Origin of the sequence: Arthrobacter sp. cf158, assembly GCF_900106835.1 — a bacterium.
Lineage (GTDB): Bacteria > Actinomycetota > Actinomycetes > Actinomycetales > Micrococcaceae > Arthrobacter.
In genome coordinates this window covers 1-57671 of the sequence record NZ_FNNR01000015.1, presented here as the reverse complement: position 1 = coordinate 57671, position 57671 = coordinate 1, and the positions used below count along the sequence as shown (strand labels likewise).

54 protein-coding genes (1 of these 54 running past the window's edge) are annotated in these 57671 nt (G+C 61.9%); 37 read left to right on the top strand and 17 right to left on the bottom strand.

The window, feature by feature from the left end; all coding sequences use genetic code 11:
• A protein-coding gene (locus tag BLW08_RS22300) for an AMP-dependent synthetase/ligase (protein WP_090825593.1) crosses the window boundary here: on the bottom strand, positions 1-26 show its start. The gene continues 1786 nt to the left of window position 1, outside the view; the window shows 26 of its 1812 coding nt (coding positions 1-26); the start codon lies at positions 24-26; its stop codon lies beyond the left edge, outside the window.
• 187 nt (positions 27-213) lie between these two features.
• Here BLW08_RS22300 and BLW08_RS22295 point away from each other — a divergent pair, with 187 nt between their 5' ends.
• Positions 214-1272: an ROK family protein gene (locus tag BLW08_RS22295; protein ID WP_090825596.1), complete on the top strand. Its 1059-nt coding sequence runs from the start codon at positions 214-216 to the stop codon at positions 1270-1272.
• 57 nt (positions 1273-1329) lie between these two features.
• Here BLW08_RS22295 and BLW08_RS22290 read toward each other — a convergent pair whose 3' ends face one another.
• Genes BLW08_RS22290 through BLW08_RS22280 form a run of 3 tightly spaced genes read right to left on the bottom strand, consistent with a single transcriptional unit; the run spans position 1330 to position 3447 of the window.
• Complete coding sequence (locus BLW08_RS22290) at positions 1330-1872, bottom strand: hypothetical protein (RefSeq protein WP_091328290.1); 543 nt, start codon at positions 1870-1872, stop codon at positions 1330-1332.
• Positions 1859-2662: an alpha/beta hydrolase gene (locus BLW08_RS22285; RefSeq protein ID WP_091328288.1), complete on the bottom strand. Its 804-nt coding sequence runs from the start codon at positions 2660-2662 to the stop codon at positions 1859-1861. Before BLW08_RS22285 ends, BLW08_RS22290 begins: the two co-directional genes overlap by 14 nt.
• Positions 2659-3447 (bottom strand): alpha/beta hydrolase, encoded by a 789-nt coding sequence (locus tag BLW08_RS22280; protein ID WP_090825735.1) that lies wholly within the window; start codon positions 3445-3447, stop codon positions 2659-2661. Before BLW08_RS22280 ends, BLW08_RS22285 begins: the two co-directional genes overlap by 4 nt.
• Positions 3448-3556: 109 nt before the next feature.
• Between BLW08_RS22280 and BLW08_RS22275 the strand changes: the two genes are divergently transcribed.
• A complete protein-coding gene (locus BLW08_RS22275; RefSeq protein ID WP_090825738.1) occupies positions 3557-4348 on the top strand; it encodes a lysophospholipid acyltransferase family protein in 792 nt (263 codons plus the stop codon).
• Between the two features lie 66 nt (positions 4349-4414).
• Positions 4415-5818 carry a class II 3-deoxy-7-phosphoheptulonate synthase gene (locus BLW08_RS22270; protein ID WP_091328287.1) on the top strand — a complete coding sequence of 468 codons (1404 nt, stop codon included), beginning with the start codon at positions 4415-4417 and terminating at the stop codon, positions 5816-5818.
• Between the two features lie 78 nt (positions 5819-5896).
• On the opposite strand, the gene pknB is transcribed toward BLW08_RS22270, so the two are convergent.
• Both pknB and BLW08_RS22260 read right to left on the bottom strand, forming a co-directional pair.
• On the bottom strand, positions 5897-7969 hold the full coding sequence (gene pknB / locus BLW08_RS22265) for a Stk1 family PASTA domain-containing Ser/Thr kinase (protein WP_091328285.1): 2073 nt from the start codon (positions 7967-7969) through the stop codon (positions 5897-5899).
• A gap of 75 nt (positions 7970-8044) precedes the next feature.
• A complete protein-coding gene (locus BLW08_RS22260; RefSeq protein ID WP_091328284.1) occupies positions 8045-9385 on the bottom strand; it encodes a LysM peptidoglycan-binding domain-containing protein in 1341 nt (446 codons plus the stop codon).
• 257 nt (positions 9386-9642) lie between these two features.
• On the opposite strand from BLW08_RS22260, the gene BLW08_RS22255 reads away from it, so the two are divergent.
• On the top strand, positions 9643-9996 hold the full coding sequence (locus tag BLW08_RS22255) for an Rv2175c family DNA-binding protein (protein WP_090825614.1): 354 nt from the start codon (positions 9643-9645) through the stop codon (positions 9994-9996).
• A gap of 130 nt (positions 9997-10126) precedes the next feature.
• On the opposite strand, the gene BLW08_RS22250 is transcribed toward BLW08_RS22255, so the two are convergent.
• Complete coding sequence (locus BLW08_RS22250) at positions 10127-11221, bottom strand: polyprenyl synthetase family protein (protein WP_090825619.1); 1095 nt, start codon at positions 11219-11221, stop codon at positions 10127-10129.
• Entirely contained in the window at positions 11218-11784 is a 567-nt protein-coding gene (locus BLW08_RS22245) for a hypothetical protein (RefSeq protein WP_090825622.1), read from the bottom strand. The genes BLW08_RS22250 and BLW08_RS22245 overlap by 4 nt, the downstream gene beginning before the upstream one ends.
• Positions 11785-11855: 71 nt before the next feature.
• On the opposite strand from BLW08_RS22245, the gene dinB reads away from it, so the two are divergent.
• From dinB to dnaE, 23 genes are all read left to right on the top strand, one after another.
• The gene (dinB, locus tag BLW08_RS22240) at positions 11856-13118 is read left to right on the top strand and encodes a DNA polymerase IV (RefSeq protein WP_091328281.1); all 1263 of its coding nucleotides are present in this window, start codon (positions 11856-11858) and stop codon (positions 13116-13118) included.
• Positions 13119-13356: 238 nt separating this feature from the next.
• Positions 13357-13725: a DUF3040 domain-containing protein gene (locus BLW08_RS22235; RefSeq protein ID WP_090825628.1), complete on the top strand. Its 369-nt coding sequence runs from the start codon at positions 13357-13359 to the stop codon at positions 13723-13725.
• Positions 13726-14192: 467 nt separating this feature from the next.
• Complete coding sequence (gene mraZ, locus BLW08_RS22230; RefSeq protein WP_018779285.1) at positions 14193-14624, top strand: division/cell wall cluster transcriptional repressor MraZ; 432 nt, start codon at positions 14193-14195, stop codon at positions 14622-14624.
• A 146-nt stretch (positions 14625-14770) separates the two neighbouring features.
• Complete coding sequence (rsmH, locus tag BLW08_RS22225) at positions 14771-15790, top strand: 16S rRNA (cytosine(1402)-N(4))-methyltransferase RsmH (protein ID WP_175538808.1); 1020 nt, start codon at positions 14771-14773, stop codon at positions 15788-15790.
• Positions 15787-16455 carry a cell division protein FtsL gene (locus BLW08_RS22220; protein WP_090825634.1) on the top strand — a complete coding sequence of 223 codons (669 nt, stop codon included), beginning with the start codon at positions 15787-15789 and terminating at the stop codon, positions 16453-16455. Before rsmH ends, BLW08_RS22220 begins: the two co-directional genes overlap by 4 nt.
• A 42-nt stretch (positions 16456-16497) precedes the next feature.
• Complete coding sequence (locus tag BLW08_RS22215) at positions 16498-18294, top strand: peptidoglycan D,D-transpeptidase FtsI family protein (protein ID WP_090825637.1); 1797 nt, start codon at positions 16498-16500, stop codon at positions 18292-18294.
• A gap of 102 nt (positions 18295-18396) precedes the next feature.
• Positions 18397-20034 (top strand): UDP-N-acetylmuramoyl-L-alanyl-D-glutamate--2,6-diaminopimelate ligase, encoded by a 1638-nt coding sequence (locus tag BLW08_RS22210; RefSeq protein WP_091328278.1) that lies wholly within the window; start codon positions 18397-18399, stop codon positions 20032-20034.
• Between the two features lie 6 nt (positions 20035-20040).
• A complete protein-coding gene (gene murF, locus BLW08_RS22205; protein ID WP_091328276.1) occupies positions 20041-21531 on the top strand; it encodes a UDP-N-acetylmuramoyl-tripeptide--D-alanyl-D-alanine ligase in 1491 nt (496 codons plus the stop codon).
• Positions 21528-22637 (top strand): phospho-N-acetylmuramoyl-pentapeptide-transferase, encoded by a 1110-nt coding sequence (gene mraY / locus BLW08_RS22200; RefSeq protein WP_026542506.1) that lies wholly within the window; start codon positions 21528-21530, stop codon positions 22635-22637. Before murF ends, mraY begins: the two co-directional genes overlap by 4 nt.
• Positions 22619-24208 (top strand): UDP-N-acetylmuramoyl-L-alanine--D-glutamate ligase, encoded by a 1590-nt coding sequence (gene murD / locus BLW08_RS22195; RefSeq protein ID WP_175538807.1) that lies wholly within the window; start codon positions 22619-22621, stop codon positions 24206-24208. Before mraY ends, murD begins: the two co-directional genes overlap by 19 nt.
• A 2-nt stretch (positions 24209-24210) precedes the next feature.
• Positions 24211-25512: a putative lipid II flippase FtsW gene (gene ftsW, locus BLW08_RS22190; RefSeq protein ID WP_091328273.1), complete on the top strand. Its 1302-nt coding sequence runs from the start codon at positions 24211-24213 to the stop codon at positions 25510-25512.
• A 6-nt stretch (positions 25513-25518) separates the two neighbouring features.
• Positions 25519-26637 carry an undecaprenyldiphospho-muramoylpentapeptide beta-N-acetylglucosaminyltransferase gene (gene murG, locus BLW08_RS22185; RefSeq protein ID WP_090825650.1) on the top strand — a complete coding sequence of 373 codons (1119 nt, stop codon included), beginning with the start codon at positions 25519-25521 and terminating at the stop codon, positions 26635-26637.
• Entirely contained in the window at positions 26634-28004 is a 1371-nt protein-coding gene (murC, locus tag BLW08_RS22180) for a UDP-N-acetylmuramate--L-alanine ligase (protein WP_091328271.1), read from the top strand. The genes murG and murC overlap by 4 nt, the downstream gene beginning before the upstream one ends.
• On the top strand, positions 27997-28935 hold the full coding sequence (locus tag BLW08_RS22175) for a cell division protein FtsQ/DivIB (protein WP_091328268.1): 939 nt from the start codon (positions 27997-27999) through the stop codon (positions 28933-28935). Before murC ends, BLW08_RS22175 begins: the two co-directional genes overlap by 8 nt.
• 215 nt (positions 28936-29150) lie before the next feature.
• The gene (ftsZ, locus tag BLW08_RS22170) at positions 29151-30371 is read left to right on the top strand and encodes a cell division protein FtsZ (protein WP_026542512.1); all 1221 of its coding nucleotides are present in this window, start codon (positions 29151-29153) and stop codon (positions 30369-30371) included.
• Between the two features lie 24 nt (positions 30372-30395).
• Complete coding sequence (locus BLW08_RS22165) at positions 30396-31124, top strand: purine nucleoside phosphorylase YfiH/LACC1 family protein (protein WP_091328333.1); 729 nt, start codon at positions 30396-30398, stop codon at positions 31122-31124.
• Positions 31117-31875 (top strand): YggS family pyridoxal phosphate-dependent enzyme, encoded by a 759-nt coding sequence (locus BLW08_RS22160; RefSeq protein WP_091328266.1) that lies wholly within the window; start codon positions 31117-31119, stop codon positions 31873-31875. The genes BLW08_RS22165 and BLW08_RS22160 overlap by 8 nt, the downstream gene beginning before the upstream one ends.
• 85 nt (positions 31876-31960) lie before the next feature.
• Entirely contained in the window at positions 31961-32497 is a 537-nt protein-coding gene (locus BLW08_RS22155) for a cell division protein SepF (protein ID WP_090825663.1), read from the top strand.
• A 105-nt stretch (positions 32498-32602) separates the two neighbouring features.
• On the top strand, positions 32603-32890 hold the full coding sequence (locus tag BLW08_RS22150; RefSeq protein WP_090825666.1) for a YggT family protein: 288 nt from the start codon (positions 32603-32605) through the stop codon (positions 32888-32890).
• A gap of 156 nt (positions 32891-33046) precedes the next feature.
• Positions 33047-33745 (top strand): DivIVA domain-containing protein, encoded by a 699-nt coding sequence (locus tag BLW08_RS22145; RefSeq protein ID WP_090825669.1) that lies wholly within the window; start codon positions 33047-33049, stop codon positions 33743-33745.
• Positions 33746-33844: 99 nt separating this feature from the next.
• A complete protein-coding gene (gene lspA, locus BLW08_RS22140; RefSeq protein WP_090825673.1) occupies positions 33845-34453 on the top strand; it encodes a signal peptidase II in 609 nt (202 codons plus the stop codon).
• The gene (locus BLW08_RS22135; protein ID WP_090825676.1) at positions 34446-35372 is read left to right on the top strand and encodes an RluA family pseudouridine synthase; all 927 of its coding nucleotides are present in this window, start codon (positions 34446-34448) and stop codon (positions 35370-35372) included. The genes lspA and BLW08_RS22135 overlap by 8 nt, the downstream gene beginning before the upstream one ends.
• 59 nt (positions 35373-35431) lie before the next feature.
• Positions 35432-38989 carry a DNA polymerase III subunit alpha gene (dnaE, locus tag BLW08_RS22130; RefSeq protein ID WP_090825747.1) on the top strand — a complete coding sequence of 1186 codons (3558 nt, stop codon included), beginning with the start codon at positions 35432-35434 and terminating at the stop codon, positions 38987-38989.
• Positions 38990-39008: 19 nt separating this feature from the next.
• On the opposite strand, the gene BLW08_RS22125 is transcribed toward dnaE, so the two are convergent.
• A complete protein-coding gene (locus tag BLW08_RS22125) occupies positions 39009-39509 on the bottom strand; it encodes a flavin reductase family protein (protein ID WP_302846941.1) in 501 nt (166 codons plus the stop codon).
• Between the two features lie 112 nt (positions 39510-39621).
• On the opposite strand from BLW08_RS22125, the gene BLW08_RS22120 reads away from it, so the two are divergent.
• The 3 genes from BLW08_RS22120 (at position 39622) to nrdR (ending at position 42197) form a co-directional block, all read left to right on the top strand.
• Positions 39622-40155 (top strand): hypothetical protein, encoded by a 534-nt coding sequence (locus BLW08_RS22120; RefSeq protein ID WP_090825679.1) that lies wholly within the window; start codon positions 39622-39624, stop codon positions 40153-40155.
• 4 nt (positions 40156-40159) lie between these two features.
• Positions 40160-41518 (top strand): histidinol dehydrogenase, encoded by a 1359-nt coding sequence (gene hisD, locus BLW08_RS22115; RefSeq protein ID WP_091328263.1) that lies wholly within the window; start codon positions 40160-40162, stop codon positions 41516-41518.
• A gap of 175 nt (positions 41519-41693) precedes the next feature.
• Positions 41694-42197, top strand: coding sequence for a transcriptional regulator NrdR (gene nrdR / locus BLW08_RS22110; RefSeq protein ID WP_090825685.1), 504 nt, complete (start codon positions 41694-41696; stop codon positions 42195-42197).
• 59 nt (positions 42198-42256) lie between these two features.
• Here nrdR and BLW08_RS22105 read toward each other — a convergent pair whose 3' ends face one another.
• The 3 genes from BLW08_RS22105 to map form a co-directional block, all read right to left on the bottom strand.
• Positions 42257-43024: an SDR family oxidoreductase gene (locus BLW08_RS22105; RefSeq protein ID WP_091328261.1), complete on the bottom strand. Its 768-nt coding sequence runs from the start codon at positions 43022-43024 to the stop codon at positions 42257-42259.
• A 7-nt stretch (positions 43025-43031) separates the two neighbouring features.
• A complete protein-coding gene (ppgK, locus tag BLW08_RS22100) occupies positions 43032-43835 on the bottom strand; it encodes a polyphosphate--glucose phosphotransferase (protein ID WP_090825753.1) in 804 nt (267 codons plus the stop codon).
• 71 nt (positions 43836-43906) lie between these two features.
• Positions 43907-44785 (bottom strand): type I methionyl aminopeptidase, encoded by an 879-nt coding sequence (gene map / locus BLW08_RS22095; RefSeq protein ID WP_091328258.1) that lies wholly within the window; start codon positions 44783-44785, stop codon positions 43907-43909.
• Between the two features lie 108 nt (positions 44786-44893).
• Here map and BLW08_RS23745 point away from each other — a divergent pair, with 108 nt between their 5' ends.
• Positions 44894-45058, top strand: coding sequence for an SPOR domain-containing protein (locus tag BLW08_RS23745; RefSeq protein WP_139244941.1), 165 nt, complete (start codon positions 44894-44896; stop codon positions 45056-45058).
• Here the strand turns inward: BLW08_RS23745 and panB are convergent.
• Positions 45055-45960 carry a 3-methyl-2-oxobutanoate hydroxymethyltransferase gene (gene panB / locus BLW08_RS22090; protein WP_090825694.1) on the bottom strand — a complete coding sequence of 302 codons (906 nt, stop codon included), beginning with the start codon at positions 45958-45960 and terminating at the stop codon, positions 45055-45057. The two genes, BLW08_RS23745 and panB, sit on opposite strands and share 4 nt — an antisense overlap.
• 190 nt (positions 45961-46150) lie before the next feature.
• Here panB and glnA (BLW08_RS22085) point away from each other — a divergent pair, with 190 nt between their 5' ends.
• Positions 46151-47491 carry a type I glutamate--ammonia ligase gene (gene glnA, locus BLW08_RS22085; protein WP_090825698.1) on the top strand — a complete coding sequence of 447 codons (1341 nt, stop codon included), beginning with the start codon at positions 46151-46153 and terminating at the stop codon, positions 47489-47491.
• A 9-nt stretch (positions 47492-47500) separates the two neighbouring features.
• Positions 47501-50512 (top strand): bifunctional [glutamine synthetase] adenylyltransferase/[glutamine synthetase]-adenylyl-L-tyrosine phosphorylase, encoded by a 3012-nt coding sequence (locus tag BLW08_RS22080; RefSeq protein WP_091328255.1) that lies wholly within the window; start codon positions 47501-47503, stop codon positions 50510-50512.
• Here BLW08_RS22080 and BLW08_RS22075 read toward each other — a convergent pair.
• Entirely contained in the window at positions 50509-52011 is a 1503-nt protein-coding gene (locus BLW08_RS22075; protein WP_091328252.1) for an arylsulfatase, read from the bottom strand. The two genes, BLW08_RS22080 and BLW08_RS22075, sit on opposite strands and share 4 nt — an antisense overlap.
• Positions 52012-52073: 62 nt before the next feature.
• Here BLW08_RS22075 and BLW08_RS22070 point away from each other — a divergent pair, with 62 nt between their 5' ends.
• The 3 genes from BLW08_RS22070 (at position 52074) to BLW08_RS22060 (ending at position 53213) form a co-directional block, all read left to right on the top strand.
• Positions 52074-52640 carry a GNAT family N-acetyltransferase gene (locus BLW08_RS22070; protein WP_091328250.1) on the top strand — a complete coding sequence of 189 codons (567 nt, stop codon included), beginning with the start codon at positions 52074-52076 and terminating at the stop codon, positions 52638-52640.
• A 63-nt stretch (positions 52641-52703) separates the two neighbouring features.
• Positions 52704-52919, top strand: a complete 216-nt coding sequence (locus BLW08_RS22065) for a hypothetical protein (protein ID WP_026542533.1) — start codon at positions 52704-52706, stop codon at positions 52917-52919.
• Between the two features lie 66 nt (positions 52920-52985).
• Positions 52986-53213 carry a hypothetical protein gene (locus BLW08_RS22060; protein ID WP_091328247.1) on the top strand — a complete coding sequence of 76 codons (228 nt, stop codon included), beginning with the start codon at positions 52986-52988 and terminating at the stop codon, positions 53211-53213.
• A gap of 387 nt (positions 53214-53600) precedes the next feature.
• Here BLW08_RS22060 and glnA (BLW08_RS22055) read toward each other — a convergent pair whose 3' ends face one another.
• Positions 53601-55025 (bottom strand): type I glutamate--ammonia ligase, encoded by a 1425-nt coding sequence (glnA, locus tag BLW08_RS22055; protein ID WP_090825712.1) that lies wholly within the window; start codon positions 55023-55025, stop codon positions 53601-53603.
• Positions 55026-55337: 312 nt separating this feature from the next.
• Between glnA (BLW08_RS22055) and BLW08_RS22050 the strand changes: the two genes are divergently transcribed.
• Entirely contained in the window at positions 55338-55775 is a 438-nt protein-coding gene (locus BLW08_RS22050) for an RDD family protein (protein ID WP_090825715.1), read from the top strand.
• A gap of 87 nt (positions 55776-55862) precedes the next feature.
• On the opposite strand, the gene BLW08_RS22045 is transcribed toward BLW08_RS22050, so the two are convergent.
• Together BLW08_RS22045 and lipA are read right to left on the bottom strand one after the other, a co-directional pair.
• Positions 55863-56624: a DUF4191 domain-containing protein gene (locus tag BLW08_RS22045; protein ID WP_090825718.1), complete on the bottom strand. Its 762-nt coding sequence runs from the start codon at positions 56622-56624 to the stop codon at positions 55863-55865.
• 99 nt (positions 56625-56723) lie between these two features.
• On the bottom strand, positions 56724-57671 hold a 948-nt coding region (gene lipA / locus BLW08_RS22040), incomplete at its 5' end, for a lipoyl synthase (protein WP_139244940.1).

Here is a 57671-nt window from a genome sequence, read left to right as displayed (position 1 = left end):
AGGGGAGGAACACTGATTTCACGCACGGTAGCTCCTTTGATATCCACGGGCCACGAGGGGGCTGCTTTCACTCTAGTATGCCCGCTCGCGGAGGTGTGTCCTATTTCACCTACTGGCGGGTAACTTTACGGATGAGCCGTCATTTCAAGCAACTCGGGGCCATCAGGCGCCTGTGATGCAGGGGTGCGTTGCCCAGCGGAATAAGATGATGGGATGCCCGCACTACGGTCCAGTTCCCGCGCACGATTCAGGCCTCCGGCCGCAGCTTGGAAGGACGTGCCATGGGCCGCCCGCCGCAGCCACTTGGGCCGGCGGGGCCTGGCGATCGGAATCGATATCGGTGGCACCAAGGTGGCCGCCGGTGTGGTGGACGCCGAAGGCCGGGTTCTTGACGAGGCCCGCAGATCCACTCCTGGTGCAGACCCCCGTGCAGTCGAGCAGACCATAGTGGAACTGGTGGACGAGCTCAGCGCAGGGCATCGCGTAGCTTCCGTGGGCATCGGCGCGGCCGGCTGGATGGACCTCGACGGCGGCACAGTGCTGTTCAGCCCGCATCTCGCCTGGCGAAACGAGCCCCTTCGGGCGAGCTTGCAGAAGCTGCTGAGGCGTCCTGTCCTCCTGACCAACGACGCAGATGCCGCTGCCTGGGCGGAATGGCGCTTCGGAGCAGGCCAGGGCGAGAGCCGGCTGGTGTGCATCACTTTGGGTACCGGCATTGGCGGGGCAATGGTGATGGACGGCCGCGTGGAGCGGGGACGTTACGGCGTGGCCGGCGAGTTTGGGCACCAGATCATCTTTCCTGGCGGACACCGGTGCGAGTGCGGCAACCGGGGGTGCTGGGAGCAGTACGCCTCCGGCAATGCGCTGGGACGCGAAGCCCGGCAGCTCGTGCGGACCAACTCACCGGAGGGCCGGGCGCTTTTGGAGCGGGCAGGCGGTACCGCCGGGAACATCACGGGAGCAGCCGTCACAGCGCTGGCCCTCGGAGGCGATGCTACGTCCCGGGAACTCCTGGCAGACCAAGGAGAGTGGCTGGGGCTCGGCCTGGCCAACCTCGCCGCAGCCCTGGACCCTGGAATGTTCGTGATCGGAGGAGGCTTGTGCGACGCAGGTGACCTGCTGGCTGGACCGGCTCGTGAATCGTTCGCGAAGAACCTTACCGGCCGGGGCTTCCGACCCATGGCAAGGATTGAATTGGCGGCATTGGGTCCGCGTGCCGGCATGATCGGCGCGGCGGACCTCTCACGCGTCAGTGGCCGCGCGCACCACTAGACTCCGATATCTCCCGCGATCCCTCCGTAGCGACCATGCGGCAGAGGGGATAGGCACCTAGATGCGGGCGCCGTCGTCGTTGTCATTTTTTTCCTGCGGGAGCCGCATGATGAGGAAAACCACCGACGCCACAAAAGCGGCAACAATTCCTAAAATGGCGGTCAGGGGCGCGGAACGCCAGAACATTGCCGTGAGAAGCAAGGCAATGGGACCTCCCACCGCACCAACCCATGCCAGCATGGTCAGTGGCTCCGTGCCGGCAAGGCTCGCGGGCTCCTCAGGAACGAACGAGTCGTCCTCTTCATCGACCTCGAAGTCGCGAGGTCCCAGGGAGCGGCCGGTGGCCGCCGGAATTGCCGTGGCTTCGGGTGCGGGCTCCGTCACTGGCGTGGACAGGCCCAAGGGGTCGAAGTCCTTGAAGGTCTTGTTCGACTCAGACTGTGAAGTGCCGGCCTCCGAGGCCTGCTCAGCGTTGTCGGCAGCTGCCGGTTCACCCGCTCCGGACTCCGTGGCTTCCAGCCGTGCCACGAGGTCCAGCCATACGGCGTCGTCGTCTTTGTTGGCGCTCTGATCTGCAGAGTTGGGATCAGGCCTGTTCATGGGCTGTGTCCTTTTCGGGGGAGGGCCCGCGTCCGGCCAGGGTTGCAACGGTTCTTTGGATAAATTCCACGGTACCCTCGAAGATCTCCGGGGCGTCGTTGTCGAGAGTGGCTACGTGGTAGCTGTTGCCCAGGTAGCGGACATCCACCGGTGCAGTCACCCGGTCACGCAGGAACTCCAGGCTGGCAGTGGAGATGACGTTGTCCACTGTGGATTTGTAGACGAGTACGGGCGAGCTGATGCGGGGAAGGATGGCTGCTGTGTCTTTGTACATCTTCTTCAGTTGGTGGGCAGCGGCAACTGGCGTACGGGCATAGGCGCCCTCGTCCTGGTCCGGTTTAAGGATGTCGTTGGCAATGGCCGGAGTTGTCTTCACCACGTACTTCAGCGCGGCCACAATCACGGCGCGGGGATCGTCGAGGACCAGCCCCGGGTTGACCACAACAGTGCCTGCAACGGGACGCGTGGCAGCGATCCGCAGTGCCAGCGTGCCGCCCATGGACAGACCCGCCGTGAAAACGTAGTCGCACTCGGCGGCGAGCTCAAGGTAGGCCTCATCCACCGCGCGGTGCCACTCCCGCCACGAGCGCTTGGCCATGTCCTGCCATATGGTGCCGTGGCCGGGCAGCAGGGGCAGCCTGACGGCGAAGCCGGCCGCTGCCAGGTGCTCCGCCCACGGCCTGACACTGTGCGGGCTGCCGGTGAACCCGTGGGACATTACTACACCAACGCGCGGCCCAATCCCGTTCCAACTGCTGAGGAACGGCGAGAAATCCGGAAGCTTGTTCATGATGACTCTGAGGCTACTCTGTCGCTGGCGTGCTGACGGAAAAACTCTGCTGATTCTTCAAAAATGGTGGGGGCGTCAACATCAAGCGTGGCAACGTGGCCGCTGTGGGGAAGCGTGACAATCTTCAGGCGGGACGCTGCGATGTGCTTGCTGATAGTGGCCACGGAGCTGGGCGGTATGACACCGTCCACGGATGACTTGAACACCAAGGCCGGTGCTTCCACCCGGGGCAAACCGAGAGTCGCCGCGCGGAACAGCTTCTTGAGTTCATGCACCGATTTCAGGGGCGTCTTGGAATAGTCGCCAGTCTCAGCGGTGGCCGGAGCCGGTGAGTCTTCCACGATGGGGGTGGTGGTCCTCATGACATACTTCAGGGCGCCTACATACCGGACCCTGCGGTCGTAAAAGCTCAGGCCAGGATTGACCAGGACCAGCCCTGGAACGTCGTGGAGGGCGGCGACGCGAAGAGCCACAGCGCCTCCCATGGACAGCCCCGCGACAAAACAGGTGCTGGTCTGTCCGGCGAGGTCCAGATAGCTCTGCTCGAAGGCCCGGTACCAGTCTTGCCACCGAGTGGTTGCCAGATCCTGCCAACTGGTGCCGTGGCCGGGGAGGAGAGGCACCGAAACAGCAAATCCCTGCGCGGCCAAGTACTCTGCCCAGGGCAGCATGCTCAGCGGGCTGCCAGTGAATCCATGGCAGATGGCGACGCCAATGGAGGCATTGGGCCCATGGCCGGGATGGTGGAAGGCAAGCGGCGCAGAGGGTGAGGGGCGTTCCGTCATGAGTCCCATCGTGTCACTCTTCCGGAGATTTCTCACTGGAGTAGGGTTGCTGTTGAGTGCCCGCCGGGTTGCCGGAAGCATGCCAACCGTCGGCCGTGAGAGGACAAACGTGTTCTATTGGGTCATGAAGAGGATCTTTCTGGGTCCCATCCTCAAGCTCCTGTTCCGTCCTTGGGTTAAAGGCTTGGACAACGTTCCTGAGAACGGCGCCGCGATCCTGGCGTCCAACCACCTTTCGTTTTCAGATTCCATCTTCCTGCCCTTGATGGTGCACCGCCCGGTGATCTTCCTGGCCAAGTCCGAGTACTTCACGGGTAAGGGGATTAAGGGGCGGCTCACGGCCCTCTTCTTCAGGCTGAGCAACCAACTGCCCATGGACCGGTCCGGCGGCGCGGCCTCGGAGATGTCACTGCAAGCCGGCAAGGACGTCCTGAACGGCGGCGGCCTGCTGGGCATTTATCCGGAAGGCACGCGCAGCCCGGATGCCAGGCTCTACCGCGGCAAGGTCGGCGTCGCCCGTCTAGCACTGGAAACGCGGGTACCGGTGGTGCCCGTCGCCATGATTGGTACGGAGAAAGTCCAACCCATCGGCAAGCGGCTGCCGAATATCCGTCGGATTGGCCTGATTTTCGGGCAGCCGCTGGACTTCAGCCGTTACTACGGCATGGAGGACGACCGCCTGATTCAAAGGGCTGTGACGGATGAGATTATGTACGAGTTGATGCGGCTCTCCGGCCAGGAATACGTGGATGAATACGCGGCGGTGGTTAAGGCCCGGTTGGCAGGCAAGGGTCCCGAACCGGTCCATCAGGTGAAAGCAGCCGAAGACACCGCTGAGGATGTTGCCGACGACAAAGATGAACCCCGGGCAGATGGGGACGAATCCCCGGGGAAACTGTGACGCAGGCGGCACCATCAGTTACGGCTCCAGTCCCGCAACCCGGCCGGAGGCTACTACTCTTGAAGGGTGACTGAGCTAACCGCGAACACCGCATCCTCCGTAGCAGATCCCCTCGCCAGCACCGCCCAAAGCGGCGCGGCGAACTATCCCGGGCTTGACGCCTGGCGGGACCTGCCGATTTCCCAGCAGCCCACATGGTCGGACGCTGAAGTCTTCAAGGCCTCCGTCAAGGAACTTTCAGTGGTTCCGCCCCTGGTTTTCGCTGGAGAAGTGGACGTTCTGAGGGAGCGACTCGCGGCTGCCGCACAGGGCAAAGCCTTTCTCCTGCAGGGAGGTGACTGCGCTGAAACCTTTGAGGCCGCCACGGCGGACAGGATCAGCGCCCGAGTAAAGACCATCCTGCAGATGGCAGTGGTCCTGACCTACGGCGCAGCGATGCCTGTCATCAAGATGGGTCGCATGGCAGGCCAGTTCGCCAAGCCGCGCTCGTCCAATGACGAGACCCGCGATGGCGTGACACTGCCCGCGTACCGCGGCGACATCGTTAACGGCTACGACTTCACTCCCGAGTCCCGCGCGCACGACGCCGGCCGGATGCTGAAGGCCTACCACACGTCCGCTTCCACCTTGAACCTCATCCGCGCCTTCACCCAGGGTGGTTTTGCGGACCTTCGCCTGGTTCACCAGTGGAACAAGGGGTTCACGGAGAACCCGGCACACGCACGCTACGAATCACTGGCACGCGACATCGACCGCGCCATCAGCTTCATGGATTCCTGCGGTGCCGACTTTGAGGCACTCAAGCGGGTGGAATTCTTTGCCAGCCACGAAGCGCTGCTGCTGGACTATGAGCGTGCGCTGACCCGCATCGATTCGCGGACCGGCCTGCCCTACGACACTTCCTCGCACTTCCTGTGGATTGGTGAGCGTACCCGTGAACTCGACCACGCACACGTGGACTTCCTGTCCCGCGTGCGCAACCCCATCGGCGTTAAGCTCGGCCCCGGTACCAGCGGCGATGATGCCTTGCGGTTGATCGACAAGCTGGACCCCAACCGGGAACCCGGACGTCTCACCTTCATCACCCGCATGGGTGCCAGGAATATCCGCGAAAAGCTGCCGGCCGTCGTCGAACGTGTGACCGCCTCCGGCGCCCAGGTGCTGTGGGTGACTGATCCGATGCACGGAAACACGGTTACCTCGCCGAACGGCTACAAGACCCGCAACTTTGATGACGTCATTGACGAGGTCCGCGGCTTCTTCGAGGTCCACCAGGCGCTGGGTACTGTTCCGGGTGGCCTGCACGTCGAGATGACGGGCGACGACGTCGCGGAGTGCCTGGGTGGGGCCGACCCGATCGATCAGGAAGCCTTCCTGGACCGCTACGAGTCAGTCTGCGATCCCCGCCTGAACCACATGCAGTCCCTGGAGATGGCGTTCCTGGTGGCTGGGGCCCTCTCCAAGCGCTGAATATCCAGCGCTAACGCTTAAAAGTAAAAGGCGCGGTTCGGAATCATCCGAACCGCGCCTTTTACGTTTGCTGGAGTCCTAGACCACCGTCAGCGTGATAGTGGAGCCCTCGGGTACTTCTTTGTCCACCGGATTCTGGTCGCGCACTGTACCGAAGAATCCGCCCAGGATTTCGTTCACTTTCACATCAAAGCCCAGCGCTTCCAATTGTTGCCGGGCTTCTTTGGCTTGCTTGCCGATGAAGCTGGGGACCTTGACCAACTTTGGTCCCTTGGAGACGGTCAACGTCACGGACTCGCCTTTGATGAGAGTGCCGTTGGCGGGCGTCTGGGAAACCACCGCTCCCTTGGGGACGGTCTTGTCGTTGACGGTCTCCGGAGCGATCACAGCCTTCAGTCCAGCGTCCTGGATCGCCTTGACGGCAGCATCCTGGGCCTGACCCCTCACATCCGGGACAGGGATAGGCTGCGGCCCCTTGGAGACCACCATAGCCACCGGGGTTCCGTGCCGCACCTCCGTGCCCTGTGCGGGGTCCTGGGAAATAACGACGCCGGCCGGTACCTTTTCGTCGAAAGCTTCAGTGACGTTGCCAAGGGCCATCTCAGCGGTGTTCAAAGCTGTCTTCGCCTCGGCCAGGCTTCCTCCGGCCAAGGCGGGCAACGCGAACAGCTGGGCGCCTTTGGAGACGAACAGGGTGATGGATTGAAACTTTCGTACTTCGGCGCCCGACTCGGGTTCCGTGCCGACTGCCAGGCCGGCGCCGATGTCGTCGTCGAAGACATCCCGCGGCTCAGATTGGAAGCCAGCCGTGCGGAGAAGCTGCTGGGCCTCGGCGACTGTCTTGTTCTTGACGTCGGGTACGGTGCCTGGCGACCCCGGCCCCATGCCGAAGAACCATCCGGCCGATGCTGCCAGGAGCGCCAGGATGACAATGACGATTGTCCAAATCACCCCACGACGACGTGGATTGCCTTCCCGTAGCGGGCGAACCGGGGTAGCAGCTGCCCGCGCGCGGTCCTTGCTCTGTTGCCGCTCGATCCTTTTCAATTCCCGCTTGCCGGGCTGGCGCTGGTCTTCATCGCGGTCCAGCCCGGCCATGGACGCCCCGGACTGCCGAAACGCAGGACTCCCCGCGGCCATGATCGTGGTGGGATTGCGCTGCTGTGAGATGAATTCAGTGGGCGAGGCCGTGGTGGCAAGCGCTTCGGTTGGATTCCCGGCGGGGCTGCCCGGAGGGACGATGACTGACGTGGGCGCGGTGGAGGGAGCTGCTGGTTCCGGGCCCTGCCGGTGATCGAGCTGTTCGTCAGAGAGGGTGGTGCGGATGTGGCGGAGTTCGGCCAGCAGGGCCGTTCCGTCCACCGGTCTGTTCTCGGCGTCGGCCGCTGTGCACCATTGGACCAGCTCATCCAGATCCTCAGCGAGGCCCGGAGCGGCGTCCGAAGGACGGCCCACCACAGCATTGACGTGCTGGTACGCAACTTGGATGGGGGAGTCCCCTGCGTAGGGCTGCTTGCCCGTCAACATTTCGTACAGCATGATGCCCGCTGAGTAGATGTCGCTGCGCGCATCCGCCGGCTGTCCGAGTACCAGCTCGGGAGCCAAATAGGCCACTGTGCCAATCAAGGCACCGGTGCTGGTGTTGGCCGAGACTGCCCTGGCCAGACCAAAGTCGCCCACCTTGATACGTCCATCGTCCGCGATGAGGACGTTTTCAGGTTTGATGTCGCGGTGGATCAATCCCGAATTGTGTGCCGCTGCCAGGCCCTCAATAACAGGATCTATCAGAGCCAGGGCCAGCCGCGGGGGCAACGCACCTTGATCATTCAGGGTGTCTCGAAGGGTATGTCCCTGGACGTACTCCATGACGAGGTAGGCGATATGACCGTCTTCCCCTTGGTCCAGTACGCCCACAATATGGGGGTGGGAGAGGCTGGCGGCAGCTTTGGCCTCCCGGCTGAGCCGCTCCAGGAAGGTGGGATCGTTGGCCAGGTGCGGGTGCAGGACTTTGAGGGCCACGTCGCGCTCAAGGCGCTGGTCCGTGGCCAGGTAAACAGTGGACATTCCACCCCGCGCCAAGCGTGAACGGACGTGGTATCGCCCATCCACAGTGGTCCCGATGAGGTGGTCCTGCGTTGGTTCTTGCACCATACGATCCTAAACGAGACGGGGAAGGGGCCCGAATCCACAAAGGATCCGGACCCCTCCCGAGGTGCTTGAAAGTGCCTAGCCGAAGGTGCGCTGGCGGGCCTTGATCGACTCGACGTAACGCTTGGTGTCGTCGTACATGCCGTACTTGCTGACCGAGTATTGGCCCTGGTAGTAGCCGGCGATCGCCGTGTCCAGGTCCTTGCTCGTGGCGATCAGCGCCCGGATGATGGCGACACCTGCCGTTGCATTGTCGTACGGATCCAGAAGGTTGAGCTTCCTGCCCACAAGGTCAGAGGCCCACTGACCGGAAGACGGGATGACCTGCATGGTGCCGATGGCGTTGGCGGGCGATACAGCCCGCTGGTCAAAACCGGATTCCTGTTCGGCGAAGGCCAAAGCCAACGAGGGGCTCACGCCCATCCGCCGTGCCGTATCGGCCACGATGCCCTTCATCTCAGCGCGGCTGGGAACGGGGGAGGCATTAAGCAATGCCTTGTTTTCGTTGGCGGAGCTGACAACAGCCGGCGGGTAGGTGAAGCCCAGGAACGTGCTGGGTACCAGCGGTTTGGTGTCGCCGGCCGGCTGGAGGCTGGCACCGGGGATAGTGAGCTTCTGGCCTGGGTAAATGACGGTGGTTGCTGTCACGTTGTTGGCCGTCATCAAGGCGCTCAAGGAAACTCCGTGGCGTGACGCGATGGAGCTCAGGGTGTCGCCGGCCTTGATGGTGTACGAGCCCGTGGTGGCCAGGGGAGTGGGCGCAGGCGCGGGCGCTGGAGCAGGAGTTGACGGCGTCGCGGGCGCGGTTCCGCCGCTGACTTTGATCTTCTGCCCGGGGTAGATGATGGAGCTGCCGTTGAGGTTGTTCCAGCTGAAAATGCTGGACAGCGGCACGCCATGCTTGGCGGCGATTGCGCCCAAAGTATCCCCGGACACCACGGTGTAAACCGTTGCGTTGCTGGGGGCAGTGGGAGTCGTCGGGGCCGAAGGCTGCGCGGGTGCGGAGGTAGCCGTGCCCTTGAGTTTGATGGTCTGGCCCGGGTAGATCAGCGTCGTGGCCGTGAGTTTGTTCAGCTGGAGCACAGCATTGGTGTCCAGGTTGAATCGACGCGCAATGGCGCTGATGGTATCTCCGCGGACGATCGTGTAGGTGTCCGGAACTGACGGGGCCATGGGGCGCAGTGCAGCCGGGAGGGTTGCCGCGACCGCTTGGGCAGGGATCACGGTGGCGGTGCTGACCGCCTGGGCCTTCATGGCGGCAGCAAGGGTCGCAGGGATTTTGCGGGGCTGCGGGGCGGGGGCAGCCATGGACGGTTGAGCCAGGGCAAGCGAAGACAAAACCACGGCGGGAAGCGCAGCCGTGGTTGCCGCGATGACCGGCATGCTCATGGTTCGTTTCGGCGAGCGGGGCGTCGTCATGAAAGTGTCCTCATCTCAACAGCGGGGGCGATTGTTAGCGCTGTTGTCAGTGTTACCAATGTTACTGATGTTATCAATGGTGCAAGTGTGATCAGTGTGAATCTCTCACACTTATTCAATCGGCACAAGAATTCCCGGCGTCACGGATTATCCGCAGCTATTTATTCGGAATGAAATGGCGACAAACCGGCGATCCCTGGATACCGGCGTCGGGCTCCGGCTAGGCGCCGGGCGGGGCGGCGTGGCAACCTTGATCCGTGAGTAATGTAGAAAGCCTTGTTTCCGACTGGCTCCCGCTGCCGGATGTTGCCGAACTGTTGGAAGTATCCATCACCAAAGTCCATGGACTTTTGGACGAACGTGCACTGGTAGCCACCAGGCGTGGAGAACGGAATATCCGTTCGATCCCGGCCTTGTTTATCCAGGATGGGCATGTTGTGGACAGCTTGAAGGGAACCATTGCGGTTCTCAGCGATGCCGGCTACAACGACGAAGAACTGATCGTTTGGCTGTTCACCCCGGACGAATCACTGCGGGGCCGCCCCATCGACGCACTGCGCGAGGGGCGCAAGACAGAGATCAGGCGCCGCGCCCAGTCTTTGGCCTGGTAGCGTCGCCTTCCCTGCGCTGTCGCCTTCCCCGGCAGTAAAGACAAATAAAAGCAGACGACGACGGTTCCCACCGTCGTCGTCTGCGTCATGTCCTGCTGCCGTTGGCTTGCGCCGACGCTACTGACTCCTGCTAAGCGGCGCGGCTGACAGCTGCCTCCGCCAATTGGCCAAGGGCCCGCAACGGGACCTCGTCAAGCGGCAGGCGCTCCAAAGCTCCGAAGGCGCGGTTACTGAGCTCTGCGATGAGGGTCTCCGTAGCGTCCAAAGCGCCGCAATCAACCATGATGCGTCGAATCTCGGCTACGTCTGTTTCACCGAGACCCGGGCTACCGAGCACGCGGTCAAGGTAGTCCGCTTCCGCTGCAGGCGCTTGATTAAGGGCAAAGCCAACCAGAACGGTGCGCTTTCCCTCACGCAGATCATCGCCGGCGGGCTTGCCGGTGGTTTCAGGATCGCCGAAGACTCCCAGGACGTCGTCCCGCATCTGGAAGGCCTCGCCAAGTGGCAAGGAGAATTCCGAGTAGCTTTTCAAGAGCTCAGCGGGCGCTCCAGCCAGTGCACCGCCCAAGGCTAGGGGATGTTCAGTGGAGTACTTGGCGGATTTGTACCGGATGATCGATTGCGCGCGGTCCACAGAACCTGCCCGATCGCGGACCGGGCCCGCTACCTCTTCCAGGATGTCAAGGTATTGCCCGGCCATTACTTCTGCACGCATCACATTGAAGATCCGGCGCGCGGCAGTTCCCGCCGCAGCCCGGGGGCCGATCTCGGTGAACGCTTCCTCGCTGAAGGATAGGCACAGGTCGCCTGTCAGGATGGCAGCGGCGTCGCCAAAGCGCCCACTGTCGAGGGCCCAGCCATTGATCTCGTGAAGTTGGCCGAAGCGCTTGTGAACACTGGGACCACCACGGCGCGTATCCGAACGGTCAATGATGTCGTCATGGATGAGAGCTGCCGCCTGAAAGAGTTCCAGGGCACATCCCGCGGTAACAATGTTGGGGTCCTCCGCACGGCCGCCGGCACCCCTCCAACCCCAGTAGCACATCAGCGCGCGGAGGCGTTTGCCGCCCGTGACCAGATGTGAAATGGACCCGATGAGCGGTGCGACGTCGGCGGAGACGGTTGCCATGACCTCCTGCTGATCCGACAGGAAGCCCTTCAATCTTCCGGAGACGCCATTGATGAACTGCGTCTGTTCTGACGTGATGTGGGAGACGGCCGTCACTTGACGGACCCGGACGCCACGTTGGCGCCGATGGTGAAGGTGGAGACGCCTTCCTTCTGCCGCACCGATACGTTAACCGTTTCGCCGTCGCCGCGGATGAAGTCCAGGGAGGTGACGTTGCCCACGGCCTCCGGCCCGGGAACAAGTTTGAAGCCCTGGGCCTCCAATGAAGCCTTGTAATAGTCCACGACACCCTGCGGCGGAGCTTTGATGGTCCCCACCAAGGCCACTGTGGCCAGCGAAGCGCTCTTATCGAAGCTGCTGGAGCGAACCGATGTTTTGGGCATGACCGGAATGAGTTGCTCAGGGAAGCCGGGAACCAGTGCGTTCACGGTCGCCGTTGTCCCGGGCGCAGGGGTGGCTGACTCGGTGAAACCTGTGGTTTCCGGGACGGGCGACGACGCGGAGCCTGCAGGCGACGACGCGGACGACGGCGTGGACGTTCCCGTAGGGGATGGAGCGGCCGAACCATCGGATGACGGTGTGCATGCCGAGGCCGCCACGGCGACACCTACTGCGAGCAGGGCAAACCCTCGCGATTGAGGAGTTCCAAAGAGCTTCACAGTGTTCCTTCCTGGGGCTGAGCCTGACTGTGCCTCCAGTTTAGTCAGTGGCCGGGCATAGTATTGCCGTTGTGAGGCAGGAAGCATTCGGCGGCGCCCCAGGTGCCGGCCATGAGGCCGCCCGCAGCGCTGGAGATGCACTGCGGGAAATGCGGCGAACCAGCATCCTTCATGTGGACATGGACGCCTTCTTCGTCTCGGTGGAACTACGCAGCCGCCCCGAACTCCGCGGCAAGCCAGTCATAGTCGGATTTCCCGCGGAGCGCTCAGTGGTGCTTTCGGCTTCCTACGAGGCCCGCGCCACGGGCGTGAAGTCCGCCATGCCGATGTCAATCGCCATGAGGCGGTGCCCTGCCGCAGTAATCATCAATCCCCGGCACACTGTGTATTACGAAGTTTCCGCGCAGCTCATGGAGATCTTCGCATCCATCACTGACTTGGTGGAGCCGCTCAGCGTTGACGAAGCCTTCCTGGACGTGGGAGGGGCCATTCGAAGGCTCGGGTCGCCTTTGGATATCGGCCACCTCATTCGCCAAAGAGTCCAGACCGAACTTGGCATCACTGCGTCCGTGGGAATCGCAAGTACCAAGTTTGTGGCGAAGATCGCCTCCACGCGATGCAAGCCTGACGGCATCCTTCAGATCGATGCCGAGGACTCTATTCCCTATCTCCACAGCCTCCCGGTGAATGCGCTCTGGGGTGTCGGTGGAAAGACCGCGGAGGTCCTGGCGCGCCTGGGAATCCGCACCGTGGCTGATGTTGCCGCCACGCCACTGGCATCGCTGAAGAAGGTCCTGGGGGCCAGCGGCGAACATGTCCACCGTTTATCCATGGGTGTTGATCCTCGCCCTGTCACCCCCACCCGGCTTGAGAAGAGCATTGGGGCCGAAGAGACGTTCTCCGTCGACACCGGCGACGACGCCTTGCTCCACCGGGAATTGTTGAGGTTGTCGCACCGGACGGCAGCCCGTCTGCGGAGTTCGGGGATGCTCGCCAGGACCGTGGCACTTAAGCTGCGCTATTCGGACTTCTCCACCGTGACGCGCAGCCGCACCGTGCACTCTCCGGTGGACAGCGCGCAGATGATCTACCAGGTTGCCGTGCAGCTTCTGGAATCGTTGGGCTCACGATCCATGAGCGTCCGATTGGTGGGAGTACGGGCAGAGCAACTGGAACCAGCTGGCCAGACATCACTTCAGCTGAGTCTGGACCGCCGTGATGACAACTGGCGCGCTGCCGAGCAGGCATTGGACCGGGTGTCGGAACGCTTCGGTTCCAAAACCCTGCTGCCGGCCCGTCTTTTGGAACCGGGGAAGCCTCCAACCGGTCATTAGAACTTGTCTGCTTGCGCCGCCGGGCTCCACGCGTCTTTCAGAACGGCGTCGGACAAACTATCCTATTTATTACAGAGATTTAGATCGTCTGGACAAACTGTTTCCTGAACAGTCGGCCCTAAGATGCCCGCTGAACCAAGAGGGAATTTTGGGAACGATTTTCTTGGTCCGATCGTTTTGGGTAACAGACGCACAAGACGCGTTGTGTCCAGACGCTGGCTGACTAAAGGAGGTCGCGATGCCCCTCTCGGAGCATGAACAGAAGCTGCTTGAGCAACTCGAAAAGCAACTTCACGAGGACGATCCGAAGTTTGCCAACACCATGGGTTCGGATCCCATCCGCAGTTGGTCAACCCGGCATGTAATCATCGGCGTATTAGGCGCCATTGCCGGCATCCTCCTCTTGCTTGTCGGGGTTTCATTGCAGGCGATACCGGTGGGTGTCCTCGGCTTTGTTGTCATGGGTGCTGGTGTCTACTTCGCCACCTTGCGTGGTGCGGCCTTCGGTAAGGCCAACAAAGGAAAGCCAGGCAAGGCCAAGCCCAAGAGTTCTTTCATGAGCAGCTTGGAAGAGCGATGGGACGAACGGCGTCGCGACGACTCCTGAGCAGCCGCTCCGGTCCCGCATGTGGCGGCCGGTGACCAACGTGTTTGAAGCTTGCCCCTGATGTTCCCGAGGGGATCAACGAAAGACCCGCACTGCGGGTCTTTTCGCGTTTAAAGAGCCTGACCGTCAACAGGGGCCACATCCTCCACTGCGCGCCCCTGACTCCACTTTCCACCACCAGGGGGCACTTTCCTCCGGCCAAGGGGCTAAAAATGGTGGATTCGGCCCTGTGAAGTCAATCTCACCTACCGAATCCCGTCCTGCCCATAGCTGCCGGTGCACGTCCTCCACTTTCCGCCGCAGCGCGGAATCCCGCGCCATTTCAGGCCTCCTGAATCTCAAAGTGGTGGAGAAACACCCCTTCCTGCGTTGACTGTGGGGCGTTGTGGAGTAAAGTGGAGCGCATAAGAGGGTAGTGGCAGTGTTGGGGCATGAACGGGCACCTTGACTGAGGGGCGGTGGGGCCAGTGTTTCTGGGTACTCACTCGCCGCGTCTCGATGAAAAGGGCCGGATCATACTTCCCGCGAAGTTTCGTGAGGAGCTTGCCGAGGGACTGGTCCTCACCAGGGGCCAGGAACGCTGCATCTACGTCTTCAGCCAGAAGGAATTCGAGCGTATTCACGAATCGATGCGGGAGGCACCACTGTCTTCCAAGCAGGCTCGCGATTACATTCGCGTTTTTCTGTCCGGAGCCTCTGACGAAGTACCTGACAAGCAGGGGCGCGTGACGATTCCGCCGGCGCTCCGGGCATATGCAGGCCTTGGTCGGGAACTGGCAGTAATCGGTGCCGGTACCCGCGCAGAGATCTGGGATGCCGATGCTTGGAATGAGTACCTCAACGAGAAGGAAGCCGCCTTCTCGGAAACGGATGACGACAATCTGCCCGGGTTCATCTAACCGGTCGGAGGGAACAGCGGTACCGCTTCTTGAATGGGATCTCCAGCCGCCCATCGAACAGTCTTCCTGGCTCACCTTCCCCTGAGCCAGGCCGGCGGAACGATAGGCGCGGATGGGGATCCGATTCAAGAAACAGCATGCCAGCGATGGAAGAAAGAGGAGGCAGCGTGGAAGAGCAGGACGCGGCAAAGCCCACATCAGAGCGCCACGTACCCGTCCTCAAAGATCGCTGCATCAATCTCCTGGCTCCTGGTTTCGAGGCCGCCCGTAAGAACGGTGCAACACCCGTGGCTATCGATGCGACGCTGGGCATGGGCGGCCACTCCGAGGCCATGCTGCAGCGCTTCCCCGACCTTCACTTGGTGGGCATTGACCGCGATGAGGAAGCACTTGCCTTGGCTGGTGCACGGTTGGAGCCTTTCTCCGCCCGAACGGACCTGGTTCACGCCGTATACGACGAGATCGAGGACGTCCTGGCGGACCTTGGCATCCCGGAAGTCCACGGCATCCTCATGGATCTGGGAGTGTCCTCCCTGCAGCTGGATGAGCGGGAGCGAGGCTTTGCCTACTCTTACGACGCTCCGCTGGACATGCGCATGGACACCAGCCGCGGGCAGACTGCGGCCGACGTCGTTAACCGGTACAGCGAAGACGAATTGGTCAGGATTATCCGCAAATGGGGCGAGGAGAAGTTCGCGGGGCGGATTGCCAACCGGATCGTCAACGCACGGGCGGAAAAGCCCTTCGCTACTACCGGGGAACTCGTCGAACAGATCCGCAGTGTTGTTCCGGCGGCGGCAGCCAAGAGTGGCGGCCACCCCGCCAAGCGAACCTTCCAGGCATTGCGTATTGAAGTCAACGAGGAACTTGACGTCCTGGAGCGTGCGGTTCCCGCGGCGGTGGCAGCCACCGCGATGGGCGGGCGGATCGTGGTCATGTCGTATCACTCCCTTGAGGACAAAATCGTCAAGTCGGTTTTCCAATCCGGATCCAAATCCTCGGCCCCACTCGGCTTCCCTGTGGAACTTGAAGAACATAAGCCCGAACTAAAGACCATTACCAAGGGCACCGAAGTGCCTACGGCAGCAGAAATCGCCGAAAACCCCCGCGCGGCGTCCGCCCGATTGAGGGCTGTGGAGCGCATCAAACCAAGGAGAGACGCATGAGCAACGCCGCAGCGAAGACACTGCCCTCCGTGGTGGGCAATACCGCCCGGGCGCTCCCTGCGCCAGCAGGAAAACCCGACGCCGGCCGTAAGGCACGTACCCCCCTTTCCCTCGTGCGCAGCACACCTGGAAAGCGGCGGACGCCCTTTGTGGTGCTGTGCTTTGTGGCAATGGCTGCTGCCCTCCTGACGGTCCTCGTCTTGAACATCTCGGTCTCCACTGCCCAGTACCAGTTGGTGCAGCTCAAGGCCGAAGCTGCCACCTTGAACAAGGAAAACCAGGACCTGACACAGAAGAAGCAGAACTACGAGGCTCCGCAGAATCTGGCAGCGAAGGCTGCAGAATTGGGAATGGTACCGTCCACCGTTAAAGGCCAGATCGACCTCAATACCCTGGCGGTCACCGGCAAGGCAACCCCTGCAGTCAAGGGAGATAATCCCGGGGCCCAGATCGCCCCGCCGGCTGTGGCAGGCATGCTTGATGTGGTTCCATCCGTGACTACCAAGGATCCGCTGGAAAACCTTAAGCCCGTCACCCCGGTGGCGCCGGCAGCACCCGCAGCCGCAACTCCGGCTGCACCCGCAGCATCCCCGGCAGCGACACCGCCGGTTGAACTCAATGGGGGATCAGTCCCGGCTCCCCAGCAGAAGGCACCCGGGCAGTAGTCCATCAGTCCACTGAAGCAAGGCCAGCAGCAAGGAATCAACGTGGCTCAGAACCCCGGCACATCGAAAAAAACGAAGACGCCGGCGGCAAGAAAGCGGTTGCGGGTTGGCCTCGGCATCATGCTGACGCTGCTCTTGGTGGTGGGCGGAAAACTCTTCATGGTCCAGGGCCTGGATATGGGCGGGATGGCCGAGGCTGCCTTGGCTAAACGCCTGACGCCCCAGGTTTTGCCCGCAGAACGTGGACAGATCGTAGATGCAAACGGCACCGTACTGGCCAGCAGTGTGATCCGCTACAACCTGGTGGTTGACCAGGTTCTGAACTCGAATACTCCGACGTTTAAGCGGTACAACGAAAAAACCGAAGAGGTCGAGGAGATCACCAGGGAGCAGGGGATCTCCGAACTTGCAGCCCTGCTGGGGTCCGATGAGGCCAAGATCCGCGAGGCACTTACGGGCGACAAGAAGTACTTTGTGGTGGCCAAAGATGTGAAGCCGGAACTGGAAGACCGGATCTCCAAGCTGAACATTCCTGGGATAGTTCCTGAAGGTGTCAGCAAGCGCGTGTATCCCAACGGCAGCGTAGCCGGTGGAGTGGTGGGCTTCCTCAAGGACGGCACCACCGGACAGGCCGGCATCGAACAAACCCAAGACGAGATTCTCCGTGGCGCTGAAGGAAAGCGTGTCTTTGAGATCGGCGCTGATGGCCTGCGGATCCCCGTTGCCACTGACGAACTCACGCCCGCCGTCGATGGCAGTGACGTGAAGTTGACCCTTAACACCGACATTCAATACTTCGCGCAGCAAGCGATTCAAAGCCAAGTGAACAAGATGAATGCCGAGTGGGGCTCCATCATTGTGATGGATGCCAAAACCGGCAACCTGATCGCCTTGGCGGACACCAACGCCCCGGACCCCAACGACCCTGGCAAAGTGGACGCCAAGGACCGCGGCGTGCGTTCAGTGACGGCTGCCTACGAGCCCGGCTCCGTGCAGAAGATGATTACTGCCGCCGCTGCGATCGAAGAAGGTAAATCCTTCCCCCTGGATCATTTCACCATTCCGTCGTCCTACACGATTGACGGCCAAACCTTCACCGACGCTTTCGAGCACGGCACGGAGGAACGAACCCTGGCAGGAATCCTGGGCTGGTCCATGAACACTGGGACCGTCATGGTCGGCAGCCGGCTGAGCAAGGAGCAACGGTACGACTGGCTGAAGAAATTCGGTATTGGTGAGCAGACCGACATCGGCTTGCCCGCAGAAGCCACCGGCATCCTTGCCACACCCGATCAGTGGGATGAACGCCAGCAATATACCGTGCTCTTCGGACAGGGCGTCTCCCAGTCGACGCTCCAGACAGTTCGCGCTTTCCAGAGCATCGCCAATAACGGCGTCATGGTTCAGCCCAGGCTCATTGACAGCTACATCACTCCCGAAGGCCAGGAGCAGAAGGTTCCGGCGAAGGATTCCCGGCAAGTGGTGTCCAAGGAGACAGCGCAGCAGGTCCGGGACATCCTGGAGAGTGCCGTAACCGAGGGGCAGATCAAGGACGCTGCAATAGACGGCTACCGTGTGGGCGCGAAGACCGGAACGTCACAGGCGCCCCGTGAGGACGGGCTTCCCGGTTTCGATGGCTACACGGCGTCCATGGTGGGCATGGCGCCCATGGACGACCCCCGGTTCATCGTCGAAGTGGTGCTGCAACGTCCCAAGGGCAACATCTACGGACTCACCAACGGACCCGTGTTCCGTTCGGTCATGGCACAGGTGCTGCGGACGTACAACGTGGCGCCTTCCACGGGAACTCCCGCGCGCCTGCCCCAGTTCGTCAAGTAAGCTTCTTGGGCGTCTGTTTCGGCCCAAAATCGATCAACCACTAACGGCCCGGGCGCCGCTGGCCCCCAGCCGGTCGTTCCACGAGCACCAACGGAGAACCACGTGTCAGAGCACAATGAGGCAGCTAACAGCGCCACGACGCCGGATACCGGCCGGTCAGCCTTCCGCCCCGAATCCGTGGCCGCGGTGCCCCTGGCCACTATTGCTGAGGCTCTCGGAATCTCCGCTCCGGAGGGCAGTCACGGCAGGGGAGTGACAGGCATTACGCTCAACTCCAGGGCTGTGGAAGCCGGTGACCTTTACATGGCCTTGCCGGGGGCTTCCCGCCACGGCGCCGATTTCGTGCCCCAGGCGGTCGCCGCCGGTGCGGTCGCCGTTGTTACGGACGACGCCGGGGCGCGCCAACTTGCGCTGGCGGGCGAGCAGCCCGTTCCGGTGCTGATAGTCCAACAGCCGCGTACCGCCGTCGGGCATTTGGCCTCACTGATCTATCGCAGTCAGCCGGTGGAGGACGGTTATCCGTCGCTGTTTGGCGTCACGGGGACCAACGGAAAGACCACCACCACCTACTTCATCAACTCGTTGCTGCGGGCACTGGGCATGAATCCTGGCCTGATCGGGACCATCGAGATCGTGGCAGGCGGGGACCCCATCCCGAGCCTCCTGACCACTCCGGAGTCCACCGACGTCCACGCGCTGTTGGCCTTGATGCGTGAACGCGGCCTGGAGGCTGCGTCCATGGAAGTTTCATCCCACGCGATCTCCTATCACCGCGTGGATGGCGTGATGTTCAACGTGGCAGGCTTCACCAACCTCACCCAGGACCATCTGGACCTCCACGGCAGCATGGAAGAGTATTTCAAGACCAAAGCGGAACTCTTCACCGCCAGCAGGGCCAGGCACGCCGTTGTTACTGTGGACGATGAATGGGGACGGAAGCTGGCTGATGTGGCTGATATTCCAGTCACCACGCTTTCGGCCAAGGAGGGCAGCTCTGGTGCCGACTGGCAGGTGGCAGCCACCACTGCCCGTGGACTTGGCTCCGGGTTTGAACTCAGGCACACAGATGGACGGAGCCTGCGCGTCCACACTGGCCTGCCGGGTGACTTCAATGTAGCCAATGCCGCGTTGGCCACCGTCATGGTCCTTGCCTCCGGCGTTGACGAAAAGACGCTGCAAGCGGCCTTGGATGCCCACGATCCCTTCACGGTTGCCGTTCCGGGCCGTATGCAGTTGGTCTCAACAGAGCCCGCCTCCGTTGTTGATTTTGCCCACAATCCTGATGCCCTGGCCCGTGCTTTGGAAGCCGTCCGCTCGCCTGAAGAGGGCTCTCGGGTGATTGTGGTCTTCGGAGCTACGGGCCAACGCGACCAAGGCAAGAGGCCCACCATGGGAGCCATTGCGGCACGCCTTGCTGACATCGTTATTGTCAGCGATGACGATCCCCACGACGAAGACGCCGCATCCATTCGCAGCGATGTCCTACAAGGCGCTTACGCAGCCCGTGATGCGGAGCATCTGGGCTGCGAAATTGTCGAGTCCTTCCCTCGTGATGCCGCGATTCGTCTGGCCGTTGACATGGCAACGTCAAAGGACACCATCCTCATCGCGGGCCGTGGCCACGAGGTCTGGCAAGAGGTCAAGGGCGTAAACCTGGCACTGGATGACCGCGTGGAATTGCGGGCGGCCTTGACATCCAAGGGATTCAGCGTTTCAACGGACCAGCGGATAGAGTCCTAAACCGAGATGATTGCATTTACTGCGGCGGAGATCGCCGACATCACCCATGGCCGATTGACCGGAAACACGGACGTCGTGCCCACCTCCGTCGTCACTGATTCACGGGAAGCAGTTCCCGGTTCGTTGTACGTGGCCAAACCTGGCGAACACGCAGACGGCCACGACTTCGTCGATGCCGCTTTCCAGCGCGGCGCCGTTTTGGTCCTGGCCGAACGCGATGTGGCCGATGCCGGCGGGAACCCCTTTCCCGCCGTCGTAGTGGACGACGCTGTCCTGGCCATGGGCGCGCTGGCAGCGGAATCCGTGCGTCGAATCCGCGCCGCGCGTCAGCAGCGTGGCGAGGACTTCACTGTGGTTGGTATTACCGGCTCCGCCGGCAAGACCACCACCAAGGATCTCCTTGCGGGCTTGCTGGCCACGGCGGGCAAGACCGTGGCCCCCCAGGGCTCCTACAACGGCGAAGTGGGCGTTCCGCTGACGGTGTTTGCTGCCGACGCCGACACCCGGTTCCTGGTCATTGAAATGGGTGCAACCGGCCTTGGCCACATCAGATACCTGGCAGATATGGTCAAGCCGGACATTGGGGTGGTCCTGGTGGTTGGCACAGCGCACGCCGGTGAATTCGGTGGCGTGGAGAACATCGCAAAGACCAAGGGGGAGCTCGTTGAAGCCCTGAGTGAGCACGGCACCGCAGTGATCAACCTGGACGATGGCCGCGTTGCTGCCATGCGCTCCCGCACTAAAGCAAAAGTTCTGGGATTCACCGCCTCGCCGGCCACCACTGAGGAAGTCGAAGCCCGAAACGTTGTGGTTAACGAGCAAGGGTACCCGGACTTCGATCTTGTCCTGCCCGACGGCGGCCCGTCCGTTGAGGTGCGGAGCCGCCTGATCGGCGGACACCACGTGACGAACTTGTTGGCAGCCGCTGCAGCCGCATTCGCCGCAGGCCTTCCGGCACACCAGATTGCCTCCTCACTCAGTTCCCAGTCAGCGGCCAGCCGCTGGCGTATGGAGCGTACTGAACGTGAAGACGGCGTCACCATCATCAATGACGCCTACAACGCAAACCCCGAATCCATGCGAGCAGCTCTGCGCACCCTTGCCGATCTTGGCCAGGGGCGGCGGACCTGGGCTGTGCTTGGTGCCATGCTCGAACTGGGCGAGGACTCCATCCGCGAGCACACAGCAGTGGGCACTCAGGTGGTCCGACTGAATATCTCACGGCTGGTAGTGGTGGGTCGCGAGGCCCGCGCCCTCTACGTCTCGGCCATTCAGGAAGGATCCTGGGGGGACGAGTGTTCGTTCACTGAGACGGTGGAAGAAGCTTATGAGCTTCTGCAAAATGAACTGGAACCCGGTGACCTGGTGTTATTCAAATCCTCCAACGGCGTAGGTCTAAGGCATTTGGGTGATCGGATAGCATTACCTCCACGGGCCGAGCCCACCGGAGAAAACGCGGCTGAAGCTGCCGCAAACGAAGGGAACGAGCTGCTGTGATTGCACTTTTGATCGGCGCCGGCGTCGCCCTTCTGGTGGCCCTGATAGGGACGCCGCTTTTCATCAGGTTCCTCGTAGCCAAGAGCTACGGGCAGTTCATCCGTGATGACGGACCCACATCGCACCACACCAAGCGCGGAACGCCCACCATGGGCGGCACAGTGGTTGTGGCGGCTGTGCTGATCAGCTACTTCGTGACGCATCTGATCATGTGGATGATGAACCCGCGATCGCCCGGGCCTTCCGCTTCAGGGCTTCTGCTCCTGTTCCTCATGGTCGGCATGGGCTTTGTGGGCTTCCTTGACGACTACATCAAGATCTCCAACAAACGCAGCCTGGGACTCAACGCACGGGCCAAGCTGATCCTGCAGGCCGCCGTCGGCATCATCTTCGCGGTGCTGGTCCTGCAGTTCCCGAACGAAGATGGGTTGCGACCCGCATCAACCCAGATCTCTTTGGTGCGTGACATCCCCTGGCTGGATCTCGCTTTCGGAGGGACTGTCCTCGGCGCAATACTCTTCATTGTTTGGTCCAACCTGATCATCACTGCGGCCACCAACGGTGTGAACCTGACGGATGGCCTGGATGGACTGGCCGCAGGCGCCTCCATCATGGTCTTCGGCGCGTACACCATCATGGGCATCTGGCAGAACAACCAGGCCTGCGGATCGCCCCGTGAGGCCGGCAGCGGATGCTACCAAGTACGCGACCCCATGGATCTGGCCCTGCTGGCCGCGATCCTTAGTGCCGCCCTGGTGGGCTTCCTCTGGTGGAACACATCGCCTGCCAAGATTTTCATGGGAGACACCGGATCACTGGCGATCGGTGGCGCCGTGGCGGCTTTCGCCATCCTGTCGCGCACTGAACTCCTGCTGGCCTTCATCGGCGGCCTGTTCGTCCTGATCACCCTCTCGGTCATCATTCAGGTGGGCTTCTTCAAGCTCAGTGGCGGTAAACGTGTCTTCAAGATGGCACCGCTCCAACACCACTTTGAACTGAAGGGCTGGGCAGAAGTCACTGTGGTGGTCCGGTTCTGGATCCTCGCCGGACTCTTCGTAGCCGCCGGCCTCGGAATTTTCTACGCTGAATGGGTGGTACTGCTGTGAACGGAAGCCAGGAGACAACACCGTCGGCCGCCAACAGGCTCAACGAACTCACCAGCTGGGATGCTGACTGGAGCGGCCTGCGGGTGGTGGTGACGGGAATCGGCCTTTCAGGCTTCTCCGCTGCCGACACCCTCATCGAGCTCGGAGCCAAGGTGGTGGTGGTTGACGCAGCCACAACGCCCAAGGCGCAGGCCCAGGCTGACACGCTGAAAATCGTTGGTGCCGTTGATGTCCTGCTGGGCGAAGACGCCGTCAATGCCCTTCCGCTGATCGATGGTGCTATGCCGGAGCTGGTTGTCACGTCGCCAGGTTGGCGTCCGGACCAGGCACTCCTGGCCGCCGCCAAACGCAAGCACATCGCCGTGTGGGGCGATGTTGAGCTTGCTTGGCGGCTCCGGGTTCGTGCGGGACGCAAGACGGCGGATTGGCTCACGATCACGGGCACCAACGGCAAGACCACCACTGTGGGCATGACCGAATCCATGCTGCAGGCAGCAGGCCTCAAGGCCATCGCGGTGGGAAACGTGGGAACACCCATCCTGGACGCACTCCGGGATCCCGTTGACTACGATGCTTTCGCCGTTGAGCTTTCCAGCTTCCAGCTTCACTGGAGCCATTCGCTCTCACCCGTGGCCAGTGTCTGCCTCAACGTCGCTGAAGACCACGTTGACTGGCATGGCTCCTATGCTTCGTACTTGGCAGACAAAGCCAGGATTTATGCGAACACGCAAAAGGCCGCGATTTACAACGCCGAGCAAATCGAAACCGAACGCATGGTGGAGGACGCTGACGTCGTAGAGGGGTGCCGGGCCATCGGGTTCACCACCAATACACCGGCCATCAGCATGGTGGGTGTGGTGGACGGACTCTTGGTGGACCGCGCCTTCATCGCTGAACGGAAGGATTCCGCTGCAGAGCTTGCCGCCATGTCCGACCTCGGACCCGTGGCACCACGCCACATGGTTGCCAACGCGCTGGCAGCAGCCGCCTTGGTCCGCGCCTATGGGGTGGAACCGGCGGCAGTGAAGCAGGGGTTGGCGAATTACCTCCCGGGCGCCCATCGCATCCAACTGGTTGCCAAGCACAACGACATTCTGTGGATCAATGACTCCAAGGCAACCAACCCCCATGCTGCCTCGGCTGCGCTCTCTGCTTTCCAGCACGTTGTGTGGATTGCCGGCGGTCTCTCCAAGGGCGTGAACTATGACGACCTCGTCAAAGAGCACGCGCCACGGCTGAAGGCAGTGGTCCTCATTGGCACGGACACTGAAGCACTGGAAGGCTCGCTCCAGCGACACGCACCGGATGTCCCCGTGATAGCGCCGGCCAAGGGCGACACTGAAGGGGTGCAGACCGCAGCCGGTAACGCCGCCTCGCCCATCTACGGCGAGACCATCATGGCCCAGGCCGTGGCATCGGCGGCCGGCGTGGCAGCGTCAGGCGATACCGTCCTGATGGCACCTGCGGCTGCGTCCATGGATCAGTTCTCTTCCTACGCTCACCGTGGCGACGCTTTCGTCCAGGCAGTTCGCGAGCTTGTGGAAGGGCAGGCACCGACCACCGAGGAGTAACAATGGTCAGCACGCCCACCCGCAGCCGCGGAAAGGTTTCCGGAGACGGCGCAGCCAAGGCCCCCAAAGATGCCGCCAAGCAGCCCGCCCGGCTCCGCGTACACCTTCGCGGCTTCTGGGAAAGCCTTGAAGGCAAGAGCAAGGCTCCCAACAGCTCCACCTACTACCTCATCCTCGGGTGTGCCCTGGCCCTGACTGCCATCGGCGTCATGATGGTTCTTTCGGCCTCCAGCGTGGAAGCGATCTCTGAGGGCAAGTCTCCGTACGCCGATGCGCTGAAGCAGGCGATGTTCGGCGTTCTGGGTGCTGCCGCCATGTACGTCATCTCACGAACCAACGTCAACTGGATGAAGCGGTTGTCGTGGTGGGCGCTCGGGGCTGTTGTGGTGCTTCTGGCACTTGTCCAGGTGATGGGCAATAGCGTCAACGGCAATAAGAACTGGATCGACATTGGCGGTGTGACACTCCAGCCGTCCGAGATGGCCAAACTGGTCCTCTGTGTCTGGATTGCAGCTGTGCTGGCCCGCAAACAGAAGCTCTTGAACCGTTGGTGGCATGTCATTATCCCTGTGGTTCCCGGTGCCGGCCTGGTCATTGGCCTGGTAATGCTGGGCAACGACCTCGGCACAGTGATCGTGATAGCGGCCATTACAGCAGCAGGGCTCTATTTTGCAGGCGTACCGGGGCGGATGCTGGCCATAGCGGGTGCTGTGGGTGCAGTGGGAGCCGTTCTGGCCACCATCAGCAGCGCCAACCGGATCTGCCGCATTACGTCGTGGTTGGGTACGGCATCGGCGTCCTGCACCGAAAACTTTGACTTTGATTTCCAGTCCACCAACGGCATGTACGGTCTGGCGCAGGGGAGTTGGACCGGGCTGGGATTGGGGCAGAGCCGACAGAAGTACAACTGGCTGCCGGAAGCCCACAATGACTTCATCTTCGCGATCATTGGCGAGGAACTGGGCCTGGTGGGCACCTTGGTGGTGCTGGTGCTCTTCGCCATTCTTGGCATCGCCATCTTCCGTGTGGTGGTCCGGCAGACGGACCCCTTCCAGCGCACGCTGGCCGGCGGCATCATGGTGTGGCTCCTGGGCCAGGCAAGCATGAACATGGCCGTGGTAACCCAGCTGCTTCCCGTGGTTGGAGTCCCGCTGCCGTTCATTTCCTACGGCGGCTCGGCGCTGGTGATGTCACTGTGCGGCGTCGGCGTAGTGTTGTCCTTGGCCCGGGGGCAATTGCCGCCCCAGCAGCGTCCCCGGTTCTTGCCGCGCCGTTCTCGAAAAACCGCACGAAAGCGTACTTAGCACTTCATGACTTCTGATTCCCGCAACGCGTCCAAGCCTTTGTCCGTCGTCCTGGCAGGCGGCGGAACTGCCGGGCATGTCAGCCCCTTGCTGGCCATCGCCGATGCCATCAAGGACCGTCGTCCGGAGGCAGCCATCCTTGCTGTCGGCACACCTTCCGGCATGGAGACACGGCTCATTCCAGCGGCCGGGTATGACCTCGCAACCATCGACCGCGTGCCGTTTCCGCGGCGACCGTCGCTTGATCTCATCAAGCTTCCCGGCCGCTTGCGGGGAGCGGTTCGGCAGGCGCGGCGGATCCTTGAGGAGGCAGAGGCAGACGTCCTGGTGGGTGTGGGTGGATACGTCTGCACGCCGATGTACCTGGCTGCCCGGAAACTCGGTGTCCCCATCGTGATTCATGAAGCCAACATGAAGGCCGGTCTGGCCAACCGTGTCGGAGCCCGGTTCAGCGACTACGTCGCTGTGGCCTTTGCCGCTACGCGCTTGCGGGGCGCCCGCCACGTTGGGATGCCCATGCGACGCGCCATCTCAGGACTCGACCGGGCCGGCGCGGCCCCTGAGGCCAAGGCGGCGCTGGGATTGGATCCGGAACGTCCAGTGTTGATCGTCACCGGCGGTTCCTCGGGCGCGCTGAGCATCAACCGTTCAGTAACGGCCGCTTTGCCGGCATTGACGGCTGCCGGCGTCCAAACCTTGCACATTACGGGAACCGGCAAAGCCGTTCTCAACCACGACGGCGGCCTGCTCACGGCCGACGGATACCGTCAGGTGGAGTACGTGGACGGGATGGAAAACGTCTATGCTGCAGCCGATGTCCTCCTTGCCCGCGCCGGGGCCGGTACCGTCAGCGAAGTTGCTGCAGTGGGAGTGCCGGCAGTCTTTGTGCCGCTGCCCATCGGAAATGGGGAGCAGTCCCTGAATGCCGCCCTGTTGGTGGATGCCGGGGCCGCGCTCCTGGTGGATGACAAGGACCTCAGCCCGGAATGGCTCCAGACCGAGCTCATTCCACTCTTGCTGGACCGTGGCAGGCTCCTCGACATGGCCCGCAAGACCGAAGCCCTTGGTATCAGAAACGCCGATCAGCGCATGGCTGATCTTGTCTTGGAAGCGGTATCCGCATGACCACCAGCATCGCCCCCCTCGAATCCCTCGGACGTGTCCACTTCATAGGCGTTGGCGGCGTGGGAATGTCCGCCGTGGCGCGGATCATGGTGGCCAGAGGTGTGCCCGTCAGTGGGTCCGACGCCAAGGACCTGCCAGTCATGCACGACCTCTCGTCGGCCGGTGCCCGGATAGCTGTGGGATACGACGCTGGAAACCTCGGCGATGCCCAGACGATCGTGGCCGGCTCAGCTATCCGCGCAGACAATCCGGAACTCACAGCCGCACGCGAGGCAGGGCTGCCGGTGCTTCACCGTTCCGAAGCGCTTGCCGCCACCATGGCAAGCCACCGCGTAGTCACGGTTGCAGGTACGCACGGCAAGTCCACTACCACCTCCATGGTGGCTGTCCTGCTGAAGGAGGCAGGATTTGATCCTTCCTTCGCCATCGGAGCGAACGTGCCTGCTCTGGGCGTTAATGCGGCGCACGGCGAGTCCGACATTTTCGTGGCCGAGGCCGACGAATCCGATGGCTCGTTCCTGAACTATCGCCCCCTGATCGCAGTGGTCACCAACGTCGAGGCCGATCACCTGGACCACTATGGAACGCCGGAGGCTGTCTTCGCCTCCTTTGATGACTTTGCGGCGCTTCTGCCCGTCGATGGCGTCCTCCTCGCCTGCGCAGACGACCCCGGCGCACGTTCACTCGCGGAACGCACCGCCTCCAAGGGAACCACCCGCGTCCTGACGTACGGGACGTCCGACGACGCCGATGTCCGGCTTCACGACGGCGGACCTGGTGACGTTTCTGTGGCCATCGGTGCAGACGTCCACAGGGTAGGACTCCAGGTGCCCGGGCGGCACAATGCCCTCAACGCCGCGGCGGCGTTCGCGGTCGCCGTCGAACTTGGCGTGGCACCCGAAGCTGCAGCAGCGGCATTGGGCCACTTCACAGGTGCATCCCGTCGGTTCGAACTCAAAGGGCTAGGCAGGGGAGTGCGGGTGTATGACGACTACGCGCACCACCCCACGGAGGTCCGCGCGGCCTTGTCCGCCGCGCGCTCGGTAGCTGGCGGCCATAGAGTGCACGTCCTGTTCCAGCCTCACCTGTTTTCCCGGACAAGGGAGTTTGCCGGCGAGTTTGCGTCGGCCTTGAACGCTGCTGATACAGCCCTTGTCCTGGACATTTATCCGGCACGCGAGGATCCGATTCCCGGCGTCACCAGCGCCCTGATCGCCGACCGGTTGTCCACCGGGCGTCTCGTTTCCGCAGGTGAAGCCGTGGATGCCATCCTCGCCGTCGCGGGCGAAGGAGATGTGGTCCTGACTGTTGGGGCCGGTGACGTCACTTCCTATGGGCCAGTGATCGTGGAGGCCTTGGGTGGCTAGCACCCGGAAACCGACGTACAAGGCCGGAACGGACGCCCGCCCGGTTGATGCCGGGCGCGCTGGGGGAACTAAGGCAACTCCGGGCCTGAGCAAGGGAGGCGACGCGGACGCTGTTATCAACGCCCAACGTTCGGTTGAACCGGAGGTCAAGGGGGCGTCAGCCTCCAAAGCTTCCCCTGCCTCCAAGTCCCGGAAAGCAGCGCCGTCGGACAACATCATTGTGTTTCCCGAACCGAAGAGGCGGCGTCAGCGAAGGCTTGTCGCGTGGACGCTCTCGATCGTGGCGGTGGTCGTCGCCGTCCTCATTGGCGGTGCGGTCTTTTCACCTGTGCTGGCGGTTCGGACCGTCACTGTGGATGGCACCACCCTTTTGACTCCGGAGGCAGTGCAGAAAGCCCTTTCGGGTCTCGAAGGAAAGCCGCTCCCACAGGTCAGCGAGCAGGAAATCAACGAGCTGCTGAAGCCGCTGGTGCAGGTCCGCTCAGCCACCATGGAAGCGCGGCCGCCCTCGGAGCTGCTGGTGCACGTCAACGAACGTGTCCCGGTGGCGCTGCTGAAGCAGGGCGAAACGTATGTGATGGTTGATGTGGACGGTGTGCAGCTCGGGGCGACGAAGGACCAGTCTGCGGTGGCGCTCCCGTTGATCGATGCCGGTGCCGGTGCAACCAACACGGAATTGTTTAAGTCGATCGCCGCCGTTTTGGATACTTTGCCCGCCGACGTTCGGGCCAGGATGTCAACAGCGTCGGCTGCGTCCCCGGACGCTGTGGAGCTGAAACTCGTGGATGGAAAGACGGTAGTGTGGGGCAATGCCGAGGACAGGGAACTGAAGGCGAAGGCACTTGAAGCGCTGCTCAAGATGCCGGCTGACCCAAAGGTTCCCGTGAGCGTCTACGATGTCAGCGTCCCACGGCACCCATTCACAAAATAAGAGCTTTGAGAACGTAACCTCCTGCTGACGGTGACCTTATTTCGGGACATTCAGACGACACGCGCAAGCGGTCATTGCATGTGCGAACCATAGGAAATACCGTCGCAGTAGAGTTACTTGACATAACTATAACCTTCAACTAGAGGGTTAAGGTCCAAGTATTCAAGTTGGACTCGATCAGTTTCGCTATAGGACACAAGCAAGGGGCACGAAACGTGGCAGCACCGCAGAATTACTTGGCCGTCATCAAGGTCGTCGGCATCGGCGGCGGTGGCGTGAACGCAGTCAACCGCATGATCGAGGTCGGCCTTCGGGGCGTCGAGTTCATCGCCATCAATACTGACGCGCAGGCGCTGCTCATGAGCGACGCCGACGTCAAGCTTGACGTCGGACGTGAACTAACGCGTGGCCTTGGTGCCGGCGCGAACCCCGAGGTCGGAAAGCAGGCCGCCGAAGACCATGCTGACGAGATCGAAGAAGTTCTCCGCGGCGCTGACATGGTCTTCGTAACCGCCGGCGAAGGTGGTGGCACCGGAACGGGTGGCGCCCCCGTGGTCGCGCGCATCGCCCGCTCCTTGGGTGCGCTGACCATCGGCGTGGTAACGCGCCCGTTCACCTTCGAGGGCCGCCGTCGTGCTGGTTCCGCAGAGGCCGGCATCGATGCGCTCCGTGACGAAGTTGACACTCTGATCGTCATTCCCAATGATCGCCTCCTGTCCATCAGTGATCGCAACGTCTCCGTCCTGGACGCTTTCCGTTCCGCGGACCAGGTTCTCCTTTCGGGTGTCCAGGGCATCACGGACCTGATCACCACCCCCGGCCTGATCAACCTGGACTTCGCTGACGTCAAGTCCGTGATGCAGGGCGCAGGATCGGCCCTGATGGGTATTGGTTCTGCCCGTGGCGAGGATCGCGCAGTCAAAGCTGCAGAGCTGGCTATCGCGTCCCCGCTCCTTGAGGCTTCCATTGATGGTGCCCATGGCGTCCTGCTCTCCATTCAGGGCGGATCGGACCTTGGCCTGTTCGAAATCAATGAGGCAGCACGCCTGGTGCAGGAAGTGGCCCACCCTGAGGCAAACATCATCTTCGGTGCCGTCATTGATGACGCCCTGGGTGACGAAGCCCGTGTGACGGTCATTGCTGCAGGTTTCGACGACGTCAAGGCGACCTCGCCCTCCATGGACCAGTCGCGTCCCGCCCAGAACCCTGTCCCCTCGGAGCGACCGGCCGCACCCAGCAGCGCACCGTCCAGCGCTGCAGCACCGCAGCACGCTACGGCTGGCATCGGTGCGGCGGGCTTGAGCAACTGGGGCCAGCAGCGTCCCTCTGCCCTGCCCGCTGACTCCGGCTTCGACGTCGACCTCCCGGCAGTTGTGGAGCCTGACCTTTCGGGCAGCCGCTCTGACGACCTCGATGTCCCCGACTTCCTGAAGTAAGCCGCATCGGAGAGTCAGTACTTGGTGTTTTGGTGGCGCAACGAAGTTCGGCCCGGCGTTTCTGTAGCCTTCACGGATACAGGCGCCGGGAACCTGGCTCTCCATGTGGGGGATAATCCTGAGCAGGTGATGGCGCGCCGCGTCCGCCTTGCGAGGAGTGCAGGTCTGGGTGTGCGCCAATTCCAATACATGGATCAAGTCCATGGCAACACGGTGGAATTCATCGCAGCCCACGGGCCTGGGCCTACCGCAGACGCCATGGTGTCCACTGCCACTGATTCCTCATACTCCGGTTTAGCGGGTGCGGCCCAGCCATTGGCCGTCATGGTGGCTGATTGCGTACCCGTCGTCATGGTAGGCGTGGATGCCAGCCACAAGGCGGTGATCGCTGTAGCCCACGCCGGACGCCCAGGCGTGGCCTCCGCTGTTGTTCCCGCTACGGTGGCGGAAATGCGCCACCGGGGAGCAGCGGACATCCACGCCTGGCTGGGTCCTTCCATCTGCGGATCCTGCTATGAGGTCCCGGAGCAACTCCGGGCCGAGGTGGCGGATCTGGTTCCCGCCACGTGGTCCACCTCCTCCTGGGACACGCCAGCCCTGGACTTGCCGGCAGGTGTGACGGCCCAGTTGGCTTCCTTGGATGTTCCGGTGGAGTACTCGGGGCAGTGCACCTTGGAGAACGATTCCCTTTTCTCATACCGGCGGGACTCCCGAACCGGTCGATTTGCAGGTTTGGTGTGGACTCATGACTAGCCTTGGATACGGCGGCGAGCGGCTGTCGGGTGCAGATGGAGACGCCCGTACCGCTCAGCTTGCTGGACGTTTGGACGTGGTCAGGGGCCGGATCGAGGCAGCTGCCGCCGCTGCCGGGCGCAGTGAACAACCCCGCCTGATCGTAGTGACCAAGTTTCACCCCGCTGCTGATGTCCGCCGCTTGGCGGCCCTCGGAGTGAGTGATGTCGGTGAAAACCGCGATCAGGAAGCAGCTGCCAAGGCCTCCGGGCTTACTGACCTGGAGGTGCACTGGCACTTCATCGGGCAGCTTCAGAGCAACAAGGCAAAATCTGTCGCTAAATACGCTGCCTCCGTCCAGTCGATAGATCGGCCACAATTGGTGGACGCTTTGGCGAAGGCCATCAAGCGGGAACAAGACACTACCGGCCGGGCAGACCTCGACTGCTTCATTCAGGTCAGCTTGGAGGACGACGCCGGTGCGCACCGCGGGGGTGCAGCCCCGGCCGACGTCGAGGTTCTGGCCGGACAGATCGCAGCTGCTGCCGGGTTGCAGCTCTCAGGGCTGATGGCAGTGGCGCCCTTGGGGGCCGATCCGGAAGCGGCATTCGAAAAGCTGGCCGGTTTTTCGGCGGCGCTGCGCGCTGTCCATCCGGCTGCGGACCGGATTTCCGCGGGGATGAGCCAGGACCTTGAGGCGGCCGTGAAGTTCGGAGCGACACACCTGAGAATTGGCTCCGATATTCTCGGTTCACGTCCGGCCGTGGGGTAGCGTCAAAGTATTGGAATGACGGGCCGGGGTTCCAATATGTCAAGTCATGGCGGCCCGCCTACTGCAGAAACGATAGGAGTGCACCATGGCTGGCGCTCTGCGCAAGACAATGATCTATCTTGGGCTCGCCGACGGCGATGAACACTACGAATCTGAGCAGGCCGTCGCCTCGCACCACGACGAAGAACGCCCCCAGGTACAGGAACGGGAAGAGCGCCGGGCGCCTGCTCCCGTCCGGGAAGTTGTCCGTGAAATGCCCATTGTTGATGCCGAAGAGGAATACCGCGCACCCGTGACACCCATTAAGCGTGCGGCGTCCAGCCGCGAAGATGCCTCGGGTCTGAGGCAGATCACCACCGTTCACCCCCGCTCTTATAATGACGCCAAGGTCATCGGCGAGAGCTTCCGGGATGGTATTCCCGTCATCATGAACGTCACTGACATGGGCGAAGCTGACGCAAAGCGCCTTGTGGACTTCTCCGCCGGCCTGGTCTTTGGCCTCCACGGCAGCATCGAGCGGGTGACCAACAAGGTGTTCCTGTTGTCGCCGTCGTACGTCGAGGTCATCGGGGACGACAAGAAGGCCACCGAAACGCAGGCCAGCTTCTTCAATCAGAGCTGACAACGATCTTTACAGATGCCAGGCGGGTCAACCTGCCTGGCATCTGTGTTGCAATAGTAGGGACCGATCCGCATTCCGGAACAAGTGGGAGATCTGAGCTAACTCGTGGGCATTGTTTTCGGCCTTATCTATATTCTGTTGTTGCTGTTCTTCATTGCCCTGATCATTAGACTCATCTTCGAATGGGTTCAGATGTTCGCCCGACAGTGGCGACCCAGGGGTGTGGCGTTGGTTACAGCCCATGTGGTCTACTCCATAACGGATCCTCCGCTGCGGAGGCTCCGCAAACTGATTCCACCCCTCCAACTGGGCGGAATCTCCTTGGATTTGGGCTTTTTGATCCTGATTATTGCCGTCAGCATTGGCATGTCAGTGACCGGCGGCCTGGCCTAGCTGCTCCGCGGAACCTGGGCCACCGATGGTTCAAAGGCCGCAAATTCTCCAAATCAACACGATGGTGTTGAATTGGAGGAACCAGATGATATTTAGGTACCGTAGTTTTGAACGGCCGGAAGGCCTACTGACTAACTAGACCAACGAGGTGACCAGATGGCTTTGACGCCAGAAGACGTTGTCAACAAGCGCTTTCAGCCGACCAAGTTCCGCGAAGGCTACGACCAGGACGAGGTAGATGACTTCCTCGACGAGATCGTGGTGGAACTGCGCCGCTTGAACCAGGAAAATGACGAGCTTCGCAAGAAGCTCGGCGAAGCCGGTTCGGCTGTGCCTGCTGCTACCGCTGCGGCTCCAGTCGTTGAAAAGGTTCCCGCACCCGTGAAGGTCGACAAGGAAGCTGAAGCCAAGGCAGAAGCTGAGGCCAAGGCTGCCGAAGCCGCCAAGAAGAAGGAAGCTGAGCAGGCTGCCGCCGCTGCAGCTGCCGCCAAGGCTCCCGCCGCCAACAACGGTGTCACTCCTTCGGCTGAATCTGCTGCAGGCCTGCTGGCCATGGCCCAGCAGATGCACGACAAGCACGTATCCGACGGTGCGCAGCAGAAGGAAAAGATCATTGCCGAGGCTCAGATCGAGGCCTCCAGCCTCGTCAACGACGCCCAGGAAAAGTCCCGCAAGATCCTTGGCGCCCTTGAGCAGCAGCGTTCCGTTCTGGAGCGCAAGGTGGAGCAGCTGCGCGGCTTTGAGCGTGACTACCGCTCGCGTCTGAAGGCCTACATCGAAGGCCAGCTGCGCGACCTCGACGCCCGTGGTTCCGTCGCTGCCCCTGAGGTTGGCGAAGCAACGGCCGACGTTTAGCAAGTATTCTGAAAGCCGGTGGCTGAGGACTCCTCGGCCGCCGGCTTTTGCTGTTAACACCGTGACAGCGCCCCGCCTCGCTTCCCGAATGAAAGCACTATGACCGACGACTTCACCGATAACGCCTCACAGCCGGCGCCCACCGCGCGCCGCAAGTGGCGTCCGGCCATGATCTGGCTCTTTGCCGGCTTCGCCGTGTTCGCTTACACCTTTGACCAGCTCACCAAGCTCTGGGTGACCAGCACCATGACGGAAGGCGAGCGGATTCCCGTCTTGCCGCCGCTGCTGCACTGGTACTACATCCGGAACTCAGGGGCAGCTTTCTCCATTGGCGAGAATGTGACGTGGATCTTCACGATTGTCATGGCTGCTGTTTCGGTCGCAATCCTGTTTCAGCTGCGCCGCTTGGGCTCGGCTTGGTGGGCCCTGTCACTCGGGCTGTTGTTGGGAGGAGCGCTGGGTAACCTCACAGATCGCTTGTTCCGGGAGCCGTCGTTCGCCATGGGGCACGTCGTGGACTTTATCCAATTGCCCAATTTCGCCATCTTCAACATTGCAGACTCTGCAGTGGTGTCCGGCGTCGTTATTATCTGCCTGCTGACATTGCGCGGTATTGGCATGGACGGGAAGCGGCACGTTCCCGCCCCTAAGCCGGCCAATGATGCCAAGTCCGCCGGCGGTTCCACGGGGGAGACAGCCGGTGAGTAACCCCGTGGCGGTACCCGAGGACATGGCAGGCATGAGGGCCGACGCCGGGTTGGCGCAGCTGCTGGACATTTCCAGGTCAGCGGCGGCGTTGTTGATTGCCGAAGGAAATGTCACGGTTGGCGGCGTGCGGCTGGGCAAGTCTGCAAAGCTTGCCGCCGGCGCCGTACTGGACGTGACCGTTCCCGAACGGCCGGACCCCTTGGAAGTCGTGGAGGAAGTTGTGGAAGGCCTGAAAATCCTGCTGGATGACGAGGAATTCGTTGTCATCGACAAGCCGGTGGGTGTGGCCGCGCATCCCTCCCCGGGGTGGGTGGGACCAACTGTGGTGGGCGGTCTCGCCGGGGCCGGTTACCGGATTTCGACATCGGGAGCCCCGGAGCGGGCGGGAATCGTCCACAGGCTCGATGTGGGCACATCCGGGGTCATGGTGGTGGCCAAGACAGAGCATGCCTACACGGTTCTGAAACGCGCCTTCAAGGAGCGCACGGTGGAGAAGGTCTACCACGCTGTGGTTCAGGGGCTTCCTGATCCACTCGAGGGCACCATTGACGCGCCGATCGGGCGCCATCCCGGCCATGACTGGCGTTTCGCCGTGATTGAGGACGGGCGGCCGTCCGTGACCCACTATGAGGTCCTGGAAGCATTTGGCAAGGCAACCCTGGTTGAAGTGCACCTGGAAACGGGCCGTACGCACCAGATCCGCGTCCACTTTTCAGCGCTGCGGCACCCCTGTGCCGGAGATCTCACCTACGGGGCGGACCCTCGTCTTGCCGCAACCCTGGGGCTTACCCGGCAGTGGCTTCACGCCCGGAAGCTTGGGTTCACGCACCCGCGGACGGGGGAGTGGGTGGAAGTCGCCAGTGAGTATCCGGCGGACCTCCAATACGCGCTGGACCTGCTTGCCACCGGCTCAGCCTAAGCGGGCCTTCTCCGTCAGCTGTTCCTGATTCTGTCGGAACCGGACGGTAGACTGTCGTGGTGACTTCCAGCAATGATTCGTTCGTCCACCTGCACACCCATACCGAGTACTCCATGCTGGATGGAGCGGCCCGCTTGGGCGAACTGTTTGATGAAACTGAACGGCTGGGGATGCCGGCCTTGGCCACCACTGACCACGGCTACCTCTTCGGTGCTTTTGATTTCTGGCGCAAGGCAACGGACAAGGGCATTAAGCCGATCATTGGCGTTGAAGCCTATGTAACTCCCGGGACGGCCCGCGGCGATAAAGAGCGTGTCCGCTGGGGTGACGAAAGCCAACGCAAGGACGACGTCTCCGGTGGTGGTTCGTACACGCACATGACGCTCCTGAGCTACAACAACGTGGGCATGCGGAACCTGTTCAGGGCCTCGTCCATTGCTTCCCTGGACTCAGTTTTTGGTAAGTGGCCCAGGCTGGACCGCGAACTGCTGAACACATATTCAGAAGGCCTGATTGCCACCACGGGTTGCCCTTCAGGGGAAGTCCAGACGAAGCTGCGACTCGGGCAGTATCGTGAGGCCGTCGAGGCCGCCGCAGAATTTCGTGACATTTTTGGTGCGGAGAACTACTTCTGCGAGTTGATGGACCATGGCCTGGACATCGAACGACGCGTCACAGGTGACCTCCTTCGCTTGGCCAAGGAGCTGAACCTCCCGCTGGTGGCCACCAACGACCTCCACTACACGCATGAACACGATGCCAAGGCGCACGAGGCTCTGCTGGCCATTCAGTCCGGGTCCACCCTGCTCGAGCCGACGTACGACAATGGCGGGTCCCGCTTCGCCTTCTCAGGCAGCGGTTATTACTTGAAGTCACCGCAGGAAATGCGTGAACTGTTCCGCGATCATCCGGATGCCTGCGACAACACCCTGCTCATTGCCGAGCGCTGTGAAGTCTCCTTCAATACCGGGGCCAACTACATGCCCCGCTTCCCTTGCCCTCCGGGGGAGGACGAAACCTCGTGGTTGGTCAAGGAAGTGGATACGGGACTCAAGTACCGTTACCCTCAGGGCATTCCGGACAAGGTCCGCAAACAGGCGGACTACGAGCTCGGCGTCATTACCTCCATGGGATTCCCCGGATACTTCCTGGTGGTTGCCGACTTCATCAACTGGGCCAAGAACAACGGCATCCGGGTGGGTCCCGGACGTGGTTCCGGTGCAGGCTCCATGGTTGCCTACGCCATGCGCATTACTGACCTCGACCCCCTGCAGCACGGCCTGATCTTTGAACGCTTCCTGAACCCGGACCGCGTGTCCATGCCCGACTTCGACGTCGACTTCGATGATCGTCGCCGATCCGAAGTGATTGACTACGTCACCAAGAAGTATGGTGACGAGCGCGTGGCCATGATCGTTACCTACGGCACCATCAAGACCAAGCAGGCGCTGAAGGACTCGTCCCGCGTGTTGGGCTATCCGTTCAGCATGGGTGAGCAGCTCACAAAAGCCCTTCCCCCTGCTGTCATGGCCAAGGATATTCCGCTTGCGGACATCCAGAACCCCGAGTCCAAGCGCTACAGCGAGGCCGGAGATTTCCGCCAGCTCATCGCCACGGACCCCGAGGCTGCCAAGGTCTTCGAGACAGCGCTGGGCATCGAGGGCCTGAAGAGGCAGTGGGGTGTCCATGCTGCCGGTGTCATCATGTCCTCGGACCCCATCATTGACGTCATTCCGATCATGCGCCGTTTCCAGGACGGCCAGGTCATCACGCAGTTCGATTACCCCACGTCCGAAGGTCTCGGGCTGATCAAGATGGACTTCCTGGGCCTCCGAAACCTGACGATTATTTCGGACGCCCTGGAAAACATCAAAATGAACCGCGACGTTGACCTGGACCTGGAAAACCTTGAACTGGACGACGCCGCATCCTATGAGCTTCTGGCACGCGGCGATACCTTGGGTGTGTTCCAGCTCGACGGCGGACCCATGCGGTCGCTGCTCAAGCTGATGAAGCCTGACAACTTCGAAGACATCTCCGCCGTGTTGGCTCTTTACCGGCCCGGCCCCATGGGTGCCAACGCCCACACCGATTACGCCTTGCGCAAGAACGGGATCCAGGAGGTCATTCCGATCCACCCGGAGCTCGAAGAGCCTCTCAAGGAAATCCTTGGCGGAACCTTTGGCCTGATCGTGTACCAGGAACAGGTGATGGCCGTAGCGCAGAAGCTGGCAGGCTACTCGCTCGGACAGGCAGACATCCTCCGCCGCGCGATGGGCAAGAAAAAGAAGTCCGAGCTGGACAAGCAGTTCGCGGGATTCTCACAGGGTATGCAGGACAACGGCTACTCCATGGCAGCGGTTAAGACCCTCTGGGACATCCTGCTCCCGTTCTCCGACTACGCCTTCAACAAAGCGCACTCGGCGGCCTATGGGGTCATCTCCTATTGGACCGCCTATTTGAAGGCGCACTACGCGCCGGAGTACATGGCTGCCCTGCTCACCTCCGTGGGTGATGACAAAGACAAATCCGCCATCTACCTCAACGAGTGCCGCCGCATGGGCATTACGGTTCTTCCACCGGATGTCAACGAGTCCTCGCTGAACTTCACCCCAGTGGGAACGGACATCCGCTTTGGCATGGGTGCCATCCGCAACGTCGGCGTCAACGTGGTGGATGCAATGGTCTCTGCCCGGACCACAGAGGGCAGCTACACCTCTTTCAAGGATTTCCTTCTGAAGGTGCCAGCGGTGGTGTGCAACAAGCGCACCATAGAATCCTTGATCAAAGCAGGCGCGTTCGACTCCCTTGGCCACCACCGACGTGCGCTTGCGATGATCCACGAAGAAGCAATCGACTCCGTCATTACCCTGAAGCGCAACGAGGCCATCGGTCAGTTCGATCTCTTCGCGGGATTCGAAGACCAAGAGCCGGAGGCGTCGCTGACCACTGAAATTCCGGACCTGCCGGAATGGGAGAAGAAGGACAAACTATCCTTCGAACGGGACATGCTGGGCCTTTACGTGTCAGACCATCCCCTTCAGGGGCTGGAGGGCGTCCTCAGCCAGCACGCCGAACAGTCCATTACGTCGATCATCGCCGAGGACGGACCGCACGACGGCGCGATTGTCACCATTGCCGGCATGATCACCTCGCTGAGCCGCAGGATCGCAAAGGCCAGTGGAAACGCCTATGCCCGGGCGGAGATCGAGGACCTGGGTGCTTCCATGGAAGTCATGTTCTTCGGGCAGGTGTACGGGCCAATCGCGTCTGTCCTGGCTGAAGACCTGATTGTGGTGGTCAAAGGAAGGTTGCAGCGGCGGGACGACGGCGCCGTGACGCTGAACTGCATGGAACTCTCCGTGCCGGACCTGAGCGAAAGCGTCAACGGTCCGGTGGTGATCACCATTCCCACATTCAAGGCTACGGAGGCCGTAGTGACGGACCTGCGGGATGTTCTACGGACCCACCGTGGAAACTCAGAGGTCCGGCTGAAGCTGATGGGCGATACCAAGGTGGAAGTCATGGGGCTGCCCGTACACATGCGGGTGAACCCCAGCCCATCGCTGTTCGGCGACCTCAAGGTGCTGCTGGGGCCGGCCTGCCTGGATAATTAGCGGGCCGGCCGCCGCCCGGTCAGATCTCGTAGTCGAGCGGTGCCGGTTGGCTGTAACCGCCGCTGTGGTAGAGCAGGGGAGCGCCGTCCTCGCCAACCTGGCCCGCGACGACCTCCACCACCACTACGGCGTTGTTCTCAAACGACAACCGCATCTGGATTTTGCCCACGAGCCAGCCGCTGACGTCCTTGAGGATCGGAACGTCGTAAGGCCCGGGCTCCCAATGGTCCCCTTCGAACCTGTCGCGGGTTCGGGCGAAGCGATTGGCGAGAGCCTGGTTCTCGAGTCCCAGCATATGGACTCCGATGTACTCGGCGTTGGCCACTGCCGGCCACGAGCTGGAACTCCTGGCCATGTTGAACGTGAATCGAGGCGGCTCGGCCGACAACGAAGCCACGGACGTAGCTGTGAAGCCGAACGGTTTGCCGTTCAGGTTGGCAGTGATGATGGCCACCCCGGCGGCATGCCTGCGGAACATCTCCTTGAAAGTCTGCTCGAAGCCGGGTAGTTCGCTTGCCACGTGCGTAATTCTCCTGGATTTGGGGGCTTTCCTCTTCCCCTCAGGGTATTCCTCCCGCGCCGCCGCCCCTCATTTTGTTGAGCCTGCATGAACCTTTGTTAATGTGAGTTCCATGACCGAGCCCATCGTGCACCTTACTGCTCCTGCTGAACCGGCTGCGGCCCCATTGTCCAAGCGTTCCAGGGGTGCCCTCTGGCTGGCGGTTCCTGCAGCCTCCGGGATTGTTCTTGGCCTGCTTTGGTGGCTGCTTGCTCCGGGCGGGCTCAACCTGGTCTCGGGGAACCCGGAACTGGCCGACCCGAACAATCCTGCGTCCTGGCTGCCGCGCGACCTTGTCCTCGGGGCTCTGATGCTCGTCTCGGGCTGCGCCACGGGCCTTACGCTGGACGGAAAGCTGCAGGGCACTGATGCAACGCGCCGCTTGACGTTCGCACTCATTGGCGGTGCGGCAGGGGCCGCCATCGCATGGCTTGTGGGTTTGCTCGCCGCTCAATGGTGGGGTCCTGCTCCGGACCCGGCCCTCGGGGCCGGATACGGATTTACCCTCCGCTCGTTTGCCGTGCTGGTGCTCTGGCCGGGCGCCACTGCCTTTGTCACGTTCATCCTGGCGCTGTTCGGGGTTCTGTCAAAGAAGCCCGTAAAATAGCTGGGTGACCACTTCCTCGGATACTTCCGCCCCCGCCGCCCTTAACTTCCGGAGCATCGACTTCCGGGGCCGCCACCTTTCCTTGGCGGAACTTCGTGCTGCCGTCCCCAGGGCACGGCATCAGACCATGGCGGACGCAGAGCAGAAGGTCCAGGACATCATTTCTGCAGTCCGGGGCCAGGGCTTTGCTGCCCTCAGCGAGCTTGCGAAGAAGTTTGACGGTGTAGAACAGTCGCACCCACGTGTCCCGGCCGAAGCACTGACCCAGGCGTTGGACGGCCTTGACCCAAAGGTTCGTGTGGCTCTGGAGGAATCAATCAGTCGGGCACGGCAGTTTGCGGACAGGCAGCGCCCGGCTGATCTGGACGTATCGCTGGCCGACGGCGCTGTCGTCAGCCAGAATTGGATCCCAGTGGGACGTGTGGGGCTCTACGTTCCCGGGGGCCTCGCCCCATTGGCATCTTCGGTGATCATGAACGTAGTGCCGGCCGTTGCTGCCGGTGTCGAATCCATCGCGTTGGCGTCCCCGCCACAGAAGGACTTCGGCGGTCTTCCGCACCCCACCATCCTCGCGGCTGCCAAGCTCCTGGGTATCGATGAGGTCTATGCCATCGGTGGTGCACAGGCGATTGTGTCGTTCGCCTATGGCATCCCTGGGTCCGGCGGTGAGCTGCCGATCGAGCCTGTGGATGTTGTGACTGGTCCGGGCAACATCTTCGTGGCAACCGCGAAGAGGCTTGTCAAGGGCGTCGTGGGCATCGATTCCGAGGCCGGCACCACCGAGATCGCCATCCTGGCCGACTCCACCGCGCAGGCGCCGCTTGTGGCGGCCGACCTCATCAGCCAGGCCGAACATGATCCCAAAGCAGCATCTGTCCTGGTAACGGACTCCGTAGACCTGGCCGACGCCGTCGTGGTGGAACTCGCACGGCAAGCCAGCGCGACCAAGCACAGCGCCAGGGTTCTTGAGGCCTTGTCCGGTCCACAGTCCGGGGTGGTCCTGGTGGACGACCTCGAACAGGGCATCGCCGTCTGCAACGCCTATGCAGCCGAGCACCTTGAAATCATGACGGCTGACGCAACGGCAGTTGCGTCGCGAATCCGCAATGCAGGAGCGATCTTCGTGGGCGACTACAGCCCCGTCAGCCTGGGAGACTACTGCGCCGGATCCAACCACGTCCTGCCCACCAGCGGCACGGCTGCATTCTCCTCAGGCTTGAACGTCACCACCTTCCTGCGTGCGGTTCAGGTCATCAACTACAACCGTGCTGCACTTGAACAGGTCAGTGGGCACATCGTGAGCCTGTCCGGCGCGGAAGACCTTCCCGGGCACGGAGATGCGGTTCGAATCCGGTTCGCCTAGCAGGCTCAACCACTACATATACGGGTGGTTACCACTACATGTAGTAGTTACACGCTTGTCATTAGGGTGTGAACGAACGTAAACTGGTGCCGGAAGTGAAACTTCCGGCACCTTTTGCGTCTCCGGCAACCCGCCGGGCATGGTTCCGTGCCGGAGCTGTCAGGGGAGGCCCAGCGTGTATTGTCCGTTCTGCCGGAATCCCGACTCCCGCGTCGTCGACAGCCGCATGGCCGATGACGGCTCCTCCATCCGCCGTAGGCGCCAGTGCCCCGAATGTGGCCGCCGGTTTACCACGGTGGAAACCACCAGTCTTTCTGTCATCAAGCGCTCAGGTGTGGGCGAGCCCTTCAGCCGGATCAAAGTCATCAGTGGCGTCCGTAAGGCCTGCCAAGGACGTCCGGTCACTGAGGACGACCTCGCCATGCTGGCCCAGGAAGTTGAAGAAAACATCCGTTCTTCGGGCGCAGCGGAAATAGACGCCCACGAGGTGGGACTTGCCATTCTTGGCCCGCTGCGGAAGTTGGATGAAGTGGCTTACCTGCGCTTTGCCAGCGTCTACCAGGCCTTTGAGTCCTTGGAGGATTTCGAGTCTGCTATCTCGTTGCTCCGCCACGAGGCTGAAGCGCATGCCAAGGCTGGAAACACTGAAACCAAGGGCTCGGAGAAGAGCCAGCTCTAGCTCCGGTGGCGGCAGCGGAGGGGAAGCCGCAGCCGCCACCGGCACCATATGCCGTTGGTTTATCGGCCACCCGATACGGGGAGCACCGCCCCCGTGATGTATCCGGCGTCACCCGACATCAGCCACATCACGGCTGCGGCTACCTCTTCGGGTTCAGCTCCGCGACCCATGGGAATGCTCGGGTTGAGCCTCTCTACCCGGTCCGGCATGCCGGCAGCTGCATGCAGGCCAGTGTTGGTGCTGCCCGGGGCAACTGCGTTGACCCGGATGCCCTGTTTGGCCACCTCGGCTGCCAAACCGACCGTTAATACATCCACCGCACCCTTGGTGGCGGCGTAGTGGATCCATGTTCCGGGGGAGCCGGCCTTGGTGGCTGTAGAGGAGATATTGATGACAGAACCACCCATGCCGCCGTTGGCTGTCGACAGTCTCCGGACAGCTTCCTGGCACATGAAAATCATGCCGGCGACGTTGACGTCAACCACCCGCTGAACTGTCTCGGCAGGCACTTCTGCCAGAGTGCCAATGAGGTTGCCAGTGATGGCCGCATTGTTAATGACGGCGGTCACTGTGCCGAGGCCCGCGGCTTCGTCAAACAAGCGCACGACGTCGGCAGGCCGGCTGACATCGGCCTGCACCGGGACGGCCCGGCCACCCTGGGCAAGGATTTGCTCAACGACTGACGTGGCGCCGGTGCTGTCTTCGGAGTAGTTGACGACGACGCCGAAACCGGCGCGTGCCGCAGCGAGGGCTACGGCAGCGCCGATCCCGCGGCTTGCGCCGGTGACAATCGCTGTTCCGACGTCCGTTGGCTTGCCCCCAGGCATGCGTGGACTACTTGGCGAGCTTGTGGTGCAGGGCCACCTCAAGCGCTGCACCGACAATGCCGGCGTCGTTCTTCAGTTTGGCGGTGACGATCTTGGTGCGCAGTTCCAAATGCGGGAAGTACTCGTCGGATCGCTTGGAAATACCGCCGCCGACGATGAAGAGTTCGGGGGAGAACAGGAACTCCACGTGCTGGAGATAGCGGTTGAGCAGCACACCGTACTCGTCCCAGCTGAGCCCATCGCGTTCGCGCGCAACAGCGGATGCTTTGGTTTCGGCGTCGAATCCGTCCACCTCAAGGTGGCCCAGCTCAGCATTGGGGACCAGCTGGCCGTTGAAAATAAACGCGGATCCGATTCCGGTTCCCAGCGTGATGACCAGGACGGTTCCGTCCACGCCTTCTCCGGCGCCGTAGCGGGCTTCGGCCAAGCCGGCCGCATCGGCGTCGTTGATGACCTCCACAGGGCGCCCAAGGCGTTTGGTGAAGGTCGCGTCGATGTCGGTGCCCAACCAGGTCTTGTCAACGTTGGCCGCTGAGTTGACCACGCCGTGCTGGATGATTCCCGGGAAAGTCACACCCACGGGTGAATCGGCCGCAGGAGCGTCCGGACGGTTGGAGAGTTCCTCGACGATCTGGGCAACAACCTCTGCCACAGCCTCCGGCGTGGCGGGCTGGGGAGTTGGCACGCGGAAGCGGTCGCCGATCAGTTTGCCCTTCTTCAGGTCGACAATGCCGCCCTTGATGCCGGTGCCGCCGATGTCGATACCGATCAGCGGTGCGTTCTTGTGGGTCTTCTCATCCTTCTTGGACAATGCATTTCCGATCATGGCAGGAGGGGATGGGCATGGCGCAGCCGTCCGGGCTGCAAGGACCTTCCGGGAGCTTAGGGAAGGGTCAGGATTTCCGCGCCGGTCTCTGTGACCAGCAGGGTGTGCTCGAATTGGGCCGTACGTTTGTGGTCCTTGGTGACGACAGTCCAGTCGTCGGCCCACATATCCCATTCGATGGTGCCGAGTGTGAGCATGGGTTCGATGGTAAAGACCATGCCTGCCTCGATCACAGTGTTGTACGCCGGGGCGGCGTCGTAATGCGGAATGATGAGGCCGGTGTGGAACGCCTCACCCACGCCATGGCCGGTGAAATCCCGTACCACGCCGTAGCCGAAGCGTTTTGCGTAGGACTGGATGGCACGGCCAATAACGTTGATTTCGCGGCCCGGGGCCACAGCCTTGATAGCCCGGTTGAGCGACTCCTGCGTACGCTCAACCAGCAGACGGGATTCTTCGTCCACGTCGCCAACAAGGAAAGTGTAGTTTGTGTCCCCATGCACGCCGCCGATGAAGGCGGTGATGTCAATGTTCAGGATGTCCCCGTCCTGCACCACGGTGGAATCCGGGATGCCGTGACAGATGACCTCGTTGAGGGAAGAACACAGCGATTTGGGGAAGCCACGGTAGCCGAGGGTGGACGGGTAGGCGTTGTGGTCCAGGAGGAACTCGTGGCCGACCTTGTCCAGGTGGTCGGTGGTAACGCCCGGCTGGATGTGCTTGCCCACTTCGACGATCGCCTGCGCAGCGATCCTGCCCGCAATCCGGATCGTCTCGATGGTCTCCGCGGACTTCACCTCAGAGCCGGTGAACTTGGCTGGCGCCTTCTTGCCGACGTACTCGGGCCGGCGTATGGATGCCGGGACGGACCGTTCGGGACTGATGGTTCCCGGTGTGAGGGCGCCAATGGGTGCGGTCGAAGCTAGAGAAGGCATAGATTGATCATATAAGGCACACAAGAGACGTAAGTAACAAAGTGCGGCAGGGTTCCTGTGACCCCGCCAACGTTACGCGTTCAAGGCACCGAGAACCCAGGAGGAGACGTGGCGGAGTACTGGTACAACGTCAAGACGCACCAGATCGAAGAGGACGCTATGTCCGATTGGACTCAGCTGATCGGTCCTTACAAGACCCGCGAAGAGGCTGAACATGCCCTGGAAAAAGTCAAGGCGCGCAATGAGGCCTGGGACGCCCAGGACGACGACTAAAAGGAATGCTCCGGTCCGGGGAATTGCCCGGACCGGACTTCCTCGGCGTAAGCGGCTGCAGCATCACCCAAGGTGGTGCGCAAGTCTGCATACTGCTTGACGAACTTGGCCATTTTCCCGCCGCGCAGTCCCGCCATATCCTGCCAGACGAGGACCTGGCCAGTGGTGTCCTTGCCAGCACCAATACCAACTGTCGGCACGCGCAGCGCAGCGTCGACCACAGCGGCTGTCTCTGCAGGAACCATTTCCATGAGAACGCTGAAAGCGCCGGCATCCTGCAAAGCGACAGCGTCGGCCACCAGTCGCTGCGCATCATCGCCACGGCCCTGGACCCGGTATCCACCGAGGGAGTGCTCGCTCTGGGGGGTGAAACCAATGTGGGCCATGACGGGAATGCCTGCCTGGACCATGGCAGTGACCGTGTCAGCGTAGTACGCCGTGCCCTCGATCTTGACGGCGTGCGCCAGCCCTTCCTTCAGGAACCGGACGCCTGTAGCCACTGCCTGTTGGGGTGAGACCTCGTAGCTGCCAAACGGCAGGTCGGCCACAATCAGTGCACGCTTGGCCGCCCTGCTGACAGCCCGGGTCAGGGGGAGGAGCTCATCCACAGTGACGGGGAGACTGGTCTCATTGCCGAACACGTTGTTGGACGCGGAGTCGCCCACCAGAAGGACTTCGATTCCGGCTTGGTCAAAGATTTCAGCAGTGTATTGCTCATAAGCGGTCAGCATGGCGAAGTGTTCGCCGTTGTCCTTGGCCTGCTGGAGGTGGTGGATCCGGACCCTGCCCGCAGGCTTCCTGCCGGGTGCCGAGGGCGTCTGCGCCGCTGCTGCTGGACCGCTGCCGTACGGCGCGGAAACTTCGGCGGGCGTGGTGGACTCAGGAAGGTTGCTCGGGGCCATGGATAGAGCCTAAGCGGTGCCGACGGCGCCTGCCACCACTGTGCCCAGCGTCACCTTCTGTAAACGCTGTGTTACACGCAGCTACTGCTGCGGCAATAGCACGGAACTCTTAGTAGAGTGAAGGCTGAGCTGTCGTGGCTTCTATCCATTGAAACCAGCGGCATGGACACCGAATCGGAAAAGAGGCCCTATGGACCGCCAGCAAGAGTTCGTTCTGCGGACGATCGAAGAGCGTGACGTGCGCTTCGTACGCTTGTGGTTCACCGACGTCGTGGGTTCCCTGAAATCGGTGGCGCTTGCGCCGGCGGAGGTCGAGGGCGCCTTTGAAGAAGGCCTGGGCTTTGATGGTTCAGCCATTGAGGGCCTGGCCCGTGTGTTCGAGTCCGACATGCTCGCGCAGCCTGATCCGTCGACCTTCCAGATCCTGCCGTGGCGCGGTGAGACCGAACAGACATCCAGGATGTTCTGCGACATCCTGACGCCCGATGGTGAACCTTCCGCCGCCGATCCCCGCAATGTCCTCAAGAGGACCCTGGCCAAGGCCGCGGATATGGGATTCACCTGCTACACCCACCCTGAGATCGAGTTCTACCTGCTGAAGTCCAAGGATCTCGGTCCTGATGGCTCGCCGGTTCCCGTTGATGAGGGCGGCTACTTTGACCACGTTCCCGGCGGTGTCGCGCAGGACTTCCGGCGCACGGCCGTCACCATGCTGGAATCTGTAGGCATCTCTGTTGAGTTCAGCCACCACGAAGGCGGACCGGGCCAGAACGAGATCGACCTCCGCTACGCGGACGCACTCCAGACCGCGGACAACATCATGACGTTCCGCACCGTCATCAAGGAAGTCGCACTCCAGCAGGGCACCTACGCCACCTTCATGCCCAAACCGTTCACTGACCACCCCGGTTCCGGCATGCACACGCACTTCTCGTTGTTTGAAGGCGATACCAACGCCTTCTTCGAAGCGGGAGCAGAGTTCCAGCTGTCCAAGACGGCACGCCAGTTCATAGCAGGCATCCTCAAGCATGCTCCTGAGTTCACGGCTGTCACCAATCAGTTCGTCAACTCGTACAAGCGCCTGTGGGGTGGCGGCGAGGCACCAAGCTACCTGAGCTGGGGCCACAACAACCGTTCTGCGTTGGTCCGCGTGCCCCTCTACAAGCCGGGCAAGGGCCAGTCGGCACGGATCGAGTACCGCGGGATCGACTCGGCAACCAACCCTTACCTGGCCTACGCCGTTCTTCTGGGCGCTGGACTCAAGGGCATCGAAGAAGGTTACGAGCTCCCCGCTGCTGCCGAGGATGACATCTGGTCGCTGACCACTGCGGAGCGCAAGGCCATGGGGCATGCGCCCCTGCCTGCAAGCCTCCACGACGCCATCCGTGCCATGGAGGAATCGGAACTGGTGGCGGAGATCCTCGGCGAGCAAGTCTTCGAGCACTTCCTGCGCAATAAGCGTGCAGAGTGGCAGGACTACCGCCTCCAGGTCACCCCATACGAGTTGCAGCGCAACCTCGGCATTCTGTAGGCAGGGCCAGTGAGCCTTGCACGTCGGCTCATTTCAGCCGGATTCAGTGATCTTGAAAAGGGCGAACGGTTCCTTGCCGCCCCTGAACTTGAGGGGATTGACGAGGACGCCCTGTTTGCCGGGCTGTCCATGTCGGCCAGCCCTGATACGGCTCTTCAGTCCTTGGTCCGACTTATCGAGAAGAATCCCGGGCTGAGGAAACTGGCGGCGGCTGAGCAGGATGTCTGCGAGCCCATGTACCGGCTGTTGGGAGCTTCCGAGGCGTTGGGCGAGTTCCTCATACGTCGGCCGGAGCATCTGGATGTCTTTGATGTCCGCACCAGTCCGGAGCCCCTGCAAGCGTCCAGCGAAGAGCTCAGGGCGCTGCTTCTTCGGTCCGTGAAAGCCGAGCCCGGGGCCCAGCGTCCCGTTGCCGGAATCACAGGCATGCCGGCCTACGCTGCGTTGAGAACCGCGTACCGCAGGGGGCTGACCGAGCTTGCCATCAAGGATCTCTGCGCGGCATCACCGCAGGACTTCATGCCGGCCGTTGGCGCCGAACTGGCCGATCTCGCCGGAGCAGCGATCGAAGCTGCACTGGCGGTGTCCCGGGCCGAAGCGGCCGGGCAGTACGACGCTGACGAGATTGCCGACGTCGGGCTTGCCGTCATCGGCATGGGCAAATGCGGTGCCCGCGAGCTGAATTACATTTCCGACGTCGACGTCATCTACGTGGTCGAAGCCGGGGAATTGGATGATGCACGGGCCTCCACCATTGGTACCGCACTGGCTTCGGGGATTTCACGGGCCATTTCATCCTCGGCACCTGAACCCGGGCTGTGGGAAGTGGATGCCAACCTTCGGCCGGAAGGGAAGTCAGGGCCGCTGGTCCGCACCCTGCCCTCGCACCTGAGCTACTACGCGCGATGGGCGGAAAGCTGGGAGTTCCAGGCACTGCTAAAGGCCCGGACGATCGCTGGTGACAGGGATCTCGGACAGCGTTACGAGAAAGCAGTGGAACCTCTGGTGTGGTCCTCCGCAGGCCGGGAGGGCTTTGTGGAATCCGTGCAGGCAATGCGTCGCAGGGTGACAGATTACATTCCTGCCGCCGAGGAGCAACGTCAGATCAAGCTCGGACGCGGTGGCCTCCGGGATGTTGAGTTCACGGTCCAGTTGTTGCAGTTGGTTCATGGCAAGTCTGACGAGTCCCTTCGCTGCAGGGACACCACATCTGCCATTGCCGCGCTCTCCGCTGGTGGATACATCGGCCGGACGGATGCTGCCGCCTTTGACAACGCCTACCGCTACCTTCGCCTGTTGGAACACCGCATCCAGTTGTTCCAGCTGCGGCGGACCCACCTCATGCCGGTGACCGAAGACGCCCAGCGTTTCCTTGCCAAGGCAGTGCTGGGTCCTTTCTCGCTGGAGCGCCCGCATCCGGACCAGCTGATGGGGACCTGGCAAAAAACCAAGAAGGCCGTGCGCGAACTGCACGAGCGGATCTTCTACCGGCCGCTGCTCAATACCGCGGCCAAGCTCAGCAGCGAAGACGCCAAGCTCAGCCCGGAAGCAGCGCAGGGCCGCCTGGCCGCGCTCGGCTACCTGGACCCCCAAGGTGCCATGCGGCACATCGAGGCACTGACAGGGGGCGTGAGCCGGCGGGCGGCGCTGCAGCGCCAGCTTCTGCCGATTCTTCTCGGCTGGCTCGCCGAGGGCGTGGATCCCGACGCCGGACTTCTCGCGTTCCGCCGCGTCAGCGAGGCCCTGGGAACCACCCATTGGTACCTGGGCCTCCTCAGGGATTCCCAAGCAGCTGCGGAACGGTTGTGCCAGGTGCTGGCCAATTCACGGCTGATTTCGGACCTCCTGGAAGTTTCACCGGAGTCCGTGGCCTGGCTTGGCAGCGACAAGGAATTGGTTCCCATTCGCTTTGAGGCCCAGTGGCAGGAAATCCAGTCCAAGCTTTCACGACACCCCGATCCTGAAAGCGCCATGAGGCTCATCCGGTTGATCCGCCGACGGGAGATCCTGCGCACTGCTATCGCGGACAGCTCCGGTTTGTTGGACCAGGATGCGGTTGGACTTGCGCTGGCCGAAACTGACCGGGCGGCCGTGCTGGGAGCGTTGCATGTAGCGGAGGCTGTGGTCGCCGCAGAGGGCCCGTTGAAAACTGATGTCCTGGTGGTCGCAATGGGCAGGCAGGGTGGACGTGAAATCGGCTATGGCTCGGATGCCGACGTTATCTACGTGCACCGCGCCCGGCCCGGATTCAGCGACGCTGAGGCGCAGGAACAGGCCACGGCGATTGTCGCCAAGATTTCCAGCTTCCTCACGCAACCGCTCAAGCCGGCAATCATGGCAGAGCGCGTTCTCATGGTGGACGCGGACCTCCGGCCAGAGGGAAAGAACGGCGCGATGGTGCGGTCCCTGGAGTCGTACTCGGAGTACTATCGCCGATGGTCCTTGATCTGGGAGGCCCAAGCTTTGTTGCGGGCCCGTCCCATGGCAGGTTCGGACGAGCTGGCGGCCGATTTTGTGAAGCTCATCGATCCCATCCGATACCCCGGGCAGCTCGCGGAGCAGGATGTCCGGGAGATCCGTCGGATTAAGGCGCGAGTGGAATCGGAGCGGTTGCCCCGCGGCGCCGATCCAGCACGGCACGTCAAGCTTGGCCGTGGTGGGCTCAGCGACGTTGAGTGGCTGGTCCAGCTGATTCAACTTCAGCATGCCGGGAAGCACCCGGAGCTGCGGACCAGTTCCACGTTGGAGGCACTCGCAGCGGCCGAAAAACTGGAATTCATCGCCGAGGACGACGCTGCTCTGCTGCGGGAGGCATGGCGGTTGGCCAGCCGGATCCGGTCAGCGAACGTGATTGTCACAGGCAGGGCCTCCGACCTCCTGCCGTCCTCCCGGAAGGATCTTGAGGCAGCGGCACGCTGGTGCGGATATGCTCCCGGGAACGCTGGTCAGTTCGAAGAGGACTACTTGAGGCTCAGTCGTCGCGCCAGGGGTGTCTTTGAGAAGAAGTTCTACGACACCTAGGCCTGGGCTGCTTGGGCGGTGGCTGGCGTCGCCGCAGCTTTTTCCCGGGCGTGCCGCAACATGGCAACAACGGGTACTCCCGGGACAAGGCTGCCATCAACGACGTAACCTTCTTCGCGGTCCCTGAGCGTCACCACCATCCGTTGACGCCAGGAGTGCAGTTCGCTCCGGTGGGCGATGTCATCGGCGAGGTTGTTACGTTCCTGGGGGTCGGCGTCGAGGTTGAACAGTTCTTCTGTGCCTTTCCCGGAGCCCCAAATGTATTTATGGTGCCCGTCGGTCAACCAATGCAGGTTCTGTCCCCAGTAGACATGTTCGCCGTGGAGGACTTCCCTTACGGGGCCGGTGCCCTCACCACGGACAATCGCAGCCAACGACTTTCCGTCAACAGAATCCGGAATCGGCAGGCCGGCAAGGTCCAGGAGCGTGGGCATGATGTCCCTGAGCTCCACTACGTGGTCCACAACGGTTCCCCGCGCCGCCGTTTCTGCGGCGGGGGAGTTGGCAATGATGAAGGGCACGCGGGCAGAACCTTCATAAGGCACGGCCTTGCGGAACATGTGGTGGTCGCCCATCATCTCACCGTGGTCGCTGGTGAAGGCGATAACAGTGTTGTGCAGGAGGCCGAAGTCCGCCAGTGACTCCTTGATGCGGTTGATCTGGAGATCGATCTGAGCCATCAGTCCGTAGTATCCGGCCCTGGCCCTATGGACCACATGGTCCGGAATTCTGGAGTAGCTGGCCTGGTAGTCACCATCCTGCCTGTAGTCGTCCCAATGATGTTCCCAGTTGCCCTCCACCGCTGTATAGGCGGGAAGATTGAGGTACTGTTCGAAAGCCCACGACGGCGGATCGTAGGGCGGGTGTGGGCGGTGGAAAGACAGGTAGAGGAAAAAGGGCTTCACGGGGTCGCGCCGGTGCGTCCACTCAATCGCCTGGGTACCGATCCAGTGTGTGGGGTGAAGGTTCTCGGCTTTATCCCACGGGCGGGCGACAATCGAATTGCAGTTGACGCCGTGGTCGAAATATTCGGCGTCCGGACCCATTCCCGGTTGCCTCCGTAGCCACGGAACATAGTCGTCAAACATGGCGAAGTGCTGTTGATGTTCCCTCCGGGCGTGGTGAAGGTAGCCGTCATGCAGGATAACGTCGTCGAAGCCGAGTCGTGAGCGTTCCGGCCAGACGTGCATTTTTCCGATGGCCTGCGTGTGGTATCCGCCCCTTCTGAACTCTTCCTGTACTGTCACCGGGTGGACTTTGTGGAACGGGACACCGTCGTTGTAGCCGACGCGCCCGTGCTGTTCCTGCGACTGTCCCGTGAAGAGAGCGGCACGGGCGGGCACGCATGACGGCGTAGCGGAATAGCCCCTGGAAAACCGGACGCCGTTTCGTGCCAGTTCGTCGAGGTGAGGTGTCTCGACGTAAGGGTGGCCGTCGGAGGACAGGCAGTCGCCCCTCCACTCGTCGACACAGATCAGGATCACGTTCGGCTGGCTCATCGGAAGGGTTCCTTGGTGGTTTGGGAACTGTTGAAACAACCCTAGTTGGAGGACTTCGCAAATTGCTTGAATATGACTCAGATGACGTATTTACAATCGCAAACGATCATCATGATCGTGGCGATATCTGGCTGATCCCACTCAAGCTGCTTGATGACGACTCGCGGGCAATACAACTTGGCGCTGTGGCGGAGCTGTCGCTGGAGTCAGGGCAGCGCGACTTCGTTGAAGAGCCCCTCCGTATGATGCTGATCGGACTGGAGGAGGAATCCAGGCTGCCGTATGTCATCGAGTCCGGGGGAGTGGCTGTGGGGGTGCTGACCCTCCAGGCCGGAGCGGCCCGGCTGGCCGGCTGGCCCGACGACGATTCGGCGTGGCTGCTCAGGGGGTTTCTCATCGATTCGGGCAGGCAGGGGCAAGGCCTGGGGGCCATGGCTGCCAAGGCCGCGGTGGATGAAGCGCGTAAGCTGACCATCCGGCTGAATGGCGGTCAGGCCGGCGTCGTACTGTCGGTCAACGAGCGGAATCCGGCGGGTCAGGCCGCCTACGCCAAAGCTGGATTTGTTGACTCGGGGCGGTACTTGGGAGGCGCTTCCGGTCCCCAGTGCATCATGTACAAGGATTTCTGACCAAGTCCCAGTATTGGTCAACTTTGGTTGACGCCGTTCCATTCGTCAATTATGGTTGACGTCATGGAGGTGGACCGCATGAAGACACTCGTGGGATCGATGGATGGCATGGGCCCGGCCGAGGCGCTCTACGCTGTGGCGGAGCTGCAAAAGGAAGTCGGCCGGAGAGAAGCTTCATTGGTGCGCGCCGCGCGCCAATCCGGCCTGTCCTGGGAAGCGATTGCCCTATGCCTGGGCGTCAGCAAGCAGGCTGTCCACAAAAAATACGGCAAACAATGAGCCAGTTTGGCTTGGCCAGTTGCAAGGGTCTGTTGCGGAGCGGCAGGCTTCGTCTAGGATTCTCGCGTGACAATCATGCTGGACTCGGAAGGCACCGCGTTCTCCAACGTGAGCTGCTTCCGTTGTGAGCAGGCGGGGCCCCATTGGGGCTCCCGCCACAGCGGCGCCGGTATTTTCGCCTGCCGCCGCTGCTTCGCCACCTTTGCCGATCAGGAGTCCAGTGCAGTTGGAGCGGGAGGCCAGGCGCCGGCTTTGCTCCACGCCGACGGGCAAGGGATGTTTGAATCCAAGTAGTCCCACCGCTCGGAGGACTAAAAAACGAGTACTCACTACTCGTGCCCGGTGCAGGACGCGCAGGCAGCATTGTCGATATGACAACGTATGTGATTGAATCAGCGGCCCTTGTTCATCGCTGCCAGTGCTGCGGAGAAGAAACCGATCAGTTGTTCTGCAGCGAGTGCTCCGCCCCGGAGCAGGCGGGACAAGTACCCACCATCCGGCACTGACCATCTTCGCCTTGTGCCGGCGGGAGGCTCAGAGCTCTGTGCGGTGACTCTGTACGGCGTGTCCGGTTCAACAGTCAAAGCCCCCTGGGATCGACGCGTTGCGCTGCAAACGGCTGGTTCCAGACATGAAAAAGGGCCCCAAGCATGATGCCTGAGGCCCTTGGTCACTGTCTAGTTAGACGCCGTAGTAGAGCTCGAACTCGTACGGGTTCGGGCGCAGGGACAGCGGGCGAATCTCATTCTCGTACTTGTAGTCAATCCAAGTGTCGATCAGGTCCTGGGTGAAGACGCCGCCAGCCTGCAGGAACTCGTTGTCCTCGCGCAGGGCCTCAAGTGCCTCTTCCAGGGAGCCCGGAGCCTTGGGGATGTCCTTTGCTTCCTCGGCGGGGAGCTCGTAGAGGTCCTTGTCGATGGGAGCCGGGGGTTCAATACGGTTGCGGATACCGTCAATGCCGGCCATCAGCTGGGCAGCGAATGCCAGGTAAGGGTTGGACGAGGGGTCCGGAGCGCGGAACTCAATGCGCTTGGCCTTCGGGTTGGTGCCCGTGATGGGGATACGAATACCGGCGGAGCGGTTGCCCTGCGAGTAGACCATGTTCACGGGGGCTTCGAAGCCCTTGACCAATCGGCGGTAGGAGTTCACCGTCGGGTTGGTGAAGGCGAGAACAGCCGAGGAGTGCTTGAGCAGGCCGCCGATGTACCAGCGGGCGGTGTCAGAGAGGCCGGCGTAGCCCTTCTCGTCGTAGAACAGCGGGTCGCCGTTGCTCCACAGCGACTGGTGGCAGTGCATGCCCGAGCCGTTGTCACCGAATACCGGCTTCGGCATGAACGTGACGGACTTGCCCCAGGCGTCAGCGGTGTTCTTGATGACGTACTTGAACTTCTGGAGGTCATCGGCAGCTGCAGTCAGCGTGGTGAACTTGTAGTTGATCTCGGCCTGGCCGGCAGAGCCAACTTCGTGGTGGGACCGCTCAACTTCGAGGCCGGCCTTGTCAAGCTCGACGCACATGGCGTCGCGGAGGTCGGCTTGCTTGTCAGTCGGGGAAACCGGGAAGTAACCGCCCTTGACGGGGGTCTTGTAGCCAAGGTTTCCGCCCTCTTCCTTGCGGCCGGTGTTCCAGTGTGCTTCCTCGGAGTCGATCTTGTAGAAGCTGCCCTGCGGGGAGGACTCGTACTGGATGTTGTCGAAGACGAAGAATTCGGCTTCGGGAGCGAAGAATGCGGTGTCAGCGATACCGGTCGATGCCAGGTACGCTTCAGCCTTTTCTGCCACACCGCGGGGGTCGCGGTGGTAAGGATCACCGGTGCGCGGGTTCACGATGGAGAAGTTCAACGCAAGCGTCTTCTCGATGCGGAACGTGTCGATGAAGGCCGAGGTCACATCCGGGATGAGCTGCATGTCGGATTCAGCGATGCCCTGGAAGCCGCGGATGGAGGATCCGTCGAAGAGCTGACCGTTCACGAAGAAGTCGAGGTCTACGCTCTTGGCCGGCACATTGAAGTGCTGCTGGACACCAGGAAGGTCGGTGAAGCGGATATCGACGAATTTGACGTCTTCGTCTTTGATGAACTTGAGGACTTCGTCCGCAGTCTTGAACATCTATGCTCCTTATGCATATCAAGTAACAGGCCCGGAAGGCCGCGTGGTGCAGCCCGTACCAAGGTCCGGAGACACAAAAAGATCCCCTTGCCATGGTGGCTGGCAACTCATACCACCTTAGGGAGATGGGATTTCCCGGGGGTGTCAGTATTGTTTCCGGCAGGTTACAGAATCATCTGTTGTGTAAACGGTAGTCGGCTTCCCCGTGTCAGGTCCAAGAAGGTCCGGTGGGCGAACACCTGGCGGTCTCGTGGGCACCAAGCCAAGGGATGGGAGTCGGGCGCCGGCCTGGCCAGCCGTTAGGCTTGGAGTGTGGTTGATAGAAAAGACATTGGCTCTTGGTTGAGCGGTCCGGATACGTCAGGAATCTCAAAGTATCCGGGTGAGAGGCTTGGGTTGCCTGAGTCCGGTCCCGGCTCCATGGCGCGGGCAGGGCGCCGGATTTTGGGCATCGTGGTGGACTGGACGATTGCGCTGGTCATCAGCAACTTCGCCTTCGGTGGCAATCAATGGGCCACCTTGGCCATTTTCGCCGCAGAACAGATTCTTTTGATTGGAACACTGGGGTACAGCATTGGCCACAGGCTGGCTGGCATTCATGTGGTCCGCCTTGGTGGCGGCCCCGCAGGCCCGCTTGCTGCCGTCGTCCGGACCCTGCTCCTGTGCTTGGTTATCCCGGCGGTGGTCTTCGACCCCGATCAGCGGGGGCTTCACGACAAGGCGATGAACACCATCCTGATTCGGATGTAACTGCCAATCTTCCCTAACAAAAGCCAAAAACCGCTTCTTCTCTGAACCAGGGAAGAAGCGGTTTTTCTTTTGCTTTGACCTATCAGATCAGCGGCCGCGGGCGGCCTTGCGGTCCGGGCGGGCCTTGTAGGGGTCGATGCCCTTGGGGATCGGAAGACGATTTCCGAGAGAATTGATGCGTTTGCTGACGGCGTTGACCTCAACCTTGGTGAGCTCGTTCTTGAGTTTTCCCATGGTCTTGGCCAGCTTGTTCAGCGGAACCTGTCCCTCGCCGCGGCCGGACTCAAGGACGTGGATAGTGACGTTCGGGAGGATCCGGGCCAACCTCTTGCGTTCTGAATCCACGAGCGGCTTAACGCGATGCGTGGGACCTTCGCTGACGAGCACTACGCCGGGACGGCCAATGGCCATGAAAACCGCGTCCTGTGTGCGCGGATTAACGGCAACTGGCTGGTCTTGCGTCACCCAGCCCCGGCGAAGGGTCCCCAAGGCTGCACCTGATGCGCCCGGTTGGTTCTCTATCTGAGCGAAGGCAGCTTTTTCCGCGCGGCGGGAAAGAATGAACACCGCCGCAAGGAGGCCCAGCGGAATACCAATGATCAGGCCGGTGACCCAGTTCTCCAGGAGGAAACCGATCAGGAAGGCGACCGCCACCACGGCAAGGAACGCCAGCAGCATGATCCACACAACCTGGGGATCGTTCCGCCGGGTCATTTTGAAGACTTCAGCGATCTGCTTCAGCTGGCTGGGCTTCTTTGCCTTGGCTTCCTTGGGCTTGCGCTGGAAGAGCCCACGCTTGGGTGCGTCGGCCGAGGGGGTCGATTTGCTGGAATCAGGGGAATTCGCCATAGTGCCTTAATTCTACGTGATGTACGTCGAAGGACCGGACGCCATGACGGATGGCATTCGGTCCTTCGGTACTGCAGGTGCTCTGGTGTGGGGTGGCTGTTAGTTGTGGGCGGCCAGGATGGTGGAGGCTTCCTGGCGGGTGGAGCCGGAGGACTCGATGTGGGCCAGGGCGGCGGGGATTTCCCAGCCCTTCTTGCGCATCGCGGTGGCCCAGAGCCGGCCGGCCCGGTAGGAGGAACGGACCAGGGGTCCGGACATGACGCCGAGGAAGCCGATCTCCTGGGCCTCGTTTTGGAGGTCCACGAACTCCTGGGGCTTGACCCACCGGTCCACCGGGAGGTGCCGTTCGGACGGGCGCAGGTACTGGGTGATGGTGATCAGGTCACAACCGGCAGCGTGCAGGTCCCGCAGTGCTTCGGAGATTTCCTCGCGGGTCTCGCCCATGCCCAGGATCAGGTTGGACTTGGTCACCATGCCCAGGTCCCGGCCCTGGGTAATGACGTCCAGGGAGCGCTCGTACCGGAATGCCGGACGGATCCGCTTGAAAATCCTGGGTACGGTCTCTACGTTGTGCGCGAACACCTCGGGCTTGGAATCACAGATCGCCGCGATGTGCTCGGGCTTGCCGGAGAAGTCAGGGATCAGCAACTCCACCCCGGTGCCCGGGTTCAGTTCGTGGATCTTCCGGACCGTTTCGGCGTACAACCAGACACCCTCATCGGCCAGGTCATCACGGGCCACGCCGGTCACCGTGGCGTACCGCAGCTGCATCGCCTGGACGCTGCGGGCCACCTTGGTGGGTTCGAACATGTCCACCGGGGAGGGTTTACCGGTATCGATCTGGCAGAAATCACAGCGCCGGGTGCACTCGGACCCGCCGATCAGGAACGTCGCTTCCTTGTCTTCCCAGCACTCGAAAATGTTCGGGCACCCGGCCTCTTCACAAACCGTGTGCAGGCCTTCCTTCTTCACCAGGTTCTTGAGCTGGACAAACTCAGGACCCATCTGGACCTTGGCCTTGATCCACTCAGGCTTACGTTCAACCGG

Coding starts and splice junctions, on each gene's coding strand:
- BLW08_RS22295 (WP_090825596.1), top strand. CDS start 214: ATGCCCGCACTACGGTCCAGTTCCCGCGCACGATTCAGGCCTCCGGCC.
- BLW08_RS22290 (WP_091328290.1), bottom strand. CDS start 1,872: ATGAACAGGCCTGATCCCAACTCTGCAGATCAGAGCGCCAACAAAGAC.
- BLW08_RS22285 (WP_091328288.1), bottom strand. CDS start 2,662: ATGAACAAGCTTCCGGATTTCTCGCCGTTCCTCAGCAGTTGGAACGGG.
- BLW08_RS22280 (WP_090825735.1), bottom strand. CDS start 3,447: ATGACGGAACGCCCCTCACCCTCTGCGCCGCTTGCCTTCCACCATCCC.
- pknB (WP_091328285.1), bottom strand. CDS start 7,969: ATGGTGCAAGAACCAACGCAGGACCACCTCATCGGGACCACTGTGGAT.
- BLW08_RS22260 (WP_091328284.1), bottom strand. CDS start 9,385: ATGACGACGCCCCGCTCGCCGAAACGAACCATGAGCATGCCGGTCATC.
- BLW08_RS22235 (WP_090825628.1), top strand. CDS start 13,357: ATGCCCCTCTCGGAGCATGAACAGAAGCTGCTTGAGCAACTCGAAAAG.
- rsmH (WP_175538808.1), top strand. CDS start 14,771: ATGGAAGAAAGAGGAGGCAGCGTGGAAGAGCAGGACGCGGCAAAGCCC.
- BLW08_RS22220 (WP_090825634.1), top strand. CDS start 15,787: ATGAGCAACGCCGCAGCGAAGACACTGCCCTCCGTGGTGGGCAATACC.
- murF (WP_091328276.1), top strand. CDS start 20,041: ATGATTGCATTTACTGCGGCGGAGATCGCCGACATCACCCATGGCCGA.
- murD (WP_175538807.1), top strand. CDS start 22,619: ATGGGTGGTACTGCTGTGAACGGAAGCCAGGAGACAACACCGTCGGCC.
- ftsW (WP_091328273.1), top strand. CDS start 24,211: ATGGTCAGCACGCCCACCCGCAGCCGCGGAAAGGTTTCCGGAGACGGC.
- murG (WP_090825650.1), top strand. CDS start 25,519: ATGACTTCTGATTCCCGCAACGCGTCCAAGCCTTTGTCCGTCGTCCTG.
- murC (WP_091328271.1), top strand. CDS start 26,634: ATGACCACCAGCATCGCCCCCCTCGAATCCCTCGGACGTGTCCACTTC.
- BLW08_RS22160 (WP_091328266.1), top strand. CDS start 31,117: ATGACTAGCCTTGGATACGGCGGCGAGCGGCTGTCGGGTGCAGATGGA.
- BLW08_RS22155 (WP_090825663.1), top strand. CDS start 31,961: ATGGCTGGCGCTCTGCGCAAGACAATGATCTATCTTGGGCTCGCCGAC.
- BLW08_RS22145 (WP_090825669.1), top strand. CDS start 33,047: ATGGCTTTGACGCCAGAAGACGTTGTCAACAAGCGCTTTCAGCCGACC.
- lspA (WP_090825673.1), top strand. CDS start 33,845: ATGACCGACGACTTCACCGATAACGCCTCACAGCCGGCGCCCACCGCG.
- BLW08_RS22120 (WP_090825679.1), top strand. CDS start 39,622: ATGACCGAGCCCATCGTGCACCTTACTGCTCCTGCTGAACCGGCTGCG.
- BLW08_RS22105 (WP_091328261.1), bottom strand. CDS start 43,024: ATGCCTGGGGGCAAGCCAACGGACGTCGGAACAGCGATTGTCACCGGC.
- map (WP_091328258.1), bottom strand. CDS start 44,785: ATGCCTTCTCTAGCTTCGACCGCACCCATTGGCGCCCTCACACCGGGA.
- panB (WP_090825694.1), bottom strand. CDS start 45,960: ATGGCCCCGAGCAACCTTCCTGAGTCCACCACGCCCGCCGAAGTTTCC.
- glnA (WP_090825698.1), top strand. CDS start 46,151: ATGGACCGCCAGCAAGAGTTCGTTCTGCGGACGATCGAAGAGCGTGAC.
- BLW08_RS22075 (WP_091328252.1), bottom strand. CDS start 52,011: ATGAGCCAGCCGAACGTGATCCTGATCTGTGTCGACGAGTGGAGGGGC.
- BLW08_RS22065 (WP_026542533.1), top strand. CDS start 52,704: ATGGAGGTGGACCGCATGAAGACACTCGTGGGATCGATGGATGGCATG.
- glnA (WP_090825712.1), bottom strand. CDS start 55,025: ATGTTCAAGACTGCGGACGAAGTCCTCAAGTTCATCAAAGACGAAGAC.
- BLW08_RS22045 (WP_090825718.1), bottom strand. CDS start 56,624: ATGGCGAATTCCCCTGATTCCAGCAAATCGACCCCCTCGGCCGACGCA.